Here is a 57192-nt window from a genome sequence, read left to right as displayed (position 1 = left end):
GTTCGTCTCGCTGGTCCCCGGCCGCGACGGCCTGGTGCACATCAGCAAGTTGGGCAACGGCAAGCGCATCGCGAAGGTCGAGGATGTCGTGAACGTGGGCTCGAAGCTGCAGGTCGAGATCGCCGATATCGACGATCGCGGCAAGATCAGCCTCGTCCCGGTGGTCGAGGAGGAGCCGGCCACCGCAGACGCGGGGGAGTAGCACTGGCCATCAGACGCGCCGGCACCGCAGCAGCGGGGCCGGCGCGCCCGTATGTAGGAAAGACGCGTCCCGCCGCCTCGGGGACCGCGTCGGGATCCCGAGTGCGCCGGACGGTGCTGCCGGGCGGCCTGCGGGTCGTCACCGAGACGATGCCGGGATCGCGGTCAGCCGCCGTCGGGCTGTGGGTCGCCGTCGGTTCGCGCGACGAGCACCCGGCCTCGGCCGGCGCCGCCCACTTCCTCGAGCACCTGCTGTTCAAGGCGACGCCGACGCGCACGGCGACCTCGCTCGCGGCCGAGATAGACGCCGTTGGAGGCGAACTCAACGCGTTCACCGACAAGGAGTACACGTGCTACCACGCGCACGTACTCGACACCGACGTCGAACTCGCCGTGGACCTGGTGACGGACGTGGTGCTGCGCGGTAAGTGTGCGGCCGCGGACGTCGACCTCGAGCGCGAAGTCGTCCTCGACGAGCTCTCCCTGCGCGACGACGATCCCGAGGACCTCGTGAGTGATGCGGCCCTGCGCGCACTCTTCGGCGACCATCCGCTCGGGCGGCCCGTGATCGGCACCGAGCAGTCGGTGACAGACATGACGCGGAATCGATTGCGAGCCTTCCATGCACGGCGCTACCGCCCCGACCGCATGGTGCTCGCCGTCGCCGGGAACGTCACACATGCGCAGGTGGTCCGGCTCGCGCGTGCCGCGTTCGCGGGCCACCTCGATGAGGCCGCCGCGTCGGCACAGCCGCGGACGGGCGTCCGGCGGTTTCCCGGCCGGCCCGGGCTCGTGGTGCACCGGCGTGACAGCGAACAGGCGCACATCGTCGCAGGTGTGCGCGCGTACGGGCGGAGCCACCCGGATCGGCAGGCCCTGTCTGTGCTCAATGTGGCTGTGGGTGGCGGGCTCTCGTCGCGCCTGTTCCAGGAGATCCGCGAGATGCGGGGCCTGGCGTACTCCGTGTACTCGGGGATCGACGCCTTCGCAGACACGGGCGCCTTCACCGTGTACGCGGGCTGCTCACCGGATCGGCTCGGGGAGGTCGCGCGTGTCGCGCGTGGCGTGCTGGAGGCCGTGCGCGACGAAGGCATCACCCCCGTGGAGTTGGCGCGCGCACAGGGTGCACTACGCGGCGGGCTGGTACTGGGCCTCGAGGACGTCCAGTCGCGGATGCACCGCATCGGCCGGCAGGAGACGACCTACCAGAACCAGCGGTCGGTGGCGCGCACTGTGCGCGGCATCGACTCCGTCACCGCCGACGACGTGCGGCGCGTCGCCTCCGATGTCTTGTCCCGTCCGTTCGGCGGCGCCGTCGTCGGGCCCTACCGCGGCCGCAGTGCCTTGCCATCCGCTGTGCGGAACTGGCTCGGTTGATCGGGTAGCGCACTACTCGTTCGCCCTTCCGCGGGCGGTGCCAGGGTGATGGCGAACCGCCGACTGGGAGGGATGGCCATGGATCCGGTCGCAGTGTCCGTGGTCGCGCGCCAGGGGGCCGCCGCGGGAGCGGGAGCGACCGCCACCTTCGCTGCCTCCCGTGGCGGCGAGCCGGTGGCAGTCGTGTGGTCCGTGGCGGGCACGGTCCTCGCGGGGGCAGGGGGCACGATCGACCTTCCGACAGGTGCGCGCCTCGGCTACACGGTGCACGGCCGGGACTTGACGCTCATCGCGCAGGCCGGGGCGGCGTGTTCGGCCACCGTGACCGCCCGGGCCGCCGACGGCGGCGAGGCCACCGCCGCGTTCACCGCGGGCGGCACGGTGGCGGGGGCGTGACGGTCCGCGGGTTCGCGCGCGGCTGCTATATATGGCAGTGTCGCTCACCCCCGAGGCAGAAGGACCCCCAACGCATGCCATTCCGGTCGATCCATCGCTCGGTCGCGGACCGGGCGGCCGAACTCCCCGATGCGACACTGTTCGAGCTGCCCGGCGGTCGCTCCGTCACGTACGCCGAGACGATCGAGCTCACGCAGCGCATCGCCGCGCGCCTGGTGGCCGACGGCGTGATGCCCGGCGACCGCGTGGCGATGCAGGTCGGCAAGTCGTGGGAGGCCATCGCGCTGTATCTCGCGGTGCTGCGGATCGGCGGGATGTTCCTGCCGCTCAACACCGCGTACACGGGCCACGAGATGGATCACTTCCTCAGCGACGCCGAGCCCCGTGTGCTGGTGTGTTCGCCCGAGCGATGCGATGAATATACCTCGCGCGCAGGAGCTCTCGTGGTCGAGACGCTCGGCACGCAGGGTGACGGCACCCTGCTCGACGGCCGCGAATGCTACGCCGATACGTACGACGCGACACCGTCGGACCCGGCGGCGATCCTCTATACGTCGGGCACCACGGGCCGCTCCAAGGGGGCGGTTCTCACGCATGAGAACCTCGCTTCGAACTGTGCGACCCTCACGGAGGCATGGCGTTTCACCGGCGCCGACCGGTTGATCCACGCTCTGCCGATCTTCCACACGCACGGCCTCTTCGTGGCGATGAACCTGGTCATGACTACAGGCGCGTCGGCTCTCTATCTGCCGAAGTTCGACCTGGATGCGGTCGTCGGCCTGCTGCCGCGCGCGACGGTGTTGATGGGTGTGCCCACGTTCTACACACGGCTTGCCGCCGATCCTCGGGTGGACCGCGATCGGGTGGCCTCCATGCGGCTCTTCGTTTCCGGGTCCGCACCACTGTTGGCTTCCGACCACGCGGCGTTCGCCGAGCGCACGGGGCATGCGATCCTAGAGCGCTACGGGATGACCGAGACGAACATGAACACGTCGAATCCCTATGAGGGCCTGCGTAAGCCGGGCACAGTCGGCCCCGCACTGCCGGGGATCGACGTTCGCGTGGTCGATCGCGAGAGCGGTGCCCCGCTGCCGGACGGCGAGATCGGGAGCATCGAGGTGCGCGGCCCCAACGTCTTCGCCGGCTACTGGAAACTGCCTGAGAAGACGGCCGCCGAATTCCGTGACGACGGCTTCTTCATCACGGGGGACGTGGGACGGATCGACGAGGACGGCTACATCGTGATCGTCGGCCGTGACAAGGACCTCGTGATCTCGGGCGGTTTCAACGTGTATCCCAGGGAGATCGAGGAACTCATCGACGCGCACCCCGACGTCCTCGAATCGGCCGTCGTCGGCGTGCCGCACCCGGACTTCGGCGAGACGGTCGTCGCGGTGGTCGTCCCGGCTTCAGGAGCCACCCCCGACGGAGCGTCGATCCTGCGGTACATCGCACCCGAGCTCGCGCGGTTCAAGCAGCCGCGCGCCGTAGAGATCGTGGAGGCGTTGCCGCGCAACGTGATGGGTAAGGTGCAGAAGGCCGAGCTGCGGAAGCGGTACGCCGGCCTGTTCGCCTGAGCTCCCTACCGGTGGGCGCCCGCGGGAACGGACTTCCCGAGCGTCGAGAGCACCGCGCGGGCGCGGGTCGGGTAGTCGGTGATGATGCCGTCGACGCCCGCTGCGACCTGCGCACGGATGTCGCCGGGGTCGTCGACGGTCCAGGGCAGCACCTTCAGGCCCGCTGCGTGCGCCCGCCGCACCAGCGCGGGATCGGAGAGCGCGAAGTCGGGGGAGAGTACCGCCGCGCCGATCGACTTCGCTGCTGCGACCACGTCGCCCGAGTACTTCTCGTAGGTGGCGCCGTCGAGCCACCGCGAACCGGGTCTCCACGTCGTCGCGTCGTACAGGGCGACGGTCGGCACCCGCGGCGCCTGCGCCTTCACGAGCGGCAACGAACGCCAGTCGAAACTCTCGATCTCGATGCGGTCGAGGCGGTCGGCGGCGCGCGCGGCGCCCAGGATCGCCGAAACGAACTGTTCGGGCTGCGCTGTGCGGTAGCGCTTCTCGGCCTCGATCTTGGTCTCGATGTCGTACCGCACGGTGGCGCCGGGATAAGTCTTCTCGAGCGCGAAGAGCTGGGGGAGCGTGGCGATGCGATTGTTCGGTACGACGTAGGCGTCGGGGAAGTCGGGCAGCTTCTTGCTGCACACCACGGTCTGCACCTGCTTGTAGCTCAAGGTGTGGATGTCCTTGCCCACGTAGGGGAACTGCGGGTCGCCTGGCGTCGCGGGCCGGGTGTCGGCGCACTTCGCGGCCTGCAGGTCGGGGTCGTGCCAGACCAGCGGCACCCCGTCCCGGGTGAGTGCGATGTCCAGCTCCAGCGTGGTCACGCCCAGTTCGATCGACTTCGCGTAGCCGTACAGGGACTCCTCGGTGTGCTCGCCCCGGCCTCCACGGTGGGCCTGCAGATCGAATGTGGCTGCGGGAGATGCGGATACCACGGGAGGCGTCATCGCTCCGACGGGGACCACGGCGAGGGCGGCGAGGAGCGGCAGGACGGGGCTGCGGAGGCGCATGAACCGCGACGCTACCGAGGCGCTGTGAACTCGCGGTGAACCCCGGCCGGGCGCGAGTCCACATCTCGGTGTATGCGGGTGGGCATCGCTCCACGAGCGACGCCCACCCGCATACACCGAGATGTGGACCGGGCCTACTTGTAGGTGGGCCCCTGAAGGGTCCATGTGGCGCGGATCTGGCCGCCTGTGTTGGCGACGACCGCGGGCTTCACCAGGAACCAGCCGATCGTGAGTAGGACTGCAAGCGCCGGGATTCCGAACACGACCACGATGAAGTCGGTCTTGCCCCAGAAGTCCGGCGACGACTGCCAGCCAGATATCGCCATGCCGCCTATCACGAACACCAGGAAGACCAGGCCTATATAGCTGGTCCACGGGGAGAACGGCGCCCGGAACGGGCTCGCGGGTACGACCCCGGCGTCGCTCAGCTGCCGGAGCCGGATCTGCGAGACGAAGATCGATCCCCACACGAAGACGATCGCTATAGACGACGCCTCCAGCGCGATCTCGAACGCTTGGCCGGGGACGAGCGCGTTCAGGAAGGCACCGAACAGGTAGATCACCGAGGTGCACACGATGCCGCCCCACGGGACGCCCGAGCCGCTCATCTTGAGCATGAGCGATGGTGCCTCCTTGGACATGCCGAGGCTGCGCAGGATGCGGCCGGTCGTGTACAGGCCGGAGTTCAGGGAGCTCATCGCCGCGACGATCAGGATCGCCTGGATGACGTCGGCCATCCAGCCCAGGCCCATTCGGCCGAAGACGGTGACGAACGGTGACACGTTCGATCCGTTGACCTTGGCGCCGTAGACGCTGGTCGGAAGCATGCACACGAGCAGGAAGATCGAGCCGCAGTAGAAGACCGCGATGCGGAAGACCACGGCGTTGACGGCCTTGGGGACCTCGCGCTTCGGATCCTCCATCTCGCCCGCGGCGATGCCGACCATCTCGATCGCCGAATAGGCGAACACGACGCCGGACATCACGAGGATCGGGCCGTACCAGTGGAAGTCGCCCATGTGGGGCCAGAAGCCGCCGGGGTTGGCCCACAGGTTCGAGACGCCGGCGGTGTGCGCATCGGCGCCCGAGCCGAGCTTGATCGAGCCCGCCACCACGACGATGCCCACGACCAGGAATACGACGATCGCGCCCACCTTGAGGACCGAAGCCCAGAACTCGAACTCACCGAATGCACGCGCTGACAGCAGGTTGATGGTCAGCACGACCGCGAGCGCTATGAGCACCGTGATCGCCTGCGGCATATCGGGCCACCAGTGTTTGACGTACACGGCCACCGCAGAGAGCTCGGCGATGCCGGTCAGCGCCCAGTTCAGCCAGTACATCCAGCCGGTCACGTACGCGGCCTTCTCACCGAAGAACTCGCGGGCATACGAGACGAACGCGCCCGACGAGGCGCGGTACAGCACGAGCTCGCCCAGAGCGCGCATCAGGAAGAACGCGATGACGCCGACGAAGGCGTAACTGAAGAGCAGTGCGGGCCCCGTACTGCCGAGCCGTGAGGCCGAGCCTAGGAAGAGGCCCGTACCGATCGCGCCGCCGATAGCGATCATCTGAACCTGGCGTCGGCCGAGGGACTGCTTGTAGCCCTCCTGCTCGGCGGCGAACTTGTCGACCTGGGTCATGGGTTGGATTCACTTTCTGGTCCGTGGAGGCGTTCCGAAGGGTGATACGGATCACGCACGAGGAGTCAATGTAGACCCCTGCAAGGATTTCCGGAGTCGGTTACATGGATATGACCACCTGATGTCGTGGTGCCTCGCGGTGTAAACATGTCCCATGACCGATTTCACCGCTCCCGAGGAACTCGCCGCGTTCCTCGAGCGGTACGCGCCGTTCGATGGTCTCGAACCCGGCGAGCTGGCCCACGTCGTCGGCGAGTCGTCGCTCCTCGAGTTCGCCGAGGGTGCTGTCGTACTCGACGGCGTGTCCGCGTCTCCCGAGCATGCGTGGGTCGTCCTCGACGGACGCGTCGGGCTCTGGAATTTCCCGGCGGTGCCGCCGCCTCAGGGGGCTGAGCTGCCGGGGCTCGACGACGTCGTGGGCCCCGGCGGGGTCTTCGGTTACGTCGTCATCCTCGCGGGAGCGAAGGGCGGCCCGCGAGCGGTCGCCCTGTCCGATGTGACGCTGCTGCGGCTGCCTGCGTGGGCGGTCGGTCCGATGTTCTCGACCCCGGCCGGTGCTGCATTCCTCGCGACGGAGCTCGCCAGGGAGCCTGTGGTGCAGGGCATCTCGGGGGAGCGCCGCGAACGGACCGCGGCCGAGATCGTGCGGCGGGCGCCGGTGGTGTGCGCACCGGGCGTCACGATCCGTGACGCCGCAGTCGCGATGACCGCCGCGCGATCCGGCTACGTCGTGGTGGAGGACGATGCGGGTCCCGTGGGTATCGTCACCGATCACGACCTGCGGGCGCGCGTCGTGTCCGTCGGGCGGGATGTGGACGGTCCGGTGTCCGGTGTGATGACGACGCCGCTCACGTCGGTGACGGGTGAGAGGTTCTCGTCCGACGTGCTGCTCGAGATGCTCGACCGAAAGCTTCACTACATGCCTGTTCTCGACGGTGTCGGAGCCCTGCTCGGTGTCGTCCAAGACGTCGACTTCCTTACGGCTCCAACGACGTCCACGTTCGCACTACAGCGGCAGATCGAGCACGCGCCGGCGTCCGAACTGCCCGAACTCGGCCACCGCATCCGGGAGATCTTCCCTGTGCTCGCCGGCCAGCAGGAGCATCCGCGTCACATCTCGGGCGTCGCCTCGGTCGCGATCGAGGCGATGGTGCGCCGCTGCATCGAGCTCGAGCTGACGGTGCATCCAGAACTGGGCGAGGGCGACCTCACGTGGTTGTCGCTGGGCAGCGTGTCACGGCGCGAGGTGCTGCCCAGCTCGGATGTGGACAGCGCGATCATCATCACGGACCCGCCTGCGGGGACCTCTCCCGACGAGATCGAGCGCCGTCGCAGCGCGTGCCTGGCGCTCGCCGCTGCCGTGCACACCAGGCTGGAGGAGTGCGGGATCCCGTCGGATACCAATGGCGCGGTCGCGGCGGTTCCGCGCTTCTGCCGCACCGAGTCCGAGTGGCTCGCAGCCGCACACGACTGGATCGCGGACCCCCTGAGCAACCAGGCGATGATGATGGCCTCGCTGCTCATAGATGGCCGCCCCGTGTGGGGAGACCTCACCTTGCAACCCGTCGCCGGGGTGTACCGGCACCTGTCCGAGCATCCTCGTGCATTCAAGCTCATGCTTCGTGAGTCGCTGACGACCAAGGCGCGGATCCGTTCTCTGCGGGACGTCGTCTCGCTGCGGGCCGGCACTTTCGATATCAAGGCGCATGCTCTGGTTCCGGTGGTCAACATCGCGCGGTGGGCGGCCTTGGCCAGCGGATCGACTCAACTGCAGACGCGCAATCGCCTGGCAGCGGGCGCGGGTTCGCCTGTGCTCCCCGATGATTCGGCGCAGATCCTGGTCGAGGTGTTCTCGGTGCTCATGCGGCTGCGATTGGAGCATCAGGTCACACAGATGAACTCCGGACGCGAGCCCAACGACCTCGTCGCTGTGCGCCAGATGTCACCGCTCTCGCGCAGCCTGCTGGAGCAGGCTGTGCGAGAGGTGGCGTCCGTGCAGCGACGCATGTCGAATCTGGCCACCTACCTGGGCGACTCGGAGTGGTGACCCGATCTCGGTGTGCGACTACAGGACGCTTGCGATCGGCGCCGAGTCGAGCCCCAGTGCCGCACCGACCTTCTCGTTGAGCAGCCGGCCCCCGTGGGTCGACAGGCCCGCGGCGAGGGCCGGGTCCGCGACGCATGCGGCACGCCATCCCTTGTCTGCGAGCCGCAGGACGTAGGGCAGCGTCGCGCCCGCGAGTGCGAAGGTCGACGTGCGCGGGACCGCGCCCGGCATGTTCGCGACGCAGTAGAAGACGGTCTCGCCGACAGTGAACGTCGGGTCGTCGTGCGTCGTCGGGTGCGAGTCCGCGAAGCAGCCGCCCTGGTCGATGGCGATGTCGACGAGCACGGCGCCCGGCTTCATGCGGTGCACGAGCTCCGTGGAGACGAGCTTCGGTGCGGCCGCTCCCGGCACCAGGACGGCACCGACCACCAGGTCGGAGGACGTGACGGCCTCCTCGAGCGCGAGCGCAGTCGAGTAGCGGGTCTGGATCCGGCCGCCGAACTGCGCGTCGATGTGTCGCAGTTTGGTGATATCGAGATCGAAGACGGTGACCTGGGCGCCCATGCCCGCGGCGATCTGCGCCGCGTTGACGCCGGAGACGCCGCCACCGATCACGGTCACCTGGGCCGGCGCTGTGCCCGGGACGCCGCCCATGAGCTGGCCACGGCCGCCATGGGCACGCATCAGGTGGTAGCTGCCGACCTGTGGCGCGAGTCGGCCGGCGACCTCGGACATCGGGGCGAGCAGTGGCAGCGAGCCGTCTGCCAGCTGCACCGTCTCGTAGGCGATGGACGTCGTCTTGGAGGCGAGCAGCGCGTCGGTGCACGGGCGCGACGCGGCGAGGTGCAGGTAGGTGAAGATCGTCTGGTCCTCGCGCATCCGCGAGTACTCCGCTCCGACGGGCTCCTTGACCTTCAACAGCAGGTCGGCCTGCTCCCAGACGGCGTCCGCCGTGGCGAGGATCTGCGCGCCGACGGCCTTGAAGTCGTTGTCGGCGATCGCCGATCCCAGTCCGGCACCGGCCTCGATGATCACCTCGTGGCCGCGGCGTGTCAGCTCGGCGACGCCCTCGGGCGTGATGGCCACGCGGTACTCGTTGTTCTTGATCTCGGTGGGGATTCCGACGCGCATCTCATGCTCCCTTGGTGTCTCGTAGGCTGCCCAGTGGCGGATGACACAAGAATGAATAAAGCTCGGAAATCATGCAACGGCTGGGAAGATAATTCTGTAGTGTCGCGATATGAGCGAGACTCCGTCGGATCATGCGCCCACAGCAGGTTCCCGGCCGAACGATCCACGGCCCACTCTGGACGATGTCGACCTGCAGCTTCTGACTCTGCTGCAGACGGACGGGCGGATGTCGAACGTCGCTCTTGCGGAGGCCGTGGGCCTTGCTCCGTCGACGGTGCACGCTCGCGTCCGTCGACTGGTGGACTCGCGAGTGGTGCGCGGCTTCTTCGCCGACGTCGACCCGGCGGCGCTCGGACGTCCGCTGCGCGCGATGATCGCAGTGTCGTTGCGCGCCGGCTACCGCGAGCGCATCCGTGACTTCGTGCGTTCGGTATCCAGGCTGGACGCCGTGATCGACGTCTACTTCCTAGCGGGTAACGACGATTTCCTCCTGCACGTCGCCGCGTCCGACACCGAGGACCTGCGGCACATGGTGGAGTACCTCAACGGGCGCGAAGAGGTGGCCGGTACCCACACGTCGCTCGTATTCGACCATGTGCGTGGATGAGTCTCGGCGCCGGCCGCGATACCCGACCGGCCACCGCTAGAGGGTGACGACCGAGCGCAGGACCTCGCCCGCCTTCATCCTGGCGAACGCGGCCTCGAGATCGTCGATACCGATGCGCTCCGAGACGAACCGCTCCAGCGGCAGGCGGCCCTGGCGATACAGGTCTATGAGCACGGGGAAGTCGCGCTCCGGCAGGCAGTCGCCGTACCAGGAGCTCTTCAGCGCGCCGCCGTGGCTGAACAGGTCGACGAGTGGCATCTCGAGCGTCATCTCCGGCGTGGGGACGCCCACCAGCACGACTGTCCCGGCCAGATCGCGCGCATAGAATGCCTGCTTCCAGGTCTCGGGGCGTCCCACGGCGTCCACGACTACGTCGACACCGAAACCGCCGGTGAGCTCCTGGACGGCCCCGACCACATCGTCGACCTGCGTTCCGTCGATCGTGTGCGTCGCGCCGAGCTCCTTGGCCCACTCCAGCTTTCGCGCGTCGCGGTCCACAGCGATGATCGTCGTCGCCCCGGCGAGTCGCGCGCCGGCGATCGCGGCATCGCCCACTCCACCGCAGCCGATGACGGCGACGGAGTCGCCGCGGGATACACCACCGGTGTTGATCGCCGCGCCCAGGCCGGCCATGACGCCGCAGCCGAGGAGACCTGCGATCGCGGGATCGGTACCGGGATCGACCTTCGTGCACTGCAATTCGTGCACGAGCGTCTTCTCTGCGAAGGCGCCGATACCGAGCGCCGGCGTGAGCTCGGTTCCGTCGGCAAGCGTCATCGACTTGGAGGCATTGAACGTGTCGAAGCAGTACCAGGGGCGACCGCGCCTGCAGGCGCGGCACGTGCCGCAGACGGCGCGCCAATTCAGTACCACGAAGTCTCCGGGAGCGACGTGGGTGACGCCGTCGCCGACCTCGGTCACGGTCCCGGCGGCCTCGTGGCCGAGCAGGAACGGGTACTCGTCGTTGATACCGCCTTCGCGGTACGCGAGGTCCGTGTGGCAGACACCGCAGGCCTGCACGTCCACGACGACGTCGCGCGGACCGGGGTCCGGGACGACGATCGTCTCCTTGGTGACCTCTGCTCCCTTGGCGCGTGCGATCAGACCTGCGACTTCGTATGCCATGTTTGTAATGTATCGGTTGATGAGCGAGATCGTGGTGGTGCCCGCCGAGGAACGTGGTTTCTGGCAGGGCGATGGAATCGTTACCCGCCAGTCGTTTCCGTTCACCGGGAACTTCGACCTGGCCGAGCATGCGCATGGGCTTCTGCTGGTGCACAACGACGATCTCGTCGACCCCGCGATGGGGGTCGATATGCATCGTCACCGCGACGTCGAGATCGTCACCTGGGTGGTGGAGGGCGAGCTCTCGCACAGGGACTCGTCGGGTGCCGGTGGCATCGTACGGGCGGGGCAGGTGCAGGCCATGAGTGCGGGCTCCGGGGTGACGCACGCCGAGACCAATACCGCGCCGCGGCGCGGCGGCACGGTCGCCCGCGTGATCCAGATGTGGCTACCGCCCGACACCCCCGGTGGGGAGCCTTCCTATCGCACTGCGGGAGTCGCCCTGGATGCGGGTTCCCTGGTCACCGTCGCATCCGGGATGGCCGGGCACACGCCGGCCGTGGGGATCGGCAACGACTCCGCTGCCCTGCACGCCGCGCGGCTGAGGCCGGGCGACACCGTAGCGCTGCCGGACGCGCCGTACGGGCACCTGTTCGTGGTCGGCGGCACCGTCGACGTGGCGGAGCACGTCCTCGGCGACGGTGACGTCCTCCGCACCACCCGCGCCGGCGACTTGTACGTGACCGGAGTACAGGACGCCGAGATCCTGTACTGGGAGATGCACGCGGCGGCCATCTCCGCGCTCTAGGGCCTGGGGCTACGGGCCGAACAATCCCGCGATGAGTGCGGACAGGTTGTGGCGGAAGTCTTCTCGCGTAGGCGGGGGAGTGGGGTCCGCCAGGCTGGCGCGGAGCTGCGGAGCCTCGCTGGACGGGAGCGTGTCGAGCAACTCGGCGATCCACGTCGGGCCGTCGGCGCTCATCTCGGATCGCAGGCGGATCGTGGTGAGCACCGAGCCGAGCGTCATGCTCCACAGCGCCCGGTAGGCGCGCGTCGCCTCGTGGGCATCCCCCGTGAGCTCGAGGCCCGCGCCCACGACCGCGTCGGTGATCCGCAGTGCGCCGCGGCCGATCCGCTGCGGCACCGTCAGCGCCTGGGGTACCCACGGCCGGTCCACCAGGGTGTCGTACACGACCGACATGGCCTCGAGCATGCACTGCCGCGGATCCGCGGGGAACTCGATGGCGGCGAACGGCTCGGCCGTCGAGTCGAGTGCGAGCGCGAGCAGGCTCTCCTTGTCTCCGACATGCCGGTACAGCGCCATAGGCGTCACGCCGACGTCTGCAGCCAGCTCCCGCATGGTGAGACCGTCGACGCCGTTCGCGTCGAGCATCGCGAGCGCCCGCTCCACGATCGCCTCCCGGGACGTGGTGGGCGGCCTGCCGACGCGGGGAGTCACGGGTTTCACATCCTCTTTGTAGCGTGCCTTGCCGATCGGAACGAGTAAGGCTAGCCTAGTTAGTTATGATGTCACGTACACAAACCCTTGTGCCGGCCGCCGTGCCGGCCATGGTCCTCGGGGGAGTCGCCCAATTCCTGGTCGCCTTCGACGCTTCCGTAACCAACGTCGCACTCCGCGCGATCCGCGACGACCTGCACTTCTCCGCGGCCGGGTTGTCGTGGGTCGTCGATGCGTACGCGATCGCGTTCGGCGGGCTCCTGCTTCTGGGCGGACGTCTCACGGATCGCGTCGGGCCGCGCAGGATGCTGCTCGGCGGGTTCATCCTGTTCGCTCTCGCGTCCCTCGCCGCCTATGCGGTCAGCGAGCCGTGGCAACTGGTCGCGGTACGGGTCCTGCAGGGCGCCGCTGCCGCCGCGGTCGCACCCGCCGCGATGGCATCGGTGGCCGTCGTCTTCACCGAACCCGCCGAACGTGCTAAGGCTTTCGCCGCGGTGGCGATCGGCTCGGCATCCGGCGGTGCCGCAGGGGTCGTGTTGTCCGGGGTCCTCACGGACGCCCTGGGGTGGCGCACCGTCGTCGCATGCGGGGCGGTGATCGCGCTCGCGGGCGCTGCGCTCGCCGTCCGTGGTGCACCGGGCGCGGCACGCGATGCGCACGGTTCCACCGACTGGCTCGGCGGGGTGCTGGCGACGGGTGGGCTGTCCATCCTCACGTATGCCCTCGTAACCGCACCCGAGCACGACGGTGCCCGCACCGCCGTGCCGTTCGTGCTGGCCGCCGGCCTGCTGGCGGCGTTCGTCGCCGTCGAGCGGCGAGTACCCGTGCCGCTCGTCGACCTGCGCATCGCCGCAACGCGATCGGTCGCCGTGCCGTGCCTGGTGATGGCCGTCGTGGTCGCGGGTCAGTTCGCGGCCTTCTACTTCGTGTCGCTGTACCTGCAGATCGGGCTCGGCTATTCGGCGACTCGTACAGGCGTCGCGTTCCTGCCGTTCTGCGCCGGCATAGTCGCCTCGATCGCGGTCGCCACGAAGCTGCTGCCCAAGGTGGGGCCACGCGTGGTGGTCGTGCTCGGTGGCGTGATAGCCACCGTGGGTTTCCTGCTGTTCGCTCCGCTGCGTGCCGACGGCGGCTTCCTGCTGTCGGTGCTGCTGCCGTCCCTGGTCACGTCGTTCGGTATCGGGATGACCTTCCTGCCACTGCCCAACGTCGCGACTGCGGGCCTCGCGCCGACCGACGCGGGAATGGTCTCGGGGCTCGTCAATACGGCGCGGCAGTTGGGTGGTGCGCTCGGCCTCGCAGCGCTGGTGGCGGTCTCGACGAGCGTCTCCGCGGAAGGCGCGGCCGACGTCCTGCCCGGCTACCGCGTCGCGATCGTGTGCAGCGCCGCGCTGATCGCAGTCGCCGTCGTCCTGGCGCTGCTACTGCCGCGTGCCATGCCCTCCACTCACCCGGCACCGTCGGGTGCGGTGCGCGAGAATGAGGCACGTGCCTGACGACACCCAGACCACCCCTGCGCGCCCGCGCACCGCAGAACACGCCCGGCTCGCCGAGTCTCCCGGGCCCGACGGTGCCTGGCGCCTGTGGGGCCCATACCTGGCCGGCCGGCAGTGGGGGACCGTGCGTGAGGACTACAGTGCGGGCGGCGACGCGTGGAGCTCGTTCTCGTTCGAACAGTCGCACCGCCGCGCGTACCGCTGGGGCGAGGACGGGCTAGGTGGCATCTGCGACCGCTACGGATTCCTGAACCTCGCTGTCGCCCTGTGGAACCATAACGACCCGATCCTCAAGGAGCGGCTGTTCGGGTTGACCAACGCGCAGGGCAATCACGGTGAGGACGCCAAGGAGTACTGGTGGGCGGTGGACGGCACGCCGTCGCATTCGTGGATGCAGTGGATGTACCGCTACCCGCACGCCGAGTACCCGTATGAGCGGCTGCGTGAAGAGAACGCGCGGCGCGGACGTGGCGAGCGGGAGTTCGAGCTCGCCGATACCGGCATCTTCGCGGACGACAGGTTCTTCGACGTCCACGTCACCTATGCGAAGGCCGCGCCCGATGACGTATGCATGATCATCGAGGCCGTCAATCACGGGCCGTTCCCGGCGCCGCTAGACCTGCTGCCCACCGCGTGGCTGCGCAACACGTGGGCGTGGGGTCACGACGATCGGCGCGGATCGATCGAGCGGGTGGACCCGGACGTCGGCGACGCCGCGGTGGTGAAGGTTACGCACGGCATGCTCGGCGAGTACTACCTAGCCGCGGAGGGAACGCCCGAGATCCTGTTCTGCGACAACGAGACCGACGCGGTCGATCTGTTCGGTCTCGATGCCAACGCGACGCCGTACCCCAAGGACGGCATCAACAAGCGGGTGGTCGACGGTGCCTCCGGCACGGTCAATCCCGACGGAGTGGGGACCAAGGCGGCCTTCTGGTACCGCTTCGAGAACGTCGCCCCTGGCGCGAGTGTCACTGTGCGGCTGCGTCTTCAGCGCGAGCGCCCGAGCTTGGACACGTTCGGTCCCGGATTCGGCGCCGTCGTCGCGGACCGGCGTGCCGACGCCGATGAATTCTATGCACAGGTGATTCACGCGGACCTGCCCGACGAGGACAAACACGTCGCGCGGCGCGCGTACGCGGGCATGTTATGGAACAAGCAGCTGTATCGGTACGACGTGGAGAGCTGGCTCGCAGGCGATCCCGTAGGCGCTCCCGCCCCGCCCGAGCGCGACGAGCCCGGGCGCCGTAACACCACGTGGCGACACTTCTCGCTCGCCGACGTGATCTCGATGCCCGACGAGTGGGAGTATCCCTGGTTCGCCGCATGGGATCTCGCGTTCCATTGCATCCCGTTGGCGCATGTCGACCCGGACTTCGCCAAGGAGCAGCTCGTTCTCATGTGCCGCGAGTGGGCGATGCATCCCAACGGCCAGCTGCCGGCCTACGAGTGGGAGTTCGGTGACGTCAACCCGCCTGTACACGCGTGGGCGGCGTGGCACGTCTATCGCATCGACGGATATCGCGATCAGGACTTCCTGGTGCGCGTCTTCACGAAGCTGCTGATGAACTTCTCGTGGTGGGTCAACCGCAAGGACTCCGACGGCACAGGGGTTTTCGAGGGCGGCTTCCTCGGCATGGACAACATCGGCTTCTTCAACCGATCGGCGCCGCTGCCACCCGGCTTCCGCCTGGAGCAGTCCGATGCCACCAGCTGGATGGCCTTCTACTGCCAACAGATGTTCAAGATTGCCATAGAGCTGTCCCGGCACGACCCGGCCTGGCAGGACTGCGCCACCAAGTTCCTCGAACACTTCCTGACCATCTCCAAGGCGATGAACTCCTTTGGATCACAAAGTATCTCGCTGTGGCACGAGGAGGACGGCTTCTTCTACGACGTGCTCGTGCGGCCGGACGGCACGGCGCTCCCGATGCGCGTGCGATCGATGGTGGGGTTGCTGCCGATCCTGGGCGCTACCGACGTCCCGGCGTGGATCGCCGAAGAGTGTCCCGACGTGACGTCGCGGCTCAGCTGGTTGCGTAAGCGCCGCCCGGAACTGGTGAAGCCTGTGTTGAGCGCCGGTGACGAGGGGCGCAAGCTGTTGCTGTCGCTCGTGTCGCCGGAGCGCCTGCGGAGGATTCTCGAGCGCATGTTCGACCCGGCGGAGTTCCTTGCGCCGTACGGTATCCGGTCGCTGTCGAAAGCGGAGCAGGTGGTGTCCGAGGACATCGACGGCCGAGAGGTGTCCATGACCTACGAGCCGGGGGAGTCGGCGACCGCACTCTTCGGCGGGAACTCGAACTGGCGCGGGCCCGTCTGGTTCCCGGTGAACGTGCTGCTCGCAGACAAGTTGCGCACCTACGGACGTCACTTCGGGGAGGACTTCCTGATCGCGATCCCTACGGGCAGCGACAACATGTGCACGCTCGAGCAGGCGGCCGACGTCATCGACGGAGGGCTCACCGCGTTGTTCCGGCCGGTAGACGGCCGTCGCCCGGCTGACGGTGCGCGCATCGAGTCGGCGCGGAATCCGCTGTGGCAGCGGCACCCGACGTTCTATGAGTACTTCGACGGCGACACGGGCGAGGGACTAGGCGCCACCCACCAGACCGGGTGGACCGGCCTCGTCGCCCATCTGCACAACCCGCGCCTGCCGTTGGAGCCGCCGTCGGCGTGAAAGGCACCGATCGCTCGGTCCCGATTGCGCGTGCCCACTGCTCCTGGACTCCATCGTGGGTCGGTCGCCCTGCTACAGCCAGTTGCGGCGCCGGAACGCTATGTACAGGACGGCGACCAATACGACCATCGCGATCACACTGGACCAGTATCCGATCGACTTCCCGTCGCCCGGATACGGCACGTTCATGCCGTAGTAGCCGGTGATCAGGGTCGGCACCGCGATGATCGCAGCCCATGACGTCAACTTCTTCATCACGGCGTTCATCTGGTAGTCCATGAGCGCCAGATTGGTCGAGCGCACGGATTCGACCGCATCGCGCAGACCCTCGACCCAGTCCGCCGCGCGCATGGTGTGGTCGTAGACGTCCTCCGCGTATGGCAGGAGCTCGCGCAGGCCCTCGTCGGCTGCGGTCCGGCGGACGAGTGACCCCGCGATGTCCCGTACCGGCAGCACCACACGCCGGAGCGTGCCGACCTGCTTGTGCAGCGCGAACGTGTCCGTCGCGATGCGCTTGCCCATGTGGTTCTCGAACAGGATCGACTCGAGGTCGTCGAGCTGCTCGTCGACGGCGGTCACGCGTGCGGTGTAGCCGTCCACCACCGCATCGAGAAGCGTGAGTTCCAGCGCGCGGCAACCGAACCGCTGGAAATCCGGGTTCTCAGAGAAGTCGTGTGCGATCTCGTCGAGGTCCAGACTCTGTCCGAGCCGCACGGTGATGAGCCCGCCGCGCATCGCGAACATCGAGATGCGGGCCAGTACGCCGCGGTCGGAGACCGCGTACAACGTGCAGAACGTCACGTCGCCGTAGCGGACCGCCTTGGGTCGCTCGTGCTGTGTCAGCGCGTCCTCTATGGCGTGCGGGTCGAGGCGCAGGGCGTCGGCGAGAGGGCGGAGGTCTTCCTCGGTCGGATCCAGTAGGTCCGCCCACACCAGGACGTCGGGGTCCTCGACGAGGCCCAGCACGTCGTCGAGGCCCTCCGGGGCATGCGTCTGCGCGCCCCCTTGCCAGGCGTACGTGGTCACCTTCATGCGCGCCACGGTAGCGCCGGTACCCTGGGCCCATGCTTAACGTGGGTGTTCTGGGATCCGGTGGCAAGGTCGGTCGGGCGATGGTGGACGCGGTGGACGCGGCCGACGACCTCGCGCTCAGTGCCCGGGTCGATGCCGGCGACTCGCTCACCGACTTCCTCGACACGGACACGCAGGTGGTCATCGATTTCACCCACCCCGACGTCGTCATGGACAACCTGCAGTTCCTCATCGAACACGGGATCCACGCCGTTGTCGGCACGACCGGCTTCACCGACGACCGCCTCGACACCCTCCGCGGATGGCTCGCCGAGAAGCCGGGTGTAGGCGTCCTCGTCGCCCCGAACTTCGCGATCGGCGCGGTGCTCTGCATGCGCTTCGCCGCGCAGGCCTCGAAGTACTTCGAGTCCGTGGAGGTCATCGAGTTGCATCATCCGCATAAGGCGGATGCACCGTCGGGTACGGCGTACCGGACCGCCGAGTTGATCGCCGAGGCGCGCGAGGACGCGGGGCGCGGACCGGTCCCCGACGCCACATCCGCTGAATTCGACCGTGCGCGGGGTGCTCGGGTCGACGGCGTGCGTGTGCACTCCATCCGGCTCGCCGGCTTGGTCGCGCATCAGGAGGTCCTACTCGGCACCCAGGGGGAGACGCTGACCATCCGTCACGACTCGCTCGACCGCAGTTCGTTCGTGCCCGGTGTCCTGCTGGGCGTCCGCTCCGTGTCGGAGCGGCCCGGACTCACGGTCGGCATCGAACCGCTGCTGGACCTGTGAGCACAGCCGAGCGAGGGCGCTCGCCACTGCCGCAGCTCGCTGTGATCGCGTTCCTGGCGATCGCGATGATCGCCTACTGCGTCATCATCGGAGACTGGGCCTGGCGGATAATGCGTGGTGGCGGTGCCGCGGGAGTGGGCCTGGGTGTCGCAGTGCTGGTGCTGCCGCTCATCGGTGTCTGGATGCTCTGGGCGATCCTGCGCAACGGATTCGCGCATCAAAGGCTCGTGCGGCTCGCGCGCGAGGCGGGCCGGGACCTGGACGTCTCGGGCCTCCCGACGATGCCGTCGGGCCGTGTCCAGCGTGCCGCCGCCGACGAGCTCTTCGCGTCCGTCAAGGCCGAGTACGAGGCGGACCCGGGCTCCTGGCTCGCCGCGTATCGCCTGGCACGCGCGTACGACTACGCCGGCGACCGGCCCCGCGCCCGATCGTGGATGACGAAGGCCGTCGGCATGGAACGTGAGCAGCGATGAGCGGCCTGCTGGTGGTGCAGCACACCCCGTCGCCCGGCGTCCGGGAGATGCTCGAGCGGGTGGTCGAAGGAGCACGTGACCCCGAGATCTCCGGTGTCGACGTGACCGTGCGGCCGGCACTCGTGTGCTCCGCGGCCGAGTTCCTCGAGGCGGACGGGTACCTCTTCGGGACGACCGCGAACTTCGGCTATATGTCGGGGGCTCTCAAGCACTTCTTCGATACCGTCTACTACCCGTCGCTCGATGCCGTGCGGGGACGTCCGTTCGGCCTCTGGGTGCACGGCAACAACGACACCGCAGGAGCCGCCTCGTCGGTGCTGAAACTGACGGGCGGCCTCGGGCTCGAGCAGGTCGCGGCGGTGCTCGAGGTGATCGGTGCCCCGTCCGCCGCCGATCGCGAGGCCTGTCATGAACTCGGCGGCACCGTGGCCGCGTCGTTGATGGCCTGACCGCGTCCGGATCTCGGCCCCTCCGCTCAGGCATGGCAAATATACCGACGCCTCGCCGCATCGGCCGTGATCTGTGCCTGCGCCAGCGGAACGTCGCTGCGGGGAGCGGCGGAGCGCCCGACGTAGAATCGGGCTCGTGATCGATACGCCGTACGAGGACCTCCTGCGCGACGTGATGGCGAACGGGACCCACCGCCCCGACCGCACCGGCACCGGGACCCGGAGCGTCTTCGGCCGCCAGCTGCGCTACGACCTGTCGGAGGGATTCCCGCTCGTCACCACCAAGAGGGTGCACCTCAAGTCCATCGTCTACGAGCTGCTGTGGTTTCTGCGCGGCGACTCCAACGTCGAGTGGCTGCGCGACCACGGCGTCACGATCTGGGATGAGTGGGCCGGCCCCGAAGGGGATCTCGGTCCCGTCTACGGCGTGCAGTGGCGCAACTGGCCGACACCGTCGGGTGAGCACGTCGACCAGATCGCCGCTGCCCTCGACCTGCTGAAGTCCGACCCGACTTCGCGACGCAACATCGTCTCCGCATGGAACGTCGGTGAGATCCCGCAGATGGCGCTGCCGCCATGCCACGCGTTCTTCCAGTTCTACGTCGCCGACGGGCGGTTGAGCTGCCAGCTGTACCAGCGCAGTGCGGACCTCTTCCTCGGCGTGCCGTTCAACATCGCCTCCTACGCCCTCCTGACGCATATGTTCGCGCAGCAGGCAGGCCTGGAGCCGGGGGACTTCGTGTGGACCGGCGGCGACTGCCACATCTACGACAACCACACCTCGCAGGTGACCGAGCAGCTCAGCCGCGATCCCTACCCGTACCCGCGGCTGGAACTGCGCAGGCGCGACAGCATCTTCGACTACGAATACGAGGACGTGGTGATCCACGACTATCGGCACCACCCGGCGATCAAGGCCGCGGTCGCCGTCTGATGATCGGCCTCATCTGGGCGCAGGACGAGGCCGGCGTGATCGGTGCGGACGGTGCCATTCCGTGGCGGATCCCCGAGGATATGCAACACTTTCGCGAGATCACCGGCGGTGCAACGGTTCTCATGGGTCGTAAGACCTGGGATTCGCTACCCCAGCGGTTCCGGCCCCTGCCGGGGCGGCGGAACATCGTCGTCACGCGGGATCCGGCCTGGCGCGCCGACGGTGCCGTCGTGCAGCACGACGTGACGCTTCCGGTGGGAGAGGTATGGGTCATGGGCGGCGGCGAGATCTATGCCGCGGCATTGCCGTTCGCCGACGTGCTCGAGGTGACCGAGGTCGCGGGAACCCACGGGGGAGACGCGTACGCCCCCGCGGTCGACGGCGGGTTCGAGCGGACTGAGACCGGCGATTGGCAGACGTCGTCGGCGGGCCCACGGTTCCGCTGGCTGACGTACCGGCGCGCCGGTGGCCGGGACGCGGGCCGCATCTGAACAGGCCGCGTGTACCGGGAGGCGGGCACCGCCTAGTAGCCTCTACGACCATGACCTCGTCTGCGCCAACGACCCCCTTCGGTGCCATCGCCGTCGCGATGGTGACGCCCTTCACGGGTGACGGAAAGCTGGACGTCGACGCGGGCCAGAAGCTCGCCGCCCACCTCGCCGACCAGGGCGTGGACGGGCTGATCGTCGCGGGAACCACGGGCGAGTCGCCGACCACGCAGCCCGAGGAGAAGCTCGAGTTCCTGCGCGGGATCATCGACGCGGTCGGCGACCGCGTGCAGATCACGGCGGGCTGTGGCACTTACGACACCGCCGAGTCCGTCGTATTCGCGAAGGACGCGGCCGAGGCCGGCGCGCACGGCCTGCTCGTTGTGACGCCCTACTACTCTCGCCCGCCACAGGCGGGGCTGCTCGCGCACTTCACCGCCGTCGCCGACGCCACCGAACTACCGATCCTGCTGTACGACATCCCCCCACGATCCGTGGTGCCAATCGAGACCGAGACCCTGCGCCGCCTCGCCGAGCACCCGCGGATCGTCGCGGTCAAGGACGCCAAGGGCGATCTCAATGCCGGCGCCGACCTGATCTCGTCGACGAGCCTGCAGTTCCTCTCCGGCGACGACCCACTCAACCTTCCGTGGTTGTCGGTGGGCGCCGTCGGCTTCGTCTCGGTGATCGGACACGTCGCCGCGCCACAGCTCGCCGCGCTGCGCGAAGCGTATTTCGCCGGCGATGTGGCTCGCGCTCGCGACATCAACGCCGCGCTCGTCCCGTTGTTCCGCGCCATGGCGCTCGTGGGAGGTGTCACGTTCTCGAAGGCCGCCCTCAGCCTGCAGGGTCTGCAGGTCGGACCGCCCCGGCTGCCGCAGGTCTCCGCGTCGACGGAGCAACTCGATGCGATCGCGGCCCTCATGCAGCGGGCGGGAGTGCTCTCGTGACCTCATCGCGCCGTCCGCGCAAGGCGACCCGCCAGGCAGGTCCGCCCGTGATCCAGACGTCCGCCGCTCGCGAGGTCGTTGAGCAGCAGGAGCCGCCTCGCCCGCCCGCCGAGGCAGCACAGGCGCCCGCCGAAAAGGCCCCGCCCAAGCAGGAGAAGCCGAAGAAGGGCAACAAGCGCGGCGGCCGCGGCCGCGCGCAGCAGCAGCAGAAGCCGGCGCCTGCGCCGCAGCATCGGCTCGGCACCCCGCCCAAGCTGCCCAAGGGCGGCCTACGCGTGGTCGCACTCGGCGGGATCTCGGAGATCGGCCGCAACATGACGGTCTTCGAGTACGACGGCAAGCTGCTCATCGTCGACTGCGGCGTCCTCTTCCCGGAGGACCAACAGCCCGGTGTCGACCTGATCCTCCCGGACTTCCGGCACATCGAGAACCGCATGGACGACGTCGAGGCCATCGTCTTGACGCACGGTCATGAGGACCACATCGGCGCCGTGCCGTTCCTGCTCCGTCTGCGGCCCGACATCCCCGTGATCGGCGCGAAGTTCACGCTTGCGCTGGTCAAGGCCAAGTGCGACGAGCACCGGCTGCGGCCGAAGCTGGTCGAGGTACGCGAGGGCGAGTCCACACAGCACGGGCCGTTCGAGTGCGAGTACTTCGCGGTCAACCACTCGATCCCGGACGCGATCGCCGTCGCCATCCACGCGGGTGGACAGGTCGCGCTGCATACCGGCGATATCAAGCTGGACCAGTTGCCGCTCGACGGTCGCCTCACGGATCTGGCCGGGTTCTCCCGGCTCGGCGACGCCGGCGTCGACCTGTTCCTGGTCGACTCCACCAACGCCGAGGTGCCGGGCTTCGTGACGCCCGAGCGGGATATCGGGCCGGTGCTGGACAACGTGATCGGCCGCGCGAAGGGCCGCGTCATCGTCGCGTCGTTCGCCTCGCACGTGCATCGCATCCAGCAGATCGCAGAGGTCGCGGTCGCGCACAATCGCCGTATCACCTTCGTCGGTCGTTCGATGGTGCGGAACATGGCGCTCGCCCAGGAGCTGGGTTACATGCACCTGCCCGAGGGCGTCGAGGTGGACCTGGACACGGCCGCGTCGCTGCCCGACAACCGCGTCGTGCTCATCTCGACCGGTTCGCAGGGCGAGCCGCTCGCGGCGCTGTCGCGTATGGCGCGCGGTGAGCATCGGCAGATCACGATCTCGCCCGATGACCTCGTGGTGCTCGCCAGTTCGCTCATCCCGGGTAACGAGAACTCTGTGTTCGCCGTCGTCAACGGGCTCGCGAAGCTCGGGGCCAAGGTCATCACGCAGCAGAGCGCGAAGGTCCACGTATCCGGCCATGCGAGCGCAGGCGAGCTCCTCTACCTCTACAACGCGGTGCGGCCGCGCAACGCGATGCCCGTCCACGGCGAGTGGAGGCACCTGCGCGCAAATGCCGCGCTGGCGGTGGCGACGGGGGTCCCGGAGGAACGGGTGATGCTCGCCGAGGACGGCGTGGTCGTGGACCTCGTCGACGGCGTCGCGAAGATCGTCGGGCAGGTGCCGGTGGGCCACGTGTACGTCGACGGCCTGTCCGTGGGCGACGTGGGCGAGTCGACGCTGTCCGATCGGCTCATCCTCGGCGAGGGCGGGTTCATCTCGATCACCGTCGCCGTCGACGGCGAGGGCCGCGCGGTGTCTGCGCCCGAGGTCTCCGGCCGCGGGTTCTCCGACGACCCGTCGGCACTCAAGGAGGCTGCGGCGCTGGTCGAGGAGACGCTTGCGCAACTCTCCGCCGAGGGAGTCAAGGAACCGCACCGGATCGCGCAGGCTGTTCGACGGGCTGTCGGTCGCTGGGTCGCCGGCGCCTATCGCCGCAAGCCGATGATCGTGCCTACCGTCATCGCGGTGGGGGAGTAGCTACCCCGCCTCGATCCGCTGGATCTGGCGCCGCAGCACCTGCCAGTACGCCGCCGTGACGTCGGCGCCGCTGGTGCTGGACGCGGTCGCGGTGATGTAGTCGCCGCGGACCGCGATCGGTGCGAGCGTCGACATCGACGTGTACTTCGCCGAGGTCGAGCGGGTGACCTTCATGCCGTAGCGTGCGAGGTCGGCGGGCACGGCCACCGCGGCGGTGCGCGGCATCTCGGGCCGCGCGGTGGCCGTTGCGGTCGGGGTCGGGGTGGCGGTCGGGTGCGGGGTGTCGGTCAGGCAGGATCTCGTCGCCTCGCCCATCGCGCTGAGGAAGTCGAAGTCGTCGACCATCATCGAGATCGATGTACCGCTGTCGCCCACGCGGATGGCCGACGCCGCAGCCCGGCGGGCCTGCTTCCCGCGGGCGGTGTAGCGGTCGAGCGCGGCCTGGCACTCGGGATGCCCCGGGATCCATGTCTTGTCCGCGAACCCGACGGTGGCGCGGACGTACCGGTACCCGGCGGGCACGTCGGACGGCTGGATGACGACCTTGTTCGGGTCGGGCGGCGCGGGAGCGGCCGCGGCGGGCGTAAGGGGGAGAAGGAGCAGGGCGGTGGCCGTCGCTGCTGCGACGCGCGTCATCCGATGCATGCAGTAACGATAGAACTCTGTGATCTGGATCATCAGTTGTTTTTCCGTACGATGTCCTCCCGCCGCGTGCGCGCAGTCCGGTGCGGATCCCCGGATCACGGATAAGGTCGGTGGGGTGAAGCCCGCACGTATCGAACGCGCCGCCCTCGTCGAGGCCGCGCGCGCGGCCGGCCCCGATGCGCCCACGCTGTGCGGCGAGTGGACGGTCCGCGAACTGCTCGCCCATCTCGTGCTCCGCGAGTCTCGGCTGGACGCCGCGCCCGGAATCCTCCTCAAGCCGCTGGCCGGTTATACGGAGAGGGTGCAGGCGGGCATCGCAGCTCGCTCGTTCGAACGACTGCTGTCCGAGGTTGCATCGGGACCGCCGCGACTGTCGCCGTACCGTTTCTTCGACGAGCAGGCGAACCTCGCCGAGTATTTCGTGCACTGCGAAGACATCCGGCGCGCGAAGTCCGGATGGAGCCCGCGACACCTCGACCCGGGCGTGGAGAAGGGCCTGCGGGCCGCGCTCGCGCGGCTCGCACGCCTCACCCTGCGGGGCGCACCGCTGCGCATCTCACTGACGACGGAGCACGGCACCGTCGTGACGGCGGGCAGAGGCAATCCCGTGACGGTGATAGGTGCGCCCGGCGAGATCACCATGTGGGCGTTCGGACGCGACGACGCCCTGGTCACCTTCGAGGGCCGCGATGCCGACATCGATCTGTTGACCAAGGTCACACGCTCACTCTGAACGTCCGGCTCTCGTTACCTGTGTGGCGATTGAGACAGGTGGGACTGAGCCGATAAGGTGGGGGCCATGGCACCCACGAAGACCACGCGCACGCGCTCGACGTCTGCGCGCTCCTCGGGTTCACGCCCGTCGGGGTCGCGCGCGTCGGGATCCCGTGCCGCCGGCGGCCGTTCCGGGCGACCCGCACCGACGCGTGGCGCCTCGCGCCCCCCTCAGCGCAAGGCTCCTGCCAGGGGAAAGAAGCAGAAGCACGGCCTGGGCCGCGGCGTCGGTCGGGGCGTAGGCGCCACCTGGGGACTGGTGGCTCGCGGCATCGGGGGAGTGGTACGCGGTGGCCGGGGGCACCAGACGGAGGACATCCCGGCGGACCGTCGACGGAGCAGCCGCCACTCGCGCGATGGCATCGCGCTGGCCCTGTATGCGGTCGCGCTGGTCCTGGCCGCGGCGGTCTACTTCGATGCGGGCGGGCCGATCGGCGGCTTCTTCTCGACCGCGGTGCGTGCGCTCGTGGGTTGGTTCGCGGTGGTCGTCCCGGTCCTCTGCATCGTCGTCGGCGTGGTCCTGATGCGCTACCCGGACAATCCGGAGAGCCGGGTACGGCACCGCGTCGGTTCGGCACTGATGATCCTGCCGTTCCTCGGGTTGCTGCACATCCTGTCCGGACGCCCGCGTGCGCTCGCCGGGCGCGAACACGCGGGCGGCTACCTCGGCTACGTCGTGGGCGGGCCGCTGACGGACGGTTTCACCGTCTGGATCTCGGTGCCCCTGCTCGTGCTGGTGATCCTCTTCGGGGCACTACTGTTCAGTGGCCTGACGGTGCGAGAGCTGATCGACCGCGCCAAGTTCTACTTCGGCGTCGACCTGGATGCGCAATACGACGACTACGACGAGTACTACGACGACGAGCAGGCCGAGGCCGAGGATCCGTACCTCTACGACGGCGACCAGCGCCCGCTCACGCCCTACGAGAGCTACCCGCCCGACGAGCCCCCGGCCGAGCCCAAGCGTTCGCGTCGCCGTAGGCCCGCCGCAGACGACACGCCGACCGAGGAGATCACGCCTGAGGCCGACGTGACCGACACGGCCACGAAGCCGATCGCCGCCGAGCCGGAGCTTCCGCCGCCGCCCCGTCGTCGCCCGGCTCCCGTGGTGAAGGACAACACGCCTCCGCCCGCACCGAAGGCCGCAGACTTCACCGTCGCGCGCACCATCGAGGGCGACTACCAGCTACCGCCCGCCGACCTGCTCATCGAGGGCGAGCCGGCCAAGGCCGGGACCTCGGCGAACGATGCGATGATCGAATCCATCACGGGTGTGATGGAGCAGTTCAAGATCGACGCCGCCGTCACCGGCTACACGCGCGGCCCTACGGTCACGCGTTACGAGGTGGAGCTCGGTCCCGGCGTGAAGGTCGAGAAGATCACCCAGCTGCACCGCAACATCGCGTACGCGGTGGCGACGGACAACGTACGCCTGCTCGCGCCGATTCCCGGCAAGTCGGCTGTGGGCATCGAGGTGCCGAACACCGACCGTGAGATGGTGCGCCTCGCGGACGTGCTGTCCGCCAAGAGCACTCGCAAGGATGCGCATCCGCTTGTGATCGGCCTGGGCAAGGACATCGACGGCGACATGCTGTCGGCGAACCTCGCCAAGATGCCGCACCTGCTGGTCGCAGGGTCGACCGGCTCGGGCAAGTCCAGTTTCGTCAACTCGATGCTGGTTTCGCTGCTCGCGCGGGCCACACCCGACGAGGTGCGCATGATCCTGGTCGACCCCAAGATGGTCGAGCTCACGCCGTATGAGGGGATCCCGCACCTCATCACGCCCATCATCACGGACCCCAAGAAGGCGGCAGCCGCGCTCGCCTGGTTGGTCGAGGAGATGGAGCAGCGGTACAAGGACATGCAGGCGTCGCGGGTGCGGCACATCGACGACTTCAACAAGAAGGTGCGTTCGGGCGAGATCACCACGCCGCTCGGCTCGGAGCGGGAGTACCGCCCCTACCCGTACATTCTGGCCGTCGTAGACGAGCTCGCGGACCTGATGATGACCGCGCCACGCGACGTCGAGGAGGCGATCGTCCGCATCACCCAGAAGGCGCGTGCGGCGGGCATCCACCTGGTGCTCGCGACGCAGCGGCCGTCCGTCGATGTGGTTACGGGCCTGATCAAGACGAACGTGCCGTCGCGGCTGGCGTTCGCGACGTCGTCTTTGACGGACTCGCGCGTCATCCTGGACCAGCCCGGGGCGGAGAAGCTGATCGGCATGGGCGACGGCCTGTACCTGCCGATGGGTGGCAAGCCGATCCGCATGCAGGGTGCGTTCATCACCGACGAGGAGATCCACGGGATCGTCGACTTCGTCAAGGAGCAGGCCGAGCCCGACTACACCGACGGCGTCACGGCGTCGAAGGTCGAGAAGAAGGACGTCGATCCCGACATCGGCGACGATCTCGACGTGTTCCTGCAGGCGGTCGAGCTGGTCGTGTCCTCGCAGTTCGGGTCCACCTCGATGTTGCAGCGCAAGCTGCGGGTCGGGTTCGCCAAGGCGGGGCGCCTGATGGACCTCATGGAGACCCGCGACATCGTCGGGCCCTCGGAGGGGTCGAAGGCACGCGACGTCCTGGTGAAGCCCGACGAGCTCGCCGGTCTCATGGCCGTCCTGCGCGGCGGGGGCGAGCCCGATGTCGAGCCGGAGGACGAGCCGGACTTCTGATCGCAAGAGCAAAGGGGCGCGCCGGTGATCGATCACTGTCGCGCCCCCGTTGCACGTCTGTCAGTTGCCTCCGTGGGGTGCGGTCGTGGTCGGCTGACCGCCTCCGCCATGACCGCCGGTGCCGCCGCCACCGTGGCCGCCGCCGGCATGACCGCCCCCACCCTGGCCGCCGCCGTCGTGACCGCCCCCGCCATGGCCGTTGCCTTCGCTGGTTCCGGGCTGGGTCTCACTCGCGGTCGGTGCGTCCGACTCGGTAGGGGTAGCGGAAGTCTCGGTCGGTTCCGCGGTGCCGGCGTCACCGCCGCCTGCGTTACCGCCACCCGGGGTACCGCCGCCTGCGTTGCCGCCGCTCGCGTCCCCGCTGCTACCGCTACCGCCGCCGGCATCGCTGCCTCCAGGCGCCGGGACGGCGGTTCCGCCACCACCACTGGTGCCGCCGGCCGAGGCGCTGGCGGTGGCCGACGTCGTGCTGCTGACGGACGAGTCGGACGACGTCGGTGTCGAGTCGGAGTTCGAGCACGCCGTGGCGCCGACCGCGAGAGCGGCAGCGAGCACGGCGTAGGCGAGGGATCGACGCATCGGGAAATGCCTCCTGTGATCTGCGTAACGAACCACTCGACCGTAACAGCGGATCTCGAGGCTCTGGTAAGGTTGCGGTGCACTCGTGAGGGGAGTATCCCGCTCGGAGCGGTGGCCGTCATCACGGTGGGTCGATACCCGCCCGGCTCCGTTCAACCGCATCGTCGGTGGGGAGAGACCTCCGGAATCTGAACCGGAGGTGTATCGAATGCATGTCTCTACCACCGTGTGGGTGGCCTCGATCCTGGTCGTTCTTGGCCTGTTCGTCTTCGACTTCTTCAGCCACGTGCGCAAACCGCACGAGCCCACGTTCAAGGAGTCGGCGTTCTGGTCGGCCGTCTACATCGGGCTTGCGGTGGTGTTCGGCCTCGGCGTCATGTGGATCTCGGGGCCCCGATACGGCGGCGAGTTCTTCGCCGGTTTCGTCACCGAGAAGGCCCTGTCGGTCGACAACCTCTTCGTGTTCGTCATCATCATGGCGAAGTTCGCGGTGCCCCGGATCTATCAGCAGAAGGTGCTGCTCATCGGCATCGTCCTCGCCCTGGTGATGCGCGGCGCGTTCATAGCGGTGGGTGCCGCGGCGATCTCGGCATGGAGCTGGGTGTTCTACCTGTTCGGCCTGTTCCTGCTGTACACCGCTGTGAAGCTGGTACGCGAGTCCGGTCACGCCGAGGAGGCCGAGGAGGAGCGCGAGTCGCGCGTCGCGGCCTTCGTGAAGAAGATCCTGCCGACGACGGACGAGTACCACGGCGACCGTCTCATCGCCCGCGTGGACGGGCGGCGCGTCGTGACGCCGCTGCTGCTCGCGCTCGTCGTCATCGGGTTCACCGATGTCCTGTTCGCGCTGGACTCCATCCCCGCGATCTACGGCCTGACCTCCGAGGCCTACATCGTCTTCATGACCAACGCGTTCGCGCTCATGGGCCTGCGCCAGCTGTACTTCCTGATCGGCGGCCTGCTCGATCGGTTGGTCTACCTGTCCTATGGGTTGTCGATCATCCTCGGTTTCATCGGGGTGAAGCTGGTTCTGCACGCCCTGCACGAGAACACGCTGCCCTTCATCAACGGAGGCCACCATGTGGCGGTCCCCGATATCTCCACGGGCGTCTCCCTCACCGTGATCGTCGTGGTGCTGGTCGTGACCACGGTGCTGTCGCTGGTGAAATCGCGCGCCGCCGGTAGCGCCTGATCCGGAGACCGGCGACTAGCGGACCCCGACCGCAACGGTCGCCGACCGACCGACATCGCATTCGATCCGTGCGGTCAAGCCCGCCGACCGCATCGCCGCAGCCGTCTCGTCGGCCTGGAGCTCGCTGGTCTCGATCAGCAGCGTGCCGCCTGGGCAGAGCCACTCCGGCGCCTCGGCGACGATGCGGCGGTGCAGGTCGAGCCCGTCGGTTCCGCCGTCGAGGGTGTGTAGTGGCTCGTGGTCCCGTGCCTCGGGCGGCATGAGGGCGATCGCGTCGGTGGGTACGTACGGCGCGTTCGCCGCGATCAGGTCGGTGGTGCCGCGCAGTTCCCGCGGGAGCGGGGCGTAGAGGTCGCCGACGAGGACGATCGCCGCCGGGGCGTTCCGCTCGGCGCAGACTGCGGCAGCAGGATCGATGTCGACGGCGAACAGCCGCCTCGCAGCCAGCATCGATGCTATAGGCGCTGCGCCGCAGCACAATTCGACTGCGGTGTGCGACGCGGCCGCGCGAGCGAGCTCCGCGAGCAGCTCCGTTCGTCGTCGGGGCACGAACACCCCCGGAGCCACCGAGAGCCGGCGGCCGCAGAACTCCACCCATCCGAGGATGGTCTCGAGCGGCTCGCCCGCTACCCGGCGCGCGATCATCGCGTCCAGTTCGGGGCCGGTTCCCGCCTGGCGCAGCAGCGAGGCCTCGTCCTCCGCGAACACACACCCGGCCGCACGCAGTGCGTCGACGACCTGATCCATGCGCCCAGCGTTGCGTCCGCTAGTCCAGCTCGCTGAACGCGCCCATGACCGGCGTCCAGTGCACGATGCGCACGCCCGCGAGCGCGCCGACGGCAGCGAACGGGTCGTCCGTCATGAACGTCTCGGCGGCCCGCTGGTCGCCTGCGCGGATGATGATCAACGCGCCCGTACCGTCGGGGTATGCGCCTGAGCTCAGGACGTCGCCACGATCCACACCGGCGCGCAGCCATTCGCGGTGCGCGGGGCGGTGCTCATCGCGGATAGCGGCCTGATCGGCGGTGTAGGTGTAGTGCACGGCGAAGATCACTGTTCCTCCAATGTGACGAGCATGCGGGTGTTGCCGAGGGTGTTCGGCTTGACGTAGGACAGGTCCAGGAACTCGGCGACGCCCTCGTCGAAGGAGCGGCACATCTCCTCATAGACCTCGTGGGTGACGGGTGTGCCGTCGATCTCGACGAAACCGTGCCGCGCGAAGAAGTGGGTTTCGAAGGTCAGCACGAATACGCGGCTCAGTTCCAGCCACCGCGCCTCGCCGAGCAGCCGCGAGACGATCGCGTGTCCGACGCCGCGGCCGGCGACGGCGGGATCGACGGCGACGGTGCGGATCTCACCGAGGTCCGCCCACATCACGTGCAGCGCACCGCAGCCCACCACGTCGCCGTCCAACTCGGCGACCCAGAACTCCTGTACGGCCTCGTACAGGTTCACCAGATTCTTCTCCAGCAGGATCTTCCCCGCGTAGACGTCGATCAGCCGCTTGATCGCGGGGACGTCGGAGGTGCGCGCGCGCCGCACCGCATCGGGGGAGGTCATGCGCAAACAGTAGTACTCCGCAGAACCATTAGGCTTACCGGCGTGAGTTCATCGGACGACGTGCGCCCAGGCGCTACGCACGTGCCGGTCCTGAACGTGGCGAACGCCTTGACCGTCCTCCGGATCGTCATGGTCCCCGTGTTCCTCGCTGCGCTGTTCGCAGCCGGGGGGCACGACACCGCATGGCGCTGGATCGCTTTCGCGGTTTTCGCAGTGGCGATGCTGACGGACCGGGTCGACGGACAGATCGCACGCCGCTACGGCATGATCACAGAGTTCGGCAAGCTGATGGATCCCATCGCGGACAAGGCGCTCACGGGCGCTGCGTTGATCGGGCTCTCCGTGCTGGGCGACCTGTGGTGGTGGGTCACGGTCGTGATCCTGGTGCGGGAGATAGGCATCACGCTGATGCGGGTCGTCGTGATCGCGGAGGGGGTGATCCCGGCGAGCCGGGGCGGCAAGCTCAAGACGCTGCTCCAGGGCATCGCCATCGGGCTCTACGTGATGCCGCTCCCCGCGATCTGCGACTGGCCGCGTTCCGTCGTCATGGGCGCCGCACTGGTGATCACGGTGCTCACTGGAGTCGACTACGTGCTGAGCCTACGTAGGGGCGAGCGTGCCTGATCCGGCGCAAGTGGTCGCGGAGCTGCGCGATCGGGGCCAGACGGTCGCGACGGCCGAATCGCTCACGGCAGGCCTGCTGGCTGCGACGATCGCGGACGTACCGGGTGCGTCGACCGCTCTGCGCGGGGGACTGATCACCTACGCGACCGACCTCAAGGCGAGCCTCGCCGGGGTACCCGAGGAGCTGTTGGCGCGGTGCGGGCCTGTGCATCCGGACACGGCGCTGGCCCTCGCGGAAGGCGCCCGCAGCCGGTGTGGCGCCGACTGGGGTGTTTCGCTCACCGGCGTCGCCGGCCCGGCCGAGCAGGATGGAGTCGCGGTCGGCACCGTCTACTGCGGGGTGGCGGGTCCCGGAGGTGTGCATGTGGCCCGCTGGACCCTCGACGGTGACCGTGCGCGGATCCGGCGCGGCGCGGTCGACGGCGCACTCGGGGAACTTCTGCGCGCCGTACGACGTTTCACATCTTGAACCGTGGGCCACGCGACCCACGAGTAGTCCCGTGAGGAGGTAGGGCAGTGGCAGTACTGCTACGCCAGGCGATCGGCGAGAGCCTGCGCAGGACCCGGGTCGGGCAGAGCCGGACCCTGCGCGACGTCTCGTCGACGGCGCAGGTGAGCCTCGGATACCTGTCCGAGGTCGAGCGCGGCCAGAAGGAAGCATCCAGCGAACTGCTGGCGGCCATATGCGGCGCACTCGATGTGGAGGTCGCCGAGGTGGTGGCCCAGGCGAGTTCGTCCATGCGTGGGCCCATCCCCAAGGTGGTCATCCCGGCGCCGCCGGCGTTCGCGGCGGCCTGACCCCTAGGGGTGCCGGTCCCGCGAGTGGATACACCCTGGGACCGGGGCGCCGGACCCGATAGATTGGTGACCAGCACGTCGGCCCGGCACGCGCGGGCCGTTCACGAGAAGGTGGGAGTAGTCCATGGCCAATCCATTCGTCAAGGGATGGAAGTACCTGATGGCGCTGTTCAACGCCAAGATCGACGAGAACGCGGATCCCAAGGTGCAGATCCAGCAGGCGATCGAGGACGCGCAGCGGCAGCATCAGGCCCTCTCGCAGCAGGCCGCAGCCGTGATCGGCAACCAGCGGCAGCTGGAGATGAAGCTCAACCGGCAGCTCGCCGAGGTCGAGAAGCTTTCTGCGAACACCCGGCAGGCCGTGCAGCTCGCGGACCAGGCCACCGCCGCGGGTGACACCGCGAAGGCGACCGAGTACACGAACGCCGCGGAGGCGTTCGCCGCCCAGCTGGTCACGGCCGAGCAGAACGTCGAGGACATGAAGGGGCTGCACGACCAGTCCCTTCAGGCCGCGGCGCAGGCCAAGCGCGCCGTCGAGCAGAACGCCATGCAGCTGCAGCAGAAGCTCGCCGAGCGCACCAAGCTGCTGAGCCAGCTCGAACAGGCCAAGATGCAGGAGCAGGTCTCGGCGTCGCTGAACCAGATGGGCGAGCTGTCCGCCCCGGGGAACACCCCCAATCTCGACGAGGTGCGCGACAAGATCGAGCGTCGCTATGCGAACGCACTCGGTTCCACCGAGCTGGCGCAGAACTCCGTGCAGGGCCGCATGGCCGAGGTGCAGCAGGCGTCGGTGCAGATGGCGGGCCATTCGCGCCTCGAGCAGATCCGTGCGTCGATGCGTGCCGGCGGTGAGATCACCAGCGGCCAGTCGGCTCCCGCAACTGGAACTCCGAACGTCGACGTCGCGAAGCCCAACCCCGGTCAGCCGAACGCCAACGGCTAGGACCGATGATGCACGGCGAATGGGGCCGCCACCGCGAGACGATGTCCGCGGTCGCGGCCTCAGCTGCACAGGTCGCGGGCCGCGCCATGGAGAGCGCCGCCTCGGCTGTGGAAGCCGCCAATCGCAAGCTCGATGACGCGCGCGACAAGCAGGCTCGACGCCGGGATCCGAAGGCTGTGCACCTGCGCTCCCTCGAGGGCGCCCGGCGGAACACAGTCGGCTGGGTGTCGTCCGCCGGCACCACCGCAGCCGTGTCCGCCGCCGGCTTCGTGGCGGCCGCCCCCGAGGTCGGGCTGGGATTCACCGGCGTCACCGCCGTGCTCGTGGTCCCCGCTGTCGTCGCCGGCCGCAGACTGCGTGAGCTGCGCCGCAAGCCGGTCCCACCCCGTGGTTACGCTCGTCGGCAGTTGCCGCGCCCGACGTCCGCCACGTATGGGCGGATCAAGCGCCTCGTCGACGCCGAACAGGAGTTCCTGGCGCTCGTCGCGGTCCTTGCCCGGGCGCACGCGCTGCCGCCGGCGGTGGTGACCGAACTCGATGACGACGCCGACGAGTCCGCCGCTGCGATCGTGGGCTATGCCCAGCAACTGCAGGACCTCGAGGCCGTCACCGGGCGCTCGCGCGACCCCGTGTTGCGTCGCTGCGTCGATGACGGACTGAGTCGCCTCGACGAGGGCGTCGCCGCCTATCAGGACATGGTCCGCTCCGCTGCCGCCACGGTCGCCGCCGCGCACGGCTCTGCGATCGCGCGCCCGGGTGCGGGTTACGACGAGCTGGGACGCGCCACACCGCGGCTGCGGGACAGCGCCGAGCGTTTGCAGGCTTGGGCGGAGGGAATCGCCGCGCTTCCGGCCGTCCCCGATCCGCGGGTCTGGTGAGGCTCGGGGGATCCCCTGATCTTTCCCTGAAACCCCAGGTGAGGACGTGACTTCTCGGTCCGAGCGCGTGCACGATGGACTCGTCACTCCAGCGAAAGGTACACACGAAATGTTCTGGAAGATCCTCGCAGCGATCGTCGTCATCTGGCTTGCCCTCATGATTCTCGGCGCGATCATCCACCACCTGATCCCGCTCCTCGTTCTGGGGCTGATCGTGGTCGGTATCGTCTCGGTGGTCCGTTGGTTCTCCTCGGCGGACAAGTCCAAGACGTCCGTCTAGCCGGCACACCCGCCGGCCGATAGGAGGGCCCGTGCGGGTAGCCCTAGTCGCCGGTTCGGAGGCCGGGCACGCGTTACCCGCCCTCGCGCTCGCCACGGCCCTCGTCGCAGCCGGTGCGCACCCGACGGTGTTCACCGGCGGGCGGTGGGTGGCCACGGGGAGGGAACGCGGGATCGATACCCGTGAGTTGCCCGGTCTCGCGCCCCGCCCGGGGGACGACGATGCAGACGCCGGTCTGAAGATCCACGCACGCGCCGCGCACATCGCTGCGCGCCTGGTTCCGCTCATCACGGAGCTCGCGCCGGACCTGGTGGTCGCGGACATCCTGACCCCTGGGGGCGGCATGGCCGCCGAGCTGGTCGGCGCCCCCTGGATAGAGCTCTCCCCGCACCCTCTCTACCGGCCTTCGCGCGGCCTCCCGCCTATAGGGTCGGGCCTGGCCCCCGGCGTCAACCTCCGGGGCCGGCTGCGCGATGGGATTCTCAGGGCTTTCACCGCCCGCGACATCCGGGTGGGCGCGCGACAGCGGGAGCGCGCCCGTAGCGTCGTCGGCCTGCCGCCGCGTGAGCCCGGTCCCGACGCGCGCATGATCGCAACCATCCCCGCTCTCGAAGTGCCGCGCCCGGACTGGCCGAGACGCTGCCACCTCGTAGGCCCTCTCACGCTCGAACCCACCGACGCCGAGATCGCCGTGCCGCGGGGAGACGGCCCGCTCGTCATGGTCGCGCCGTCGACCGCCGCGACCGGCACTGCCGGTCTCGCGGAGCTCGCCGCGGAAGCGCTGGCACCCGGGGTGTTCGGGCAGCGCGTCCGCGTCGCCGTCTCGTCCCTCACCCCGCCCTCCCTCGAGGGCGACTGGCTCACAAGCGGATTCGGCAGGCAGGATCATCTCGTGGCGCGAGCGGACGCGGTCGTCTGCGGCGGCGGGCACGGCATGCTCACCAAGGCGCTCACGGCGGGGCGGCCGGTCGTGACCGTACCGGGCGGCGGCGACCAGTGGGAGCTCGCCAACCGCGTGGTGCGGCAGGGGAGCGGCGTCTGCGTCCGTCCCGCGACCGCGGAATCGTTGCGGGCGGCCGTTCGGGAGGTGCTCACGGATCCCGCGCATCGGCGCGCCGCGGAGAAGGCCGCCGCGACGGCCGGCCGCGTCGCCGACCCCGTCGCCGTCTGTCGGACGGTGGTGCGCGGCACCTGACCGCCGTCGGTAGCCTGTGCGGCGTGCGTCTGACCGAGTTCCGAGAGCTTCTGCACACCGAGTTCGGCGCTGGGCGCGCCGACGCCCTGATGCGCGATCACCGGCTGGGCGAGTTGGACGGCGTCACGGGCGACGCCGCCATCGAGGCCGGCGTCGACCCGAAGGACGTGTGGCGCGCGCTCTGCCGCGAGTTCGACGTGCCACGCGAACGCTGGTAGCGGGGCCCGGCTCTCGGCCGCGGTCAGTGCGTGATCGGCCCGGGAGACCACAGACCCGATCGGGTCGCGGTGCCGAAGGACACCTGGGCCGGCTGCGTCCGCACGTAGGGGACGTATCGCTCGAGCGCGCCCCACTCGCGGGCCCAGTCGCCGTCGAGGTAGGTCGCGACCGTCTGGGGCTGTGCCAACATGAGCGCCCAGCCCAGCGGTCCGCCCGCGCTACCGCCCTCCCAGGTGGTGGTCGCGGCGACCGCGAGATCGCGTTCCGGCTGGATACGCCACGACGGCTGCTCGGCGATACCGCCGAACTCCCGCCACTGCCGCTGGCACGGGAACGCTATGGCGGCGCCCCAGTCGACCAGCACCGGATCGTTTCCGACCAGCTTCTGCAGGGTCTCCAGGTGCGGTACGCGTGGCGGCGTGTACGCGATCCAGTTGCGGTCCGACGGATCGGTCACCGTCGCCCGGATCCGCACTGCGGTGGCCTTCGCGGGCACCATCGAGCGCGGCACACGCAGGTTCCGCCACGCGGGCGCGGGCCCGATGTCGAGCGGCGTCGCGGACCCGATGGGGCGGAACCCCGTCCCATCGGTGGTGCCGAACTCGACCGTGAGCCCGCCGGAGTCGAAGCGTCCGGCCGCGCTGACGACGAGCAGCGGAGCGCCCCCGAGGCCGGCCGCGGGCAGCCGGTACCAGCCCGACACCGCCCTCGCGATGTGCTGGACGCCGCTCTGCTGGCTGCCGAGGACCGGCGTCCGCGCGGGATCCAGTCCGAAGGGCAGTGCCGCGTGGCTGCCGTTGACACCCGCCGACGTCTCAACGCCGCCGCCCGTGCCGCCGGTGTTCGCGGCGGTACGTGACGCGTCACCGGTCTGCACGACGTCCGCTGCGTCGGATTTCGTCGCCGTGAGATCCGAGGCGAGGCCGTCGGGAGTGAAGTTCTCGTTCTGCGCTGCCGCGAGGGCCGTCGCGGCGGGCCCGGATGCGGGCGTCAGCATCCCGGCGTTCGCGTCGGGCTCGGTGAGCACACCGTCCGCCTGTCCGCAGCTGTGCCCAGCGAGAGAGCGCAGGTTCTGCAGCCCGTACGAGTACGCCGGGTACTGATTCAGGATCGACACGGTGTTGGATGCCCCGATCAGTGCCACCACCAGCACGGTCGCGAGTGTGAGCGGCGCGGCGAGCGGCCAGGAGAGGACGCGGTCCGTGACGCGGTCGACGCGCTCCGGCAGCGCCCGGCCCGCGTCGCCGCGTACGAGCAGCACCACTGCCCACACGGTGCAGAGAAGAGCCAGGAGGGCGAACAGCGAGCCGAGCGAGATCCCGGCCACGACCGGAGCCACGCCGCCCCACGGGATCCCGTAGTTGCCGGGGTAGAACCAACCGTTGGTGGATTCGAAGCACAGCGCGAGCACCGCGAAGAGCGCCGCAAGGAATGCCACGCGATAGCGGGCCGTCCGGATCACCTGGGGGCCCACCGCGACGACCGCGATGGCCGCGGCCATCGCCGCGAAGCCCGCGAACGCGCCGAAGTGGTGGGTCCACTTGGTGGGGTTGAACATCATCAGCAGCAGCGAGACCACGATGACCGCCACGACGCGCCTTGCGGGTCCGGCCGCGATGCCGGGGATGCGTCGCTTACGGACCAGGACGACGATGACTGCGAGCGTGCACGCGAACATCGCGAACATCGAGAACCGGCGCGCGATCGAGCCGTTCGGATTCGCCTGCAACAGTGCGTCGTACCGCTGGATCTCCTTGAACCACGGCTCGGACGGGCCGACCTGTGACAGCAGGTGCGTCGACTCGAGCATCTCGCGCAGTGAGTGGTCTCCGAAGATGAGGAAGAGCACCGCGCAGGCCGCGGCGAGTAGCGGTGCGAGTTCGGCTGTGTAGCCGAACATCCGCGACCCGCGCGTCGCGCCCGAGACCGCCCGCACGCGCGCTACCAGCACCGTCCACAGCGGCCTCGCCGCGACCACGAAGACGGCGAACGCGAAACTGCCAGTGGGCGCCGCCGAGAGGGTGAGCCCTGCTACCACCAGTCCGACGGCCGCCGGCGCGAGCCGACGCGTGGCGATCGATCGCTCGACGCAGCACCACGTGAGCACCGTGCCGAACGCGACGATGGGCTCGGGGCGTAGGCCAGGGTTGTAGGTGAGCCAGAAGACGAGGAAGACGGCGGCCGCTGCCCATAACGCGCGATGGTACGCAGCGGGTGATCTCCGCTTCGCGAGCCCGAGACGTGGGATCACCTCGCGTGACAGGAGGAGCCAGGTGGCGATCGCGGCGAGCAGTGTGGGCAGCCGCAGCCACGGGCTGGACAGCGAGAGCTCCGCCATCCAGGAGATCAGGTAATAGGGCATGCCGAACGGGGCGTACGGCGCGTCGTAATAGCGGAACACCTCCGGCATGTAGCCGGAGTGCAGGGCGGCCTTCGCCATCCCGAGGATGTAGCCGTCGTCCGACGTGGGCGCGCCGACGATGTGCCAGATCAACAGGGCACCGACGACGACCGTGTCCTTGAGGTCTACACGCAGCCAGTGCGCCGGGATCATCCGGCGCGCCCGCCGACCGTCCCTTCGATCGAGGACTGCGAGAGCCACGATCGAGGCGATTGCCGTCAGCACGCCGACGATCATCGCCAGGCCTTTCAGCAGGGACGGTGTCGTCGAGTACCGGGAGTCGACCGCCACGTGCGCGTGCAGCCCGGCGGGCGCGGTTCCGCCGGTCGCCAGGTCGGAGAACAGACCGACGAGCTGCGGCCGGTGGTCCTTGCCTCCGGCGAGGGTGCCGGACCCGTCGTCGATCCCTGAGAACGACGCGGTCACCCTGTCGGCCGTTGCGGAGAGCTTCAGCTCGCCGCACCGCGTGAGCTCGTCGCGCGGGATGGAGGCGACGAGGTCTCCGCGGGTGCGCACTGTGGCTGCCTGCGCGTCTACCGTGACGAACAGGCCCGACGTCCGCGCGGTGTCTCCGGCCGCCGCCGGGGCTGTGGACAACACGACCGTCTCACGACCCGGGGGTGCCGACGCGAGCACGGAGCACGGCACCGTCGCCTCGATGTCCAGAGGCCGATACTGGACGAGCGGCGAGCCGACGGGCGCGAATGTCCCGCCCTGCGGCCAGTCGAACGCCACCGTCGTCTGCGTGACGGGTAGCAACGGTGTGAGCACGGCGAGGATCAGCCCCGCCAGCCCGGCGACGACCGCGACGATCCGTGCTATCCCGCCCCGGGGCGGGGCCGCGCTGCTGCTCATGTCGAGCAGGGTAACGACCGGCGCCGGCAACCACGCCGAGGACACGGCGGTCTACGACACGACGTCGTCCCGTCGCATGTGGGCGCCGTCACCGAGGAGCTATGCTGTGACCACCGACATAACTGAAGTCTCCGCCCGCCACCCCTGGGCCGGTGACACGACGAGAAAGCCAGGTGGTTTCCGTGACCCTTGACTCCGATTCGCCGTTCGACGTGACCGGGATCCGGCACTCGGGCAAGCACGATCTCGATCCCCGAGGCGGACAGTCCTCCGCCGTCGAGTCTTTCTCTCTGGACGACCGCTACACCCGCGAACAGGGCACGGTCTATCTCACAGGCATCCAGGCCCTGGTGCGCATGGTCCGCGACCGCGCCCGCCTCGATCGCCGCCAGAACCTCGCCACCGCCTCCCTGATCTCGGGCTATGAGGGCAGCCCCCTCGCCGGGTACGACCTCGAGATCGCACGGCGCATGAAATATCTGTCGGACTTCGACATCGTCCACCGGCCCGGCCTCAACGAGGAGCTCGCCGCGACGTCTGTGATGGGTTCGCAGGTCGCCGCCCAGGTCGCCCACCTCGGTGCGGGGCGCGACGGCGTCGTCGGCTACTGGTACGGCAAGGCACCGGGGCTCGACCGCGCGACGGACGCCCTGCGTCACGCCAACATCATCGGCACGCACCCCCGCGGCGGTGCCGTCGCGCTCGTCGGCGACGACCCGGGGGCCAAGAGCTCGTCCGTACCGTGTGCATCGGAGATGGCGCTGGCCGATCTCTACATGCCGATCCTCTACCCGGCCGACTCGCAGGACATCCTCGACCTCGGCGTCCACGCCGCGATCATGTCGCGAGTGTCGGGGCTGTGGACCTCGCTGAAGATCTCGGCCCATGTCGCGGACGGCGCGTCGACGGCCGACGTCCACCCGGATCGCATCCTGCCCGTTTACGGCGACCTTGGTACGAGCCCGCATGTGCCGAGCGGAAAGTTATTGGGCCCCAACCTTATGGAGCTCGAGCAGAACCAGCTCACCGTGCGCCTCCCGCGCGCGATGGAGTATGCCCGGATCAACCGGCTCAACCGCATCGTCGTCCGCTCGTCCGACGACCGCATCGGCATCGTGGCCGCCGGCAAGACCTACCTCGACGTGCGCGAGGGACTACGGCTCATCGGAGTCACAGACGCGGACCTGCATCGCCTCGGCATCCGCATCCTCAAGGTCGGCATGGTCTACCCCTTCGAGCGTGAGATCCTCAGCGAGTTCGTCCAGGGCCTCGACGAGGTCATCGTCGTAGAGGAGAAGCGCGACTTCATCGAGACGATGATGCGTGACATCCTCTTCCGTCGCCCGGACGCGCCGCGAATCGTCGGCAAGGCCAACGAGGACGGCTCCACACTGTTCTCGCGGTTCGGCGAACTCGATGTGGACGCCGTGTCGCGCGGCCTGGCGTCGCGGCTCGCCCGCGTCCACGGCGTGGCGTCGGCGCGCGTGTGGCTGGACGCAAAGGCGAAGGTACGCACCCGGATCGAGCTTCCGCTGGCAGTGCGCAGTCCGTACTTCTGCTCGGGTTGCCCGCACAACAGTTCCACCAAGGTCTCCGAGGACACCCTCGTCGGGGCGGGTATCGGATGCCACGCGATGGTCGTGCTCATGGACCCGCAGCAGGTCGGCACCATAACCGGCATCACCCAGATGGGCGGCGAGGGCGCGCAGTGGCTGGGCATGGCTCCGTTCGTGGATGAGAAGCACTTCGTCCAGAACCTCGGCGACGGCACGTTCATGCACTCGGGCAGCCTCGCGTTGCGCGCGGCTGTCGCGTCGGGCGAGAACGTCACCTACAAGCTGCTGTTCAACGGCACCGTCGCCATGACGGGCGGGCAGGACCCGGTCGGCCAGATGACGCTGCCGGAGATCACGCGCCTCATCCAGGCCGAGCGGGTGCAGAAGATCGTGGTCACGTCCGACGACCCGAAGCGCACCCGCAAGTCGGGCCTGCCCCACGGCGTCGAGGTCCGCGACCGCGCGGACACCCTCGACGTGCAGCGCGAGCTCGCGGGCATAGAGGGCGTCACCGTTCTGATCCACGATCAGCATTGCGCCGCGGAGAAGCGGCGCAAGCGCAAGCGCGGCGCGTTCCCTACGCCGAATCAGCGCGTCGTCATCAACGAGCGCCTGTGTGAGGGCTGCGGCGACTGCGGTGAGAAGAGCAACTGCCTGTCGGTCCACCCGGTCGAGACGGAGTACGGCCGTAAGACCCGAATCGACCAGAGTTCGTGCAACCTCGATTTCTCGTGCTTGAAGGGCGACTGCCCGTCGTTCGTGACGGTCACGCCGGGTGCGGGGCGTGTGGTGCGCTCGGTGCCGGCGATCGCGGCGGACGATGTCGCCGCCCCCGACGCGGTGCGGCGTACGAAGGACGGCTTCGCGATCCGCGTGACCGGTATCGGTGGTACGGGTGTCGTCACCGTCTCCCAGGTGCTGGCCACGGCGGCGGTCCTCGACGGCAACGTCGCCCGTACCGTCGATATGACGGGTCTCGCGCAGAAGGGCGGCGCCGTCGTGTCAGACATCAAGGTGTCGCGCGAACCCGTCGAGCAGGCCGCGAAAGTCGCGTCCGGCGACTGCGACGTGTACCTGTCGTGCGACGGCCTGGTCGGCGTCGACCCCATGAACCTCAAGGTCGCATCTCCCGAGCGGACGACGTCCGTGGTGTCCACGACCAAGATCCCGACGGGGGCCATGGTGATCGACACGTCCGTGGGGTACCCGGAGACGGCGCGCATCCACGACGCGATCGATCGGGCTTCGCTGCGCTCGGTCTACCTCGACCCGGGCGCGCTGGTGCAGTCGCTGTTCGGCGACGAGCAGTTCGCCAACATGCTCATGGTGGGCGCCGCCTACCAGACCGGTGCGCTGCCGATCTCTGCCGGATCCATCGAATCGGCGATCGAGCTGAACGGCGTCGCCGTGGACAAGAACCTGCAGGCGTTTCGTCGCGGCCGCCAGGCCGTCGCGGACCCTGCGGCCGTCACTGTGGCGATCGACGCGCTGCACTCCATCCCGGTAGCAGCGCCGCCGTCGGCGTTCGCGACAGGCCTCGCAGGCCGCCTCGCCGGGGCGTCGGAGGAACTCGCCGTCCTGGTCGCGCGTCGCGTCGACGAGTTGGTCGCCTACCAGAGCGAGGCCTACGCGCGGCGGTACGCCGAGGACGTCGCCCGCGTATTCGCTGCGGAGCGCCGCTGGGACAGTGAAGAACTCACCGCCGGGGTCGCGCAGTACCTGCACAAGCTGATGGCGTACAAGGACGAGTACGAGGTAGCGCGCCTGACACAGGACGCGGCGTTCGCACGGCAGGTCGCGGACGAGTTCGGCGCGGACGCGAAGAAGGCGATCCGCCTGCACCCGCCCACGCTGCGTGAGTTGGGAATGAAGAACAAGATGGCGCTCGGCGAGTGGGTCACGCCCGGCATGAAGGGGCTGGCGCGGATGAAGCGGCTGCGTGGCACCAGGCTGGATCCCTTCGGCCGCACCGAGATCCGTCGCACCGAGCGTGCGCTCGTCGACGAGTATCGGGATCTTCTCGACCGGATCGTCGCCGCGGTCCAGGCCGGTCGAATCGACGAGCGGCGGGCCGAGGTCGTGTCGTTGGCCGCGCTGCCGGACATGGTCCGCGGCTACGAGGGCGTCAAGATGGTGGGCGTTGCGAAGTACCGCGACGCCGTCGAGGCCGCGGTCACGCGTCTCGCCATCTGACGGCGAGACGGCAGCCGGAGCTGCTGCAGCCCAGCAGGAGGGCGGCCGGTGGGATCCCCGCCGACCGCCCTCTCACGTGCGGACGGCGCCATTCCCGACGCGCCGTGGCGCGGTCCTTGTATCGAACGCGTATTCGTCTACAGTTGCGGGTGTTCGACGCGGCGGAAACCTGTCGGTGGGCTGCTCTAGCGTCGGTGACACAGCACAGGACGAGCCGGCCACGGGGTCGGATCCAACGGAGCGGAGAACACCATGGCACCAGCGGCAGATCGCGACAAGGCTCTCGAACTGGCCCTGCAGCAGATCGACAAGAGCTACGGCAAGGGATCGGTCATGCGCCTCGGTGACGAGGTGCGCCAGCCCATCTCGGTAATCCCGACGGGATCGATCGCGCTGGACGTGGCGCTCGGCATCGGCGGGCTACCTCGCGGCCGTGTCGTCGAGATCTACGGTCCGGAGTCCTCGGGTAAGTCGACGTTGGCGCTGCACGCCGTCGCCAACGCGCAGGCGAACGGAGGTGTCGCGGCGTTCATCGACGCCGAGCACGCACTCGACCCGGACTATGCCGCCAAGCTCGGTGTAGACACGGATGCGCTGCTGGTCTCGCAGCCGGACACCGGTGAGCAGGCGCTGGAGATCGCGGACATGCTGATCCGCTCCGGCGCGCTCGACATCATCGTCATCGACTCCGTTGCGGCGCTGGTACCCAAGGCCGAGATCGAGGGGGAGATGGGCGACAGCCACGTCGGTCTGCAGGCTCGGCTGATGAGCCAGGCGCTGCGCAAGATGACGGGCGCGCTCAACAACTCGGGCACCACCGCGATCTTCATCAACCAGTTGCGCGAGAAGATCGGAGTCATGTTCGGCTCGCCCGAGACCACGACCGGTGGCAAGGCGCTCAAGTTCTACTCGTCCGTGCGCCTGGACGTGCGTCGTATCGAGACGCTCAAGGACGGCGCCGACGCGGTCGGCAACCGAACCCGCGTCAAGGTCGTGAAGAACAAGGTCTCGCCGCCGTTCAAGCAGGCCGAGTTCGACATGATCTACGGCCACGGCATCAGCAAGGAGGGATCGATCATCGACATGGGTGTCGCCGAGGGGTTCATCCGTAAGTCCGGCTCCTGGTACACCTACGACGGTGACCAACTGGGGCAGGGCAAGGAGAACGCCCGCAAGTTCCTGCTGGAGAACACCGATATCCGTGACGAGATCGAGAAGAAGATCAAGGAGAAGCTCGGCATCGGTGCCGACGTCACGGTAGACGCCGACGAGATCGCCCCGGCGCCCGTCGAATTCTGATGCACGTCGTGGGAGCGGGCGAGCGGTTCGCGCCCGCCGGCGACGACGACGCACCGGACTCTGACGACGCGATCGCCACGCAGTCCGACACACGCGCGGACCCCGTCGCCGACATGCGCTCGCGTCTCACTGCCCTCAGGCCGAAGACCGAGTTCGCGGCGAGCGAGAAAGTCCCCGAGGAGCCGGAGGCAGTGGGTGACACGCCCGCCGACCCCGAGGAGATCGCGCGGCGTGAGGGACAGGCACGCGACCTGGTCTACCGTGCGCTCGGCGCGCGGGACCACTCACGGGCAGAATTGCGCGCGAAGCTCGCGAAGCGGGGATTCGACGAGGATCTCGCAGAGCGAGTGCTCGCCAGGTTCGTGAACGCCGGTCTCGTGGATGACGCGATGTTCGCGCAGCGGTGGGTCGAGTCGCGGCACCGATATTCCGGCCGGGGCCGCCGCGCGCTCGCTATGGAGTTGCGCCGCAAGGGGATCGGCGACGCCGAGGCCGCCGAGGCGCTGCAACAGGTGACCCGTGACGACGAGCGTGAGCGAGCCGCCGAGCTCGTCGAGCGCAAGCTCGCACGGAAACAGGTGCCGGAGGATCGTGCGGAGTGCGACAGGCTGGTGCAGCGGCTCGTCGGGATGCTCGGGCGGCGTGGGTACCATCCATCACTCGCATTGTCGGTCGTGCTCGATGCGGTTCGCGTGTCGGCGGGCGGGGACGTCGACGCCGGGGATGCGCCGTGACGCACCTGCTCTTCTCCTACGGGACGCTGCAACTCCCCGCGGTACAGGCCGAGGTGTTCGGTGGATCGGTGCCGGGCGAGGGTGACGCAGTGATCGGATTCGTGTTGCGGAGGTTGACGATCGAGGATCCCAAGGTCGTCGCTCTCAGCGGTACCGCGGTCCATCCGGTGCTCGTACCTGCGCCGGATCCGGTCGCCCAGGTCGACGGCACCGCATTCACTCTGACCGACGCGCAACTCGCCGCAGCTGATGACTACGAGGTGGACGCCTATGTCCGCCGGCGGTTTCCGCTGCGGTCCGGGCGCGACGCCTGGGTCTACGTTCTGGCGGCCGACTAGGGACAGGTCGGGACGAGGGCAGGGCAGCGTATCAACTCGCCTCTCCATGTCGCACGGTGACGATCGGAAGGCGTAACGCGCCCGAGGCGTGCGCGGGGACGATGGGCGCTACCGGCGCCACGGGGGAGATGCGCCGGTAGCCCTCGGCCTGCGGCGCCCGCATATCGTTCTCTCCCTTGTTCGGCCACAGTGCTGCGGCGCGCTCGGCCTGCGCCGCGATCGTGAGCGAGGGGTTCACGCCAAGGTTCGCGGATACCGCGGATCCGTCCACGATGCTCAGCGTCGGGTACCCGTGTACCCGGTGATACGCGTCGATGACGCCGTGCTCGCGGTCCGCGCCGATCGCGCAACCTCCCAAGAAGTGTGCAGTCATCGGGATGTTGAAGACCTCGCCCCACGTACCGGCGGGTACCCCGTCGACCTTCTGCGAGATGCGGCGGGTCGCCTCGTTGCCGAGGGGGATCCAGGTCGGGTTGGGCTCTCCGTGGCCCTGACGGCTCGACAGGTGCCGCCCGAACGGGCCGCGCTTCGTGAACGTGGTGATCGAGTTGTCCAGCGACTGCATGACGAGGGCGATCACCGTACGTTCGCTCCAGCCCTTGACGAACAGGACGCGAGCCAGGTCGACCGGGTGTCGCGCGGCGGTTCCGAGGAATCGCAGCCAGCGCGGCGTACGGCCGCCGCCGTCGGTCATGAGCGTCTGCAGCACGCCCATCGCATTCGATCCCTTCCCGTATCGCACGGGCTCGACATGCGTGTCCGGGCTCGGGTAGAAGGACGATGTGATCGCGACGCCGCGCGTGAGGTCCAGATCGGGGTCGATGCTGTAGCGGACGGCCGACAGGATCGACTCGGAGTTCGTGCGGGTGAGGCGTCCCAGCGCGTCGGACAGCTTCGGCAGCGCTCCGGTGTCCTTGAGCGAGTGCAGCAGGTTCTGCGTGCCCCACGTGCCCGCGGCGAGTACCACGTGCCGCGCGGTGAGCGTGTGCCGGTGACGCTTCAGCCGCGAGCCCGTGCGCTTGGTCGTCACCTCCCACACACCGTCGCCGCGCTCATGCAGGCCGATGACCGTAGTCATGGGGACGATCTCGGCGCCGCCCCGCTCGGCAAGCGCGAGGTAGGTCTTGAGCAGCGTGTTCTTGGCCCCATGGCGACATCCGGTCATGCACTCGCCGCATTCGATGCAGCCGGTACGGTCCGGCCCGACGCCACCGAAATAGGGGTCGGGCGCCGTCTCGCCTGGTTCACCGAAGTACACGCCGACGGGCGTCTGGATGAAGGTGTCGCCCACGCCCATGTCGTCGGCGACGGCTTTGATGATCTCGTCAGACGGCGTCATATGCGGGTTCCGCACCACGCCCAGCATGCGGCGCGCTTGGTCGTAGTACGGCGAGAGTTCGTCGTGCCAATCGGTTATCGAACTCCACTGCGGGTCCTCGAAGAACGGTGCCGGGGGCTTGTAGAGGGTGTTGGCGTAATTGAGGGAGCCGCCGCCCACGCCTGCGCCGGCCAGAATGACGCAGTCCCGGAGCAGGTGGATGCGCTGGATGCCGTACGAACCGAGCGCCGGAGCCCAGACGAACTTCTTGACATCCCAGCTGGTCTTCGCGAACTCGGCGTCGCGGAATCGGCGTCCAGCCTCGAGGACGCCCACGCGGTAGCCCTTCTCGGTGAGGCGGAGCGCGGTGACGCTGCCGCCGAAGCCCGAACCGACTACGAGCACATCGAAGTCGGTGTCGGGCGGGGCGGCGTGGGTGTGCGGGGCTGGCATGGGTGTCCCTCTCGGAGCTGGCGGCTGTCGTTTTACATCTATCGCTGAGATGTAAAGTATTTTACAGATAACATAGATATGTCAAGAGCCCGACGGATATCGCCCGAATGTAAAGTAGTGGCGTGACCGAGACGGGATTCCACACCGAGATGCGGGCGATGCTGCGGAAACGGGTTCTCGACGTCGCCCGCGAGTCGGTATGCGAAAGCGGCTGGAACGCCGTGAACATGTCGCAGGTCGCACGGCGCGTCGAAGTCAGCCGGCCCACGCTGTACCACGCGGTCGGCACCCGCCGGGATCTTGCGATAGCGCTAGTCGAGCACGAGACCGACGAGTTCCTCGCGGGCGTGGCAGGGAAGCTGGACGAGCATCCCGACGACGCGGTCGCCGGGCTCGTGGCCGCCGCCGAGTTCACACTGCACGCCGGCGCCGACAACGCCTTGCTGCGGATGATCCTGGCGGGGGAGCCGCACACCGCCGACGGTCTGCTGCCGCTGGTCGCGACGGAGACCGAGCCCGTGCTGGCGCGTGCAGTCGACCGCATGCAGCGGGAGTTGAGTGAACGCTACGGGCCGGTGCCCGACGAGGCGGTGGCGCCCGTCCTCTCCGAGACCTTCGTCCGCCTCACCCTGAGCCACCTCCTGCAACCCCGAGGATCGGCCGATGTCGCCGTTCGGCAGATCGCGACCGTAGTGGCCGCCCTTGCCGGCGGCGTACCGTCAGCCGACGGGGATCGCCGCAACGGTGCCGAACGCGTCGAGCACGCGCAGCGCGAGCTCGGTATAGATCCGCCGGGACGCAATCGGATGGCCTAGCACCTCCTCGGCCTGGCGCAGCCGGTAACGCACGGTATTCGGATGCACCGTCATCGCCTCCGCGGTATCCCGAGCACTGGCGCCGTGAGCGAGGTAGCAAAGCACGGTCTCGCGGATCCGCAGCGAGCTCTCGTCATCGGCGGCCAGCATCCCCAGCTCGCGCCGTACCAAGCCCGGGACAGCCGAGCGACCTATGAGCCCTGTTGCGATGCAGGCGATCTCGACATCCGCGTAGCTGCGCATGGCCCGCGGCGTCTCGAGTGGAGACGTGCCTGCCCCCGCCGGCCGTGCGGCATGCGCGTCGAGCGACTGCGCCGCGACCGCCTCACGGTGCGATCGGACGAAACCTTCGGGTCCGACCCCCGGGCGGCCGGCCGCGACCCGGACACCGGGCGGCACGTCCGCCGGGGCCAGCGGCGCACCCGTCGCGATCCAGAGCCACAGCGCGCGTGTACCGGCTCGCACCGCCAGGCGGCCGTCCGCGCGCGTGGCGTCGGCGACGGCTGCTCCAGCGCGAGTCAGGATCGTGCCCGCATCGTCGTCGCCGGCACCGTCGGCGATCGAAACGACGTAGGCCGTGTGCGTGCCGCGCAGGCGGTAGCCGAGATCGTGCGCCGCCGCGTCGGCGTCGAGGGCGTCGCCATCGAGGAGCGCCCGCACTGTCCTCATCCGTCGCTGCGCGGTCGCGAGGTCGATCGCGACGCGCTCTGCGTCGAACGTGTCGATCACGTGCGCGACCGTGTGGTCCAGCCACTGTGACGCGCGTTCCCAGAACTGGATGAGCACCGCTGCACGCAGGTCCGCAGCCGGGATCCGTTCGTCCAGCAGTGCGGTGAAGTAGTCCCAAACGCAGCGTTGGCCGGTGCGGTACGCGGCGAGGAGGAATCCGACGTCGTGACCCCGGCGGATGACGGTCCGCATGAGGTCCAGTGCCTCTACCGGCACGCCTGGCTCGAACGACTCCCGCCCCAGGTGCACGAGGAAGTCCCGCCAATGGCCGCGGGTGCAGGCGTGCAGGTCTCGCCGCAACGATTCGTCGGCCCCGAACTCCGGGAAGTCCGTGATTATGCCGGCATCGATGCGGTGTGCGAGGGCGTCCGGGCCGCCGTCGGCATCGACGTCGCGGTAGAACTCGGCGAGCCAGGCGGTAGCCGGATCCACGATTCACCTCCGCGTTGTTCAGGGGGACAGGGCGTTACGTGATCGTTGTCACGCGCGCCCAAGAGAATGATGGGCAGCGTAGCGGACTCTGAACACCGATCCCAAGGAAGGCCACAGGATTCGGCCCACCAAAGCTCGGCGCGGCCCGGCCCGGCCACGTCCCGGAGGAGTTCTCTGCATGACCGACGACACCCTGTCCGATCACGTTCGTCCCGCGTCCAGACCGTCGTTGTTCGCGGTCTTGCGACGTAACTTCTCGGTCACTGTCGCCGACTCGCTACGTACGGTGGGGCGGAGCGTCCGCATGTTGGCAACAACCATCGTCGCGATGATCGAGGACGTCGTAAGGCTGCGGCTGCAGTGGAAGGAGCTGTTCTTCCAGGCGTGGTTCATGATCAGCGTGACGACCCTGCCCGCGGTGCTCATCGCGATCCCGTTCGGGGTCGTGATGGCGATCCAGGTCGGCAACATCCTGGATCAGCTCGGCGCGCAGGGACTCGCGGGCGCGGCGTCGGGGCTCAGCATCATCGCACAGGCGTCGCCGATCGCCACGGGTCTACTGCTCGGCGGAGCCGGGGCCTCCGCCATCGCGGCGGACCTCGGCGCGCGCACCATTCGGGAGGAGACGGATGCGATGCGCGTCATGGGAATCAATCCGATCAACCGGCTGGTCGTACCCCGACTGCTCGCTGCGTGGATCGTCGCCCCGATGCTCAACATCCTGATCACCATCGTCGCCGTGATGTCGGCGTACCTCGTGGCGGCGGGCGCGCAGAACGTCACACCGGGATCGTTCTGGCTGACGTTCGGAGCATTCGCGCGGCCCGTCGACCTGTACATCGCGCTGGCGAAGGCGGTGATCTTCGGGACGATCATCGCCATCGTCGGCTGTCAGCGAGGGCTCGAGGCGCGGGGTGGATCGCGTGGAGTCGCAGACGCCGTGAATGCCACCGTCGTCCTGTCGGTGGTACTCATCTTCACGGTGAACCTCGCGATTGCTCAGGTGGCGTCGATGTTCTGGCCGACGCAGGTCGGCTGACCCGGCCTTGCCGAGGCACGGGCTCGACGAAGCCGAACGCCCGGGGAGCGGGCTCCACCGGGCGTTCGGGGCATGATCGTCAGTGCCGTCGGCGCTCACGCAGTCTGCGTTCGAGCCAGCGCGCGAACCAGGACAGCGTGTAGTTGATCAGGATCATCAGAACGGCGATCACGACGAGCGACTGGAGGTAGTTGCCCCGGAACGCGAAACCGGTCTGATAGCCCGCCCGGACCACCTCGACGTAGCCGATCTGGTAGCCGAGCGCAGAGTCCTTGAGGGCGACCACCATCTGCGAGACGAGTGCGGGCAGCATCGCCGTGACGGCCTGGGGGAGCAGGATCAAGCGCATGGCGCCGCCCTTGCGGAAGCCCAGCGCAGATGCGGCCTCCAGCTGTCCCTTGGGGAGCGAATTGATGCCGGACCGCAGGATCTCGGCGATGACCGATCCGTTGTACATCGTCAGACCGAACACCACCGCTGCCAGCGCGAGCTGCGCCGAGGGGAACACGGCGTACTTCGCGAACAGGAAGTACGCGAAGATCATCAGGATCAGCACGGGGATCGCGCGGAAGAGCTCGACGACCGTGCCTGCGAGGATCCGCACCCAGCGGTGGTCGGAGAGGCGCCCGAGTCCGAGCACGGTGCCGATCACGAGTGCGAACACGATCGACAGCACGGCCGCCAACAGCGTGCCCATCAGACCAGGCAGGATGTATGTCGTCCACGCCTGCGTATGCACGAAGGGCGACCACATATCCCACGCGAAGTGACCGTTGTCGGCCAGCTTCTTCACGACGAGAACGACGATCGCCGCCAGTACGACGACGAAGGCGACGGCGGTCACCCGGTCCCGTGCACGGCCGCGGGGGCCGCGCGCGTCGAACAGCACGGTCGAGGTCTCGGCCGCCTTGGGCTTGCGTGGCGCCTTCTTCTCCGACGTATCGGTCGTGGTCATCGTCGCACCGCCCAACGGTTTCCGAGGTATGTGAACAGGACGCCGACCGGCAGGGTCAGGATGACGAAGCCGAGCGCGATGATCCCGAATATCTGGAACAGGGCGTCGGCGTGCGTCTCGATCATCGACTTCATGAGCAGCGACGCCTCTGCCACGCCGATGACCGAGGCGATGGTCGTGTTCTTCGTGAGCGCGATGAGCACGCTACCCAACGGCCCGATCACCGCGCGGAAAGCCTGCGGCAGGATGATCATCCGCAACACCTGTAGGAACGGCAGGCCCAGCGCACGCGCGGCCTCCGCCTGTCCCACCGGAACGGTGTTGAAGCCCGAGCGCAGCGTCTCGCACACGAACGCCGACGTGTAGACGATGAACGCGAGTACTGCGAGGCGGAAGTTGTTGTTCTTCGTGAAGTCGGGCCCTTCGCCGGCGAGGGCGAGGCTCAGGTTGATGTACAGGCCCATCGAGCAGAACAGCACGATGAGCGTGAGCGGCGTGTTCCGGACCACGTTGACGTACGTCGTGGCGAACCAGCGCATGATCGGCACGGGCCCGACTGCCATGCCCGCGAGCACAGTGCCCCATATCAGAGCGCCGATGGCGGAGAGCACAGTGAGCTTGATGGTCATCCAGAAGGCCGGCAGCAACTGCGGGCCGAGGTCACTCCACATCCGTCACACTCCTTCGCACGGTGTCGAGGCGGAATCGAGGAAGGAAAGGTCGCCGACCGGGGGCTTGAACTGCTCGAAACCGCCCGCGCGCGCGATCAGCCGGTCCACCTCGGTGGTGCCGAGCGCCTTGCGCAACGCCTGCTCCCATGCGCCCGACGAGATCATGTCGTTCAGCGCCGAGTCGAGTGCGTCGCGAGACGGTTTGTCACCCTTCGAGAGACCGATGCCGTAACGCTCGGTGGAGAACGGCGACCCCGCCTTCTTGAGTACGCCCTTGACGCAGGCGTCCTTCGGGTAGGTCATGTCGACCACCTGGAACTCGCCCGGGTACATCTGCGCGAATCCGGCGAGGATGGTCTCGTCCGTGGTGAGCGCATCCACCTTGCTGCGATGCAGCGCCTCGACGCACGTCGAGTAGGTGTCGAACTCCTGTAGCTGTACTCCCGGGAGCTGCGCCTTCACGTTCTGCGCAGACGTCGAACCCGTCACGGAGCACAGCTTCTTGCCCTTGTTGAGGTCCGTGAGGGATTGCAGGTCGTGATCGTCGGCTCGCACCAGCAGGCCCTGCCGGATCACCAGGTAGGGACCGGCGAAGTCGACCTTCTTGGAGCGGGCGGCGTTGATCGAGTAGGTCGCGGCGATGATGTCGACCTCGCCGTTGCCGATCAGCGTCTCGCGCTGCGCGGACGGCGTCTCACGCCACTTGATCTTCGGGTGCTTCCAGCCGTTCTTGTCGGCGATGCGGTCGACGACGTACCGCAGCACGTCGACATCGAAACCGGTCATGGACTTGTCTGGATTGCGCATGCCCAGGCCCGGCTGATCGTACTTGGTGCCGAGGATGACATTGCCGTGCCGGATCGACGACAGCAGATCGCGCGGGGAGGTGCTGCCGCACGCCGTGAGCAGGGTCGCGAGCAGCGCTAGCGCGACGGCCAGGACCGAGGCGGCCCGCGCGGATGATCGGGGAGTCTGCACAGGTTCCCCCTAGTGTCCGAGGATCTTGCCGAGGAAGTCCTTGGCACGGCCCGACTTCGGCGCGGTGAAGAAGGTCTCAGGTTCGGTGTCCTCGACGATCGTCCCGTCCGCCATGAACAGGATCCGGTCCGCGGCCTTACGCGCGAAGCCCATCTCGTGCGTCACGCAGACCATGGTCATACCCTCTTTCGCGAGACCCACCATCACGTCGAGGACCTCGTTGACCATCTCCGGGTCGAGGGCCGACGTCGGCTCGTCGAACAACATCACCTTCGGGTCCATCGCGAGAGCGCGGGCGATGGCCACGCGCTGCTGCTGACCGCCCGACAGCTGCGCGGGCATCTTCTCGGCCTGCGTTGCGATGCCGACACGCTCGAGCAACTCCATGCCGCGCTTGCGTGCGGCGTCGGAGGACACCTTGCGCACCTTCATCGGTGCGAGGGTCACGTTGTCGATGATCGACTTGTGCGGGAACAGATTGAACGACTGGAAGACCATCCCGACGTCGGCGCGGAGTGCGGCCAGGGCTCGCCCCTCCGCGGGGAGCACCCTGCCGTCTATGCGGATCTCGCCCGCGTCGATCGGCTCCAGCCGGTTGATGGTGCGGCACAGGGTCGACTTGCCGGACCCCGACGGTCCCAGCATGACGACCACCTGTCCGCGTGGGACGGTGAGGTCGATGTCCTTGAGGACGTGCAGTTCTCCGAAAAACTTGTCGACGGAACGGATCTCGATCATCGGTGTGGATCCGCCCGGTGCGGAGCCGGGTTCGGCGGGACTGGTCATGGCGGTCAGCCTATTCGGACACAGGGGCGTTTATTGCACAACCAGTCCAATCGGTGTGTAAGGATCCGGTAAAGGCTGCGCGCGCCTGTGTTCGCGGGGACGATTTGCCGCCGTCGATATCCTGGGGAACATGACCTCACCCGCCAGCCAGCGCACCTATGAGGTGCGCACATACGGGTGCCAGATGAACGTCCACGACTCGGAGCGCCTCTCGGGGCTGCTCGAGGACGCGGGGTACGTGCGAGCCGACGGTGGCGAGCAGGCGGACCTCGTGGTCTTCAACACGTGTGCCGTCCGCGAGAACGCCGACAACAAGCTGTACGGCAACCTCAGCCACCTGGCGCCGATCAAGAAGCAGCGCCCCGGCATGCAGATCGCGGTGGGCGGATGCCTAGCGCAGAAGGACAAGGGCACCGTCGTCTCCAAGGCGCCGTGGGTCGACGTCGTGTTCGGAACGCACAACATCGGCTCCCTGCCTGCGTTGCTGGATCGCGCTCGGCACAATCGCCGGGCCGAGGTCGAGATCAAAGAGGCACTCGAGGCCTTCCCGTCGACGCTGCCCGCGCGCCGCGAGAGCGCTTATTCGGGCTGGGTCTCCATCTCGGTGGGATGCAATAACACGTGCACGTTCTGCATCGTCCCGGCGCTGCGCGGTAAGGAGGTCGACCGGCGCCCCGGCGACGTCCTCGCCGAGGTGCAGGCGCTCGCCGACCAGGGCGTCCTCGAGGTCACCCTGCTCGGGCAGAACGTGAACGCGTACGGTGTGAACTTCGCCGATCCCGAGATGCCCCGCGACCGCACGGCGTTCAGTGCGCTGCTGCGGGCGTGCGGGGGCGTAGAAGGCCTGGAGCGGGTGCGATTCACCAGCCCGCACCCCGCAGAATTCACCGATGACGTCATCGACGCCATGGCCGAGACGCCTAACGTCTGTCCGCAACTGCACATGCCGTTGCAGTCCGGCTCGGACCGCGTACTGAAGGCGATGCGGCGGAGCTATCGCAGCGCCAAGTTCCTCGGGATCCTGGAGAAGGTACGCGACCGCATTCCCGATGCCGCGATCACGACCGACATCATCGTCGGTTTCCCAGGCGAGACCGAGGAGGACTTCCAGGCCACGCTCGACGTCGTCGAGCGTGCCAGGTTCTCTAGTGCCTTCACATTCCAGTACTCCATCCGGCCCGGTACACCGGCCGCCGATCTACCCGAGCAACTCCCGAAGGCGGTCGTGCAGGAGCGCTACGACCGGCTCATCGCTCTGCAGGAGCGGATCACGCTGGAGGAGAACCGCAAGCGGATCGGCCGTACGGTCGAACTGCTGGTCGCGGCGGGTGAGGGTCGCAAGGACGGCGAGACCGGGCGCATGTCCGGCCGCGCACGTGACGGACGTCTGGTCCACTTCGCTGCGCGTCCGGCCTCCGGGATCCGGCCGGGCGATGTCGTCACCACCGTCGTCACCGCTGCGGCACCGCACCATCTCGTCGCCGACGGTGGCGTGCTCACGCACCGGCGCACCCGCGCGGGCGACAACTACGAGGCGGAGATCACGCCGACCACTGCCCCGGTCGGGGGCGAGCGTGATGACGGCGGACTCGGGCGGGTGGGCCTAGGCCTTCCCGCTATCGGTCGCCCGGCCGGGTCGGCCGAGCCGGCGGGCTGCTCGACCGGCTGCTCCTGACGCGAGGATGATGGACCCATGAGCGAATCCGAACTGGACCGGCTGCGTGCCGAGGTCGACGCCAGCGAGAAGAGGGTGGCCGGCGAGATCGAGGCCGGGCCGACGCTGATCGTTGCGGCCGTGGGCGTGCTCGTGGTCATCGGTGCGCTGCTGTTGCCGCACACCCGCGGGGCGACGGGGATCGCGATCCTCACATCGGCTCCGCACACCGACGCCGCATCGATCGTGGTGGTCTCCCGGGTGTTCCTGTGGCTGTCCGTGCTGTTCGGCGTGGTCGCGTCCGGCGCGGCGATCCTCACGCGCCGCTGGGTGTTCGCGCTCATCGCCGCGGCGGGTTGCTCGGTGGGCTGCTTCTTCGGCCTGCTGTCCGTGTGGTCGCGGCACACGCCTGGTCTGCACGGCGAGCCGCCGTCGGGCGTGGGCGTGGGACTCCTGCTCGGATGGCTTGCGCTCGCGGTTCTCGCGGTGGCGTGGATCCGCGTCGTGTGGTCGCGCACGAGCTTGATGGCCTCGGTCGAGGCGCAGCGCCGCGAGGCTGTGCAGGAGTGGGAGGAGATCACCCGCACCCGATACACGGGCGAGATCACGCCGCGCAATATCCACCCGCAGACCGCGCGCCCCGAACCGGACGAGGAGTAGCCACTACCGGACGGGCGCCGGACGCCTCGCGCAGCGGGCGATCCCGAACCTCAGCGGTCCTCGACCGCGTGTTCTGCCGCGTCTGCCCATTCGCGCCACTGCTGCGCCTGTTCCCGTAGCCGCACGGCGTCTTTGGCCTTGCCGCTCTTCTCCGCCTTCTCCGCCTGCTCCTCGAACTGCTCGACGCGGGCGCGGAACTGCGCGGCCCGCGCGGTGGCCTCCGGGTCCGATCGCCGCCACTGGGTCTCGTCGGCGGACTTGACCTTCTTCTCCAGCGCGCGGATACCGGCCTCGAGCGAGCCCATCTGGTCGCGGGGGACCTTGCCGATCACCTCCCAGCGGTCCTGCAACTCGCGCAGGGCGGCCTTCGCGGCGGTCAGGTTCGACGGATCGATCCGCGGCCCGTACTCGTCGAGCAGGGCCTGCTTCGCCTTGCCGTTCTCGGCGAACTCGGCGTCGCGCTCGCTCGCGGCCGCGTTGCGTGCGGCGAAGAACTCGTCCTGCACGGCCTTGAACCGCGCCCACAGCGCGTCGTCCGTATCGCGGGGCGCGCGGCCGGCAGCCTTCCAGCGCGCGAGCAGGTCGCGGAACTTCGCGGAGGTCTCGCTCCACGTGGTCTCGTGCTTGATCGCCTCGGCCTCGGCGATCAGCTCCTCCTTGCGGTTCTTCGCGCCGGCCCGCTCACGATCGAGTTCGGCGAAATGCGCACCGCGCCGCTTGTTGAAGGCCTCACGGGCCTTGGAGTAGCGGCGCCACAGGGCGTCGTCGGTCTTGCGGTCCAGGCCCTTGACGGTCTTCCACTCCTCCAGCAGGGCACGCATGCGGTCGCCGGCGACTTTCCACTGGGTGGACTCGGCGGCGATCTGCTCGGCCTCGGTGGCGAGTGCCTCCTTACGCGCGAGCGCCTCGGCTCGCCGCTTCTCCCGGTCGGCGGTCGCGGTGACTATCGCGGTCTCGGCGCCGGTCAGCAGGGCTCCGACGCGGGACGCCAGCTCGTCCAGGTCGCCGACGACGGCGGCCGTCGGAAGTGCCTCCGCGATCATCTGCGCCGCGGCTCGGGTCTTGCGCGGATCACCGGTACCGGTGGCGAGGCGCTCCTCCAGCACCTCGACCTCGGTCGCCAACTCGTCGTACTTGCGCGCGAAGTGTGCGAGGCCTTCGGCGGACTCGCCTGCCTGCCACGACCCGACGGCGCGCTCACCGCCCGACGTGATCACATACACCGTGCCGTCGTCAGCCACCCGGCCGAACTTGGCCGGGTCCGAATGCGGGTGGGGCGGCACGA

At 68.6% G+C, this 57192-nt stretch carries 54 protein-coding genes (1 of these 54 only partly in view); 35 read left to right on the top strand and 19 right to left on the bottom strand.

Annotation, left to right across the window (positions count from 1 at the left end):
• The 4 genes from P0W64_RS12090 to P0W64_RS12075 all read left to right on the top strand — a co-directional run.
• Window positions 1-202, top strand: partial view of a polyribonucleotide nucleotidyltransferase gene (locus P0W64_RS12090; RefSeq protein WP_275480371.1) — the final stretch only. 2048 nt of this gene lie to the left of the window's left edge; 202 of the gene's 2250 nt are visible here — the last part of the coding sequence; its start codon lies beyond the left edge, outside the window; its stop codon occupies window positions 200-202.
• Between the two features lie 101 nt (window positions 203-303).
• Complete coding sequence (locus tag P0W64_RS12085) at window positions 304-1578, top strand: pitrilysin family protein (protein ID WP_275480370.1); 1275 nt, start codon at window positions 304-306, stop codon at window positions 1576-1578.
• A 78-nt stretch (window positions 1579-1656) separates the two neighbouring features.
• Window positions 1657-1974 carry a hypothetical protein gene (locus P0W64_RS12080; protein ID WP_275480369.1) on the top strand — a complete coding sequence of 106 codons (318 nt, stop codon included), beginning with the start codon at window positions 1657-1659 and terminating at the stop codon, window positions 1972-1974.
• A 74-nt stretch (window positions 1975-2048) separates the two neighbouring features.
• Window positions 2049-3551 (top strand): malonyl-CoA synthase, encoded by a 1503-nt coding sequence (locus P0W64_RS12075; protein ID WP_275480368.1) that lies wholly within the window; start codon window positions 2049-2051, stop codon window positions 3549-3551.
• Between the two features lie 5 nt (window positions 3552-3556).
• Here the strand turns inward: P0W64_RS12075 and P0W64_RS12070 are convergent, their stop codons facing one another.
• Both P0W64_RS12070 and P0W64_RS12065 read right to left on the bottom strand, forming a co-directional pair.
• On the bottom strand, window positions 3557-4549 hold the full coding sequence (locus P0W64_RS12070) for a glycerophosphodiester phosphodiesterase family protein (RefSeq protein ID WP_275480367.1): 993 nt from the start codon (window positions 4547-4549) through the stop codon (window positions 3557-3559).
• 134 nt (window positions 4550-4683) lie between these two features.
• Window positions 4684-6192: an amino acid permease gene (locus P0W64_RS12065; protein ID WP_275480366.1), complete on the bottom strand. Its 1509-nt coding sequence runs from the start codon at window positions 6190-6192 to the stop codon at window positions 4684-4686.
• A gap of 154 nt (window positions 6193-6346) precedes the next feature.
• Between P0W64_RS12065 and P0W64_RS12060 the strand changes: the two genes are divergently transcribed.
• Complete coding sequence (locus tag P0W64_RS12060) at window positions 6347-8239, top strand: putative nucleotidyltransferase substrate binding domain-containing protein (protein WP_275480365.1); 1893 nt, start codon at window positions 6347-6349, stop codon at window positions 8237-8239.
• An 18-nt stretch (window positions 8240-8257) separates the two neighbouring features.
• On the opposite strand, the gene ald is transcribed toward P0W64_RS12060, so the two are convergent.
• Window positions 8258-9370, bottom strand: a complete 1113-nt coding sequence (gene ald / locus P0W64_RS12055) for an alanine dehydrogenase (RefSeq protein ID WP_275480364.1) — start codon at window positions 9368-9370, stop codon at window positions 8258-8260.
• Between the two features lie 109 nt (window positions 9371-9479).
• Between ald and P0W64_RS12050 the strand changes: the two genes are divergently transcribed.
• On the top strand, window positions 9480-9977 hold the full coding sequence (locus P0W64_RS12050; RefSeq protein WP_275480363.1) for an Lrp/AsnC family transcriptional regulator: 498 nt from the start codon (window positions 9480-9482) through the stop codon (window positions 9975-9977).
• Between the two features lie 36 nt (window positions 9978-10013).
• On the opposite strand, the gene P0W64_RS12045 is transcribed toward P0W64_RS12050, so the two are convergent.
• Entirely contained in the window at window positions 10014-11102 is a 1089-nt protein-coding gene (locus P0W64_RS12045; protein ID WP_275480362.1) for an S-(hydroxymethyl)mycothiol dehydrogenase, read from the bottom strand.
• Window positions 11103-11121: 19 nt separating this feature from the next.
• On the opposite strand from P0W64_RS12045, the gene P0W64_RS12040 reads away from it, so the two are divergent.
• Complete coding sequence (locus P0W64_RS12040) at window positions 11122-11850, top strand: pirin family protein (protein ID WP_275480361.1); 729 nt, start codon at window positions 11122-11124, stop codon at window positions 11848-11850.
• 9 nt (window positions 11851-11859) lie between these two features.
• Here the strand turns inward: P0W64_RS12040 and P0W64_RS12035 are convergent, their stop codons facing one another.
• Window positions 11860-12501 (bottom strand): TetR/AcrR family transcriptional regulator, encoded by a 642-nt coding sequence (locus P0W64_RS12035; protein ID WP_275480360.1) that lies wholly within the window; start codon window positions 12499-12501, stop codon window positions 11860-11862.
• 65 nt (window positions 12502-12566) lie between these two features.
• On the opposite strand from P0W64_RS12035, the gene P0W64_RS12030 reads away from it, so the two are divergent.
• Window positions 12567-13997, top strand: coding sequence for an MFS transporter (locus tag P0W64_RS12030; protein WP_275480359.1), 1431 nt, complete (start codon window positions 12567-12569; stop codon window positions 13995-13997).
• Window positions 13990-16674: a glucosidase gene (locus P0W64_RS12025; protein ID WP_275480358.1), complete on the top strand. Its 2685-nt coding sequence runs from the start codon at window positions 13990-13992 to the stop codon at window positions 16672-16674. Before P0W64_RS12030 ends, P0W64_RS12025 begins: the two co-directional genes overlap by 8 nt.
• 72 nt (window positions 16675-16746) lie before the next feature.
• Here the strand turns inward: P0W64_RS12025 and P0W64_RS12020 are convergent, their stop codons facing one another.
• Window positions 16747-17706 (bottom strand): magnesium transporter CorA family protein, encoded by a 960-nt coding sequence (locus P0W64_RS12020; RefSeq protein ID WP_275480357.1) that lies wholly within the window; start codon window positions 17704-17706, stop codon window positions 16747-16749.
• A gap of 32 nt (window positions 17707-17738) precedes the next feature.
• Between P0W64_RS12020 and dapB the strand changes: the two genes are divergently transcribed.
• The 7 genes from dapB (at window position 17739) to P0W64_RS11985 (ending at window position 23683) form a co-directional block, all read left to right on the top strand.
• The gene (gene dapB, locus P0W64_RS12015) at window positions 17739-18482 is read left to right on the top strand and encodes a 4-hydroxy-tetrahydrodipicolinate reductase (protein ID WP_275480356.1); all 744 of its coding nucleotides are present in this window, start codon (window positions 17739-17741) and stop codon (window positions 18480-18482) included.
• Entirely contained in the window at window positions 18479-18955 is a 477-nt protein-coding gene (locus tag P0W64_RS12010) for a hypothetical protein (protein WP_275480355.1), read from the top strand. The genes dapB and P0W64_RS12010 overlap by 4 nt, the downstream gene beginning before the upstream one ends.
• Complete coding sequence (locus P0W64_RS12005; RefSeq protein ID WP_275480354.1) at window positions 18952-19404, top strand: flavodoxin; 453 nt, start codon at window positions 18952-18954, stop codon at window positions 19402-19404. The genes P0W64_RS12010 and P0W64_RS12005 overlap by 4 nt, the downstream gene beginning before the upstream one ends.
• Window positions 19405-19579: 175 nt before the next feature.
• A complete protein-coding gene (locus P0W64_RS12000; protein WP_275480442.1) occupies window positions 19580-20338 on the top strand; it encodes a thymidylate synthase in 759 nt (252 codons plus the stop codon).
• Entirely contained in the window at window positions 20338-20829 is a 492-nt protein-coding gene (locus P0W64_RS11995; RefSeq protein WP_275480353.1) for a dihydrofolate reductase, read from the top strand. Before P0W64_RS12000 ends, P0W64_RS11995 begins: the two co-directional genes overlap by 1 nt.
• A 50-nt stretch (window positions 20830-20879) precedes the next feature.
• Entirely contained in the window at window positions 20880-21776 is an 897-nt protein-coding gene (dapA, locus tag P0W64_RS11990) for a 4-hydroxy-tetrahydrodipicolinate synthase (protein WP_275480352.1), read from the top strand.
• Window positions 21773-23683, top strand: coding sequence for a ribonuclease J (locus P0W64_RS11985; RefSeq protein ID WP_275480351.1), 1911 nt, complete (start codon window positions 21773-21775; stop codon window positions 23681-23683). Before dapA ends, P0W64_RS11985 begins: the two co-directional genes overlap by 4 nt.
• Here P0W64_RS11985 and P0W64_RS11980 read toward each other — a convergent pair whose 3' ends face one another.
• Window positions 23684-24328 (bottom strand): hypothetical protein, encoded by a 645-nt coding sequence (locus tag P0W64_RS11980; RefSeq protein WP_275480350.1) that lies wholly within the window; start codon window positions 24326-24328, stop codon window positions 23684-23686.
• 115 nt (window positions 24329-24443) lie between these two features.
• Between P0W64_RS11980 and P0W64_RS11975 the strand changes: the two genes are divergently transcribed.
• Window positions 24444-25061: a TIGR03085 family metal-binding protein gene (locus P0W64_RS11975; RefSeq protein ID WP_275480349.1), complete on the top strand. Its 618-nt coding sequence runs from the start codon at window positions 24444-24446 to the stop codon at window positions 25059-25061.
• Between the two features lie 66 nt (window positions 25062-25127).
• On the top strand, window positions 25128-27776 hold the full coding sequence (locus P0W64_RS11970; protein WP_275480348.1) for a DNA translocase FtsK: 2649 nt from the start codon (window positions 25128-25130) through the stop codon (window positions 27774-27776).
• Window positions 27777-27836: 60 nt separating this feature from the next.
• Here the strand turns inward: P0W64_RS11970 and P0W64_RS11965 are convergent, their stop codons facing one another.
• Window positions 27837-28355, bottom strand: coding sequence for a hypothetical protein (locus P0W64_RS11965; RefSeq protein WP_275480347.1), 519 nt, complete (start codon window positions 28353-28355; stop codon window positions 27837-27839).
• A 208-nt stretch (window positions 28356-28563) separates the two neighbouring features.
• On the opposite strand from P0W64_RS11965, the gene P0W64_RS11960 reads away from it, so the two are divergent.
• Window positions 28564-29544: a TerC/Alx family metal homeostasis membrane protein gene (locus P0W64_RS11960; RefSeq protein ID WP_275480346.1), complete on the top strand. Its 981-nt coding sequence runs from the start codon at window positions 28564-28566 to the stop codon at window positions 29542-29544.
• A gap of 15 nt (window positions 29545-29559) precedes the next feature.
• On the opposite strand, the gene P0W64_RS11955 is transcribed toward P0W64_RS11960, so the two are convergent.
• Genes P0W64_RS11955 through P0W64_RS11945 form a run of 3 tightly spaced genes read right to left on the bottom strand, consistent with a single transcriptional unit; the run spans window position 29560 to window position 31104 of the window.
• The gene (locus P0W64_RS11955; protein ID WP_275480345.1) at window positions 29560-30291 is read right to left on the bottom strand and encodes a putative protein N(5)-glutamine methyltransferase; all 732 of its coding nucleotides are present in this window, start codon (window positions 30289-30291) and stop codon (window positions 29560-29562) included.
• Window positions 30292-30310: 19 nt separating this feature from the next.
• Window positions 30311-30598, bottom strand: coding sequence for a YciI family protein (locus P0W64_RS11950; protein WP_275480344.1), 288 nt, complete (start codon window positions 30596-30598; stop codon window positions 30311-30313).
• Window positions 30595-31104, bottom strand: a complete 510-nt coding sequence (locus P0W64_RS11945; protein WP_275480343.1) for an amino-acid N-acetyltransferase — start codon at window positions 31102-31104, stop codon at window positions 30595-30597. Before P0W64_RS11945 ends, P0W64_RS11950 begins: the two co-directional genes overlap by 4 nt.
• Window positions 31105-31146: 42 nt before the next feature.
• Here P0W64_RS11945 and pgsA point away from each other — a divergent pair, with 42 nt between their 5' ends.
• The 8 genes from pgsA to P0W64_RS11905 all read left to right on the top strand — a co-directional run bounded on the left by pgsA (window position 31147) and on the right by P0W64_RS11905 (window position 36040).
• A complete protein-coding gene (gene pgsA, locus P0W64_RS11940; protein ID WP_275480342.1) occupies window positions 31147-31728 on the top strand; it encodes a CDP-diacylglycerol--glycerol-3-phosphate 3-phosphatidyltransferase in 582 nt (193 codons plus the stop codon).
• Entirely contained in the window at window positions 31721-32197 is a 477-nt protein-coding gene (locus P0W64_RS11935; RefSeq protein WP_275480341.1) for a CinA family protein, read from the top strand. The genes pgsA and P0W64_RS11935 overlap by 8 nt, the downstream gene beginning before the upstream one ends.
• Window positions 32198-32244: 47 nt before the next feature.
• On the top strand, window positions 32245-32526 hold the full coding sequence (locus P0W64_RS11930) for a helix-turn-helix transcriptional regulator (RefSeq protein ID WP_275480340.1): 282 nt from the start codon (window positions 32245-32247) through the stop codon (window positions 32524-32526).
• A gap of 124 nt (window positions 32527-32650) precedes the next feature.
• A complete protein-coding gene (locus P0W64_RS11925) occupies window positions 32651-33469 on the top strand; it encodes a PspA/IM30 family protein (RefSeq protein WP_275480339.1) in 819 nt (272 codons plus the stop codon).
• A gap of 5 nt (window positions 33470-33474) precedes the next feature.
• Window positions 33475-34347 carry a hypothetical protein gene (locus P0W64_RS11920; RefSeq protein ID WP_275480338.1) on the top strand — a complete coding sequence of 291 codons (873 nt, stop codon included), beginning with the start codon at window positions 33475-33477 and terminating at the stop codon, window positions 34345-34347.
• Window positions 34348-34456: 109 nt separating this feature from the next.
• Window positions 34457-34627, top strand: coding sequence for a hypothetical protein (locus P0W64_RS11915; protein WP_275480337.1), 171 nt, complete (start codon window positions 34457-34459; stop codon window positions 34625-34627).
• 31 nt (window positions 34628-34658) lie between these two features.
• Window positions 34659-35822 carry a nucleotide disphospho-sugar-binding domain-containing protein gene (locus P0W64_RS11910; protein ID WP_275480336.1) on the top strand — a complete coding sequence of 388 codons (1164 nt, stop codon included), beginning with the start codon at window positions 34659-34661 and terminating at the stop codon, window positions 35820-35822.
• Window positions 35823-35845: 23 nt separating this feature from the next.
• Window positions 35846-36040: a DUF3046 domain-containing protein gene (locus tag P0W64_RS11905; protein WP_275480335.1), complete on the top strand. Its 195-nt coding sequence runs from the start codon at window positions 35846-35848 to the stop codon at window positions 36038-36040.
• Window positions 36041-36063: 23 nt separating this feature from the next.
• Here P0W64_RS11905 and P0W64_RS11900 read toward each other — a convergent pair whose 3' ends face one another.
• The gene (locus P0W64_RS11900) at window positions 36064-39297 is read right to left on the bottom strand and encodes an arabinosyltransferase domain-containing protein (RefSeq protein ID WP_275480334.1); all 3234 of its coding nucleotides are present in this window, start codon (window positions 39295-39297) and stop codon (window positions 36064-36066) included.
• Between the two features lie 182 nt (window positions 39298-39479).
• On the opposite strand from P0W64_RS11900, the gene P0W64_RS11895 reads away from it, so the two are divergent.
• The 4 genes from P0W64_RS11895 (at window position 39480) to P0W64_RS11880 (ending at window position 45417) form a co-directional block, all read left to right on the top strand.
• Entirely contained in the window at window positions 39480-43046 is a 3567-nt protein-coding gene (locus P0W64_RS11895) for an indolepyruvate ferredoxin oxidoreductase family protein (RefSeq protein WP_275480333.1), read from the top strand.
• Between the two features lie 252 nt (window positions 43047-43298).
• Window positions 43299-44345 carry a recombinase RecA gene (recA, locus tag P0W64_RS11890; protein ID WP_275480332.1) on the top strand — a complete coding sequence of 349 codons (1047 nt, stop codon included), beginning with the start codon at window positions 43299-43301 and terminating at the stop codon, window positions 44343-44345.
• Window positions 44345-45079, top strand: coding sequence for a regulatory protein RecX (locus P0W64_RS11885; RefSeq protein ID WP_275480331.1), 735 nt, complete (start codon window positions 44345-44347; stop codon window positions 45077-45079). Before recA ends, P0W64_RS11885 begins: the two co-directional genes overlap by 1 nt.
• Complete coding sequence (locus P0W64_RS11880) at window positions 45076-45417, top strand: gamma-glutamylcyclotransferase family protein (protein WP_275480330.1); 342 nt, start codon at window positions 45076-45078, stop codon at window positions 45415-45417. Before P0W64_RS11885 ends, P0W64_RS11880 begins: the two co-directional genes overlap by 4 nt.
• 31 nt (window positions 45418-45448) lie before the next feature.
• Here P0W64_RS11880 and P0W64_RS11875 read toward each other — a convergent pair whose 3' ends face one another.
• Window positions 45449-47188: a GMC family oxidoreductase gene (locus P0W64_RS11875; protein WP_275480329.1), complete on the bottom strand. Its 1740-nt coding sequence runs from the start codon at window positions 47186-47188 to the stop codon at window positions 45449-45451.
• A 122-nt stretch (window positions 47189-47310) separates the two neighbouring features.
• On the opposite strand from P0W64_RS11875, the gene P0W64_RS11870 reads away from it, so the two are divergent.
• Complete coding sequence (locus P0W64_RS11870) at window positions 47311-48003, top strand: TetR family transcriptional regulator (RefSeq protein ID WP_275480328.1); 693 nt, start codon at window positions 47311-47313, stop codon at window positions 48001-48003.
• Here P0W64_RS11870 and P0W64_RS11865 read toward each other — a convergent pair.
• A complete protein-coding gene (locus tag P0W64_RS11865) occupies window positions 47908-49164 on the bottom strand; it encodes a PucR family transcriptional regulator (protein ID WP_275480327.1) in 1257 nt (418 codons plus the stop codon). The genes P0W64_RS11870 and P0W64_RS11865 overlap by 96 nt on opposite strands.
• Before the next feature lie 178 nt (window positions 49165-49342).
• Between P0W64_RS11865 and P0W64_RS11860 the strand changes: the two genes are divergently transcribed.
• Window positions 49343-50203 (top strand): ABC transporter permease, encoded by an 861-nt coding sequence (locus tag P0W64_RS11860; protein WP_275480326.1) that lies wholly within the window; start codon window positions 49343-49345, stop codon window positions 50201-50203.
• A gap of 79 nt (window positions 50204-50282) precedes the next feature.
• Here P0W64_RS11860 and P0W64_RS11855 read toward each other — a convergent pair whose 3' ends face one another.
• From P0W64_RS11855 to P0W64_RS11840, 4 genes are read right to left on the bottom strand one after another with little or no spacing between them, the layout of a single operon-like run.
• Complete coding sequence (locus tag P0W64_RS11855; RefSeq protein WP_275480325.1) at window positions 50283-51158, bottom strand: amino acid ABC transporter permease; 876 nt, start codon at window positions 51156-51158, stop codon at window positions 50283-50285.
• The gene (locus P0W64_RS11850) at window positions 51155-51829 is read right to left on the bottom strand and encodes an amino acid ABC transporter permease (protein WP_275480324.1); all 675 of its coding nucleotides are present in this window, start codon (window positions 51827-51829) and stop codon (window positions 51155-51157) included. The genes P0W64_RS11855 and P0W64_RS11850 overlap by 4 nt, the downstream gene beginning before the upstream one ends.
• Before the next feature lie 3 nt (window positions 51830-51832).
• A complete protein-coding gene (locus tag P0W64_RS11845) occupies window positions 51833-52807 on the bottom strand; it encodes a glutamate ABC transporter substrate-binding protein (RefSeq protein WP_275480323.1) in 975 nt (324 codons plus the stop codon).
• Between the two features lie 9 nt (window positions 52808-52816).
• Window positions 52817-53545 carry an amino acid ABC transporter ATP-binding protein gene (locus P0W64_RS11840; RefSeq protein WP_275480441.1) on the bottom strand — a complete coding sequence of 243 codons (729 nt, stop codon included), beginning with the start codon at window positions 53543-53545 and terminating at the stop codon, window positions 52817-52819.
• Window positions 53546-53723: 178 nt separating this feature from the next.
• Between P0W64_RS11840 and miaB the strand changes: the two genes are divergently transcribed.
• Together miaB and P0W64_RS11830 are read left to right on the top strand one after the other, a co-directional pair.
• Window positions 53724-55268: a tRNA (N6-isopentenyl adenosine(37)-C2)-methylthiotransferase MiaB gene (miaB, locus tag P0W64_RS11835; protein ID WP_275480322.1), complete on the top strand. Its 1545-nt coding sequence runs from the start codon at window positions 53724-53726 to the stop codon at window positions 55266-55268.
• Between the two features lie 18 nt (window positions 55269-55286).
• The gene (locus P0W64_RS11830) at window positions 55287-55907 is read left to right on the top strand and encodes a hypothetical protein (RefSeq protein WP_275480321.1); all 621 of its coding nucleotides are present in this window, start codon (window positions 55287-55289) and stop codon (window positions 55905-55907) included.
• 50 nt (window positions 55908-55957) lie between these two features.
• Here P0W64_RS11830 and P0W64_RS11825 read toward each other — a convergent pair whose 3' ends face one another.
• Window positions 55958-57190: a DUF349 domain-containing protein gene (locus P0W64_RS11825; protein WP_275480320.1), complete on the bottom strand. Its 1233-nt coding sequence runs from the start codon at window positions 57188-57190 to the stop codon at window positions 55958-55960.
• Window positions 57191-57192: the final 2 nt, after the last annotated feature.

It is taken from the genome of Tsukamurella sp. 8F, assembly GCF_029167375.1.
GTDB lineage: Bacteria > Actinomycetota > Actinomycetes > Mycobacteriales > Mycobacteriaceae > Tsukamurella.
Note: the sequence above shows the minus strand (reverse complement) of the source record. Positions and strands in the feature narration are given on the sequence as shown.

Coding starts and splice junctions, on each gene's coding strand:
- dapA (WP_275480352.1), top strand. CDS start 20,880: ATGACCTCGTCTGCGCCAACGACCCCCTTCGGTGCCATCGCCGTCGCG.
- P0W64_RS11955 (WP_275480345.1), bottom strand. CDS start 30,291: ATGGATCAGGTCGTCGACGCACTGCGTGCGGCCGGGTGTGTGTTCGCG.
- P0W64_RS11840 (WP_275480441.1), bottom strand. CDS start 53,545: ATGATCGAGATCCGTTCCGTCGACAAGTTTTTCGGAGAACTGCACGTC.
- P0W64_RS11995 (WP_275480353.1), top strand. CDS start 20,338: ATGATCGGCCTCATCTGGGCGCAGGACGAGGCCGGCGTGATCGGTGCG.
- dapB (WP_275480356.1), top strand. CDS start 17,739: ATGCTTAACGTGGGTGTTCTGGGATCCGGTGGCAAGGTCGGTCGGGCG.
- P0W64_RS12020 (WP_275480357.1), bottom strand. CDS start 17,706: ATGAAGGTGACCACGTACGCCTGGCAAGGGGGCGCGCAGACGCATGCC.
- P0W64_RS11875 (WP_275480329.1), bottom strand. CDS start 47,188: ATGCCAGCCCCGCACACCCACGCCGCCCCGCCCGACACCGACTTCGAT.
- P0W64_RS11920 (WP_275480338.1), top strand. CDS start 33,475: ATGATGCACGGCGAATGGGGCCGCCACCGCGAGACGATGTCCGCGGTC.
- P0W64_RS11855 (WP_275480325.1), bottom strand. CDS start 51,158: ATGACCACGACCGATACGTCGGAGAAGAAGGCGCCACGCAAGCCCAAG.
- P0W64_RS12045 (WP_275480362.1), bottom strand. CDS start 11,102: ATGGCATACGAAGTCGCAGGTCTGATCGCACGCGCCAAGGGAGCAGAG.
- P0W64_RS11960 (WP_275480346.1), top strand. CDS start 28,564: ATGCATGTCTCTACCACCGTGTGGGTGGCCTCGATCCTGGTCGTTCTT.
- miaB (WP_275480322.1), top strand. CDS start 53,724: ATGACCTCACCCGCCAGCCAGCGCACCTATGAGGTGCGCACATACGGG.
- P0W64_RS12005 (WP_275480354.1), top strand. CDS start 18,952: ATGAGCGGCCTGCTGGTGGTGCAGCACACCCCGTCGCCCGGCGTCCGG.
- P0W64_RS11965 (WP_275480347.1), bottom strand. CDS start 28,355: ATGCGTCGATCCCTCGCCTACGCCGTGCTCGCTGCCGCTCTCGCGGTC.
- P0W64_RS12000 (WP_275480442.1), top strand. CDS start 19,580: ATGGCGAACGGGACCCACCGCCCCGACCGCACCGGCACCGGGACCCGG.
- P0W64_RS12080 (WP_275480369.1), top strand. CDS start 1,657: ATGGATCCGGTCGCAGTGTCCGTGGTCGCGCGCCAGGGGGCCGCCGCG.
- P0W64_RS12030 (WP_275480359.1), top strand. CDS start 12,567: ATGATGTCACGTACACAAACCCTTGTGCCGGCCGCCGTGCCGGCCATG.
- P0W64_RS11860 (WP_275480326.1), top strand. CDS start 49,343: ATGACCGACGACACCCTGTCCGATCACGTTCGTCCCGCGTCCAGACCG.
- P0W64_RS11900 (WP_275480334.1), bottom strand. CDS start 39,297: ATGAGCAGCAGCGCGGCCCCGCCCCGGGGCGGGATAGCACGGATCGTC.
- P0W64_RS12040 (WP_275480361.1), top strand. CDS start 11,122: ATGAGCGAGATCGTGGTGGTGCCCGCCGAGGAACGTGGTTTCTGGCAG.
- P0W64_RS11885 (WP_275480331.1), top strand. CDS start 44,345: ATGCACGTCGTGGGAGCGGGCGAGCGGTTCGCGCCCGCCGGCGACGAC.
- P0W64_RS12050 (WP_275480363.1), top strand. CDS start 9,480: ATGAGCGAGACTCCGTCGGATCATGCGCCCACAGCAGGTTCCCGGCCG.
- P0W64_RS11945 (WP_275480343.1), bottom strand. CDS start 31,104: ATGACCTCCCCCGATGCGGTGCGGCGCGCGCGCACCTCCGACGTCCCC.
- P0W64_RS12070 (WP_275480367.1), bottom strand. CDS start 4,549: ATGCGCCTCCGCAGCCCCGTCCTGCCGCTCCTCGCCGCCCTCGCCGTG.
- P0W64_RS11925 (WP_275480339.1), top strand. CDS start 32,651: ATGGCCAATCCATTCGTCAAGGGATGGAAGTACCTGATGGCGCTGTTC.
- P0W64_RS12065 (WP_275480366.1), bottom strand. CDS start 6,192: ATGACCCAGGTCGACAAGTTCGCCGCCGAGCAGGAGGGCTACAAGCAG.
- recA (WP_275480332.1), top strand. CDS start 43,299: ATGGCACCAGCGGCAGATCGCGACAAGGCTCTCGAACTGGCCCTGCAG.
- ald (WP_275480364.1), bottom strand. CDS start 9,370: ATGCGCGTCGGAATCCCCACCGAGATCAAGAACAACGAGTACCGCGTG.
- P0W64_RS11980 (WP_275480350.1), bottom strand. CDS start 24,328: ATGCATCGGATGACGCGCGTCGCAGCAGCGACGGCCACCGCCCTGCTC.
- P0W64_RS12075 (WP_275480368.1), top strand. CDS start 2,049: ATGCCATTCCGGTCGATCCATCGCTCGGTCGCGGACCGGGCGGCCGAA.
- P0W64_RS11830 (WP_275480321.1), top strand. CDS start 55,287: ATGAGCGAATCCGAACTGGACCGGCTGCGTGCCGAGGTCGACGCCAGC.
- P0W64_RS11915 (WP_275480337.1), top strand. CDS start 34,457: ATGTTCTGGAAGATCCTCGCAGCGATCGTCGTCATCTGGCTTGCCCTC.
- P0W64_RS11970 (WP_275480348.1), top strand. CDS start 25,128: ATGGCACCCACGAAGACCACGCGCACGCGCTCGACGTCTGCGCGCTCC.
- P0W64_RS11850 (WP_275480324.1), bottom strand. CDS start 51,829: ATGTGGAGTGACCTCGGCCCGCAGTTGCTGCCGGCCTTCTGGATGACC.
- P0W64_RS12060 (WP_275480365.1), top strand. CDS start 6,347: ATGACCGATTTCACCGCTCCCGAGGAACTCGCCGCGTTCCTCGAGCGG.